The sequence below is a fragment of the Colwellia sp. TT2012 genome (assembly GCF_001440345.1).
Taxonomy (GTDB): Bacteria; Pseudomonadota; Gammaproteobacteria; order Enterobacterales; family Alteromonadaceae; genus Colwellia.
Genome location: NZ_LJYX01000021.1, coordinates 1 through 57671 on the forward strand (window position 1 = coordinate 1; position 57671 = coordinate 57671).

The following is a 57671-nucleotide window of genomic DNA, read 5'->3' on the forward strand; positions in this document are numbered from 1 at the left end:
ATTGGTTGGGCAATGTCCCAATCACCTGATACGGCATTAACAGCCAAAGCATTATCAATGGCATTTGAATCGCGTGGCAGACCTAAAGGCGTGATGTTTCACTCTGATCAAGGCTGTCACTATACCAATAAAAAGTACCGCCAATTATTATGGCGATACCAAATAAAGCAAAGCATGAGTCGTCGTGGTAATTATTGGAATAATGCGCCAATGGAACGATTTTTTAGAAGTTTTAAATCGGAATGGATGCCAACAGTAGGTTATAAATTTTTTAATGAAGCGAAATCTGCTGTGGTTAATTACATTACTGGATATTACAGCAAAGTCAGGCCTCACAGTTATAATGGTGAATTAACACCGAATGAGTCTGAGCGAAGATATTGGAAAACGTACAAACGCGTGGCCAATATTACTTGACCACTTCAGCCCAGGATATCCGTTGGCTTATGCAGTTATAGGGTGATTTATTTCCTAAAAATCCATTTATAATGACCTACAGGCTATCATTAGATATATAGCTAACCCTAGACGTAACGTACTGTATTGTTCGTGTGATTAAATTTTGTTGGTTAATAATAACAAAATTTAATTTTTGATATTATACATTAGGATTGCTGGATATTGTACTAGAGTGGATATCATGCTTAAACGAAATAAAAACATTTATTACTTTAGTAATAAAAAACTTTTCATTGACCTTATTGTATTAGTTCTCTTTATCCTATTCACCGCAACTGCCCTTATTTATTTGGATGCAGCAGAGAGAATTTATTCTTTTACACGACAACATGAGGAATTAGAACTAGATGAACTAATTCTTCTTCTCGCGATAAGTTCTATCTATATGTTTTTATTTATACTCAAAAGGTTTATGGACTTAAAAGAGTTAATTTTAAAAGCTTGCACCGATCCCTTACTTGGCTTAATTAATAGAGCAAGTGGATTAGAATATATAATAAACGAAATTAAAATATTAAAATCGTCTACCTCTAAGTCATCATTGATTATGTATGACATTGATCATTTTAAAAAGGTAAATGATACTTATGGCCATGATGTTGGCGATTATATTCTTAAAGCCGTCACTAATATCGTTATAAGAGAAAGTAGAAGCAGTGATATTTCTGTTCGATGGGGAGGAGAAGAGTTTATTGTCATTTGTCCCAATACTAATTTAAAAAATGCAGTGCTTTTAGCGGAAAGATTTAGAGCGAGTATTGAAAATTATGTCTTTGAAAATCATATCAAGGTAACGGCAAGCTTTGGTGTTATCGAATTAAATAAGCATGAACAAAGTCAAGAACAACTCATTAAAGTTGATGAATATGTATACCAAAGTAAAGCAAATGGCAGAAATCAAGTAACCCATTAAGCAGAACTACATTTTAGTTCTGATTCTGTTTACTAGTACCCGTTCCCCTATAAGCCCTTTAAACAATCACGTCCCCAACAGCTATGAAAAGCGGGCGAATGCTTTGACCGTGTCACGAGCCAGGTAAAGGTTGATCCGCTTAACTTCTGAGAAGTTTATTCAACAGTGTGCATTTTATCTTAGCAATAGCCAGCCCTTGTTTATATCTTTTAGGTCCTTACTATTAAAGCATTAAACATTTAAAGCACGATCATACTTTATTGACATAAATGTTTTCAATTTTGTTAAAGGCTCAGGTTTGTGTAAGCCATAACCTTGACCAAAATCGACCTTCATATCATATAATAAATGTGCTATTTCTGGCGTTTCAACATATTCAGCAATCGTTTGTAAATTGAGTGACGCAGCCATATTGACAATGGCTTGTACTAGCGCAGCATCTGAGGGATTACGCCCTAAAACCTTAATTAAGCTGCCGTCAATTTTCAAATAATCTACCTGAAGATCGCGTAAATAAGCAAACGATGAAAAACCGCTGCCAAAATCATCTAATGAAAATCTACAACCGATAGCTTTTAACGTACGGATATATTCTTGTGCCGTCTCTATGCTTGTCATGGCTGCAGATTCAGTAATTTCGAAAATGAGTTGATGCCCTTTACCTGATTCAGTAATCAACTTCACCAGTTTAGGTAGGTAAGCTTTATCAGCCAAGGTATGAGCAGACATATTGACAGAATAATGAACATTTTCATCTAGGTTGGTGGCAAGTAATGTTTCTATGACCCAGCGATCTATTTTTGGCATTAAACCAAATCGTTCTGCGGCAGGTAAAAATAAACCAGGGGGAATAATTTGTCCATTTTCGTCGATTCCACGGATTAATATCTCTATATGTCCAATGGCTTCTTTTGACTGCAACGGCACAATACTTTGGCCATATAAGCAAAATTTCTGATTTATAATCATCTGTGGGATTTTAGCGGCCCAACGCTCTTCTCGTCTTATTTCCATTAAGACAGGATCTGACTCTTCATACACTAACACTTTGGCATTGCCGGGTATTTTTGCTATTCGGCATGCAGCATCCGCTCGCGAAATTAATTCGGTAAAGAGAAAATTGAGCTTACCTACCGCTAGCCCCACCGATGCTCCCAAAGGCATTCTTTGCCCCATCCATTCAAAAGGATGGTACTCAACCAGTGCCACGAGTTGCTCAGAAATATTCTGAGCGTGTTCAACACTGCTATTGCTAAACCAAATAACAAATTCATCACCGCCAACGCGAGCTAATGTGCAATTACACTGGTAGCAAAGCAAAGCCATTTTCTTCGTTAAATCAATTAATAATTCATCACCGACTGTGTGCCCACACAAGTCATTGACCAATTTAAACCGGTCAAAATCGAGATAGGCCAATACCCCAGAAGCAACTTGCTCTGTCATAGCAACCGCAAGGCCACGACGATTCAATATGCCCGTTAACGTATCATGCAGTGCTTGATGCTCTAACGTGCGGCTAATATGCATATTTTTACGAATAATCCAGATACTCAAAACAATGCTCATAATGAGACTTGCAGTGCCAAAAATCCCTAAAGTCAAAAATAATGACCATTTCTTTAGTTCAAGTGATTCAATAGCATGAACTTCTTGCTCTTCTGCTGCCTCGACAATTACATCAATGCTAGCTTCCATAGTATAGATATGTTGCTTATATTCGGCCATAGCCTGAAGCGCTTGATACTGGGTCATGCCAGTATTGGTTGACATTGTTTTAACAACACGAGAAATACCGGCACTGTATTCATGAAAGGCGGTGGCAAGTGCCGCAATGGATTCACCTTCATGTACTTCGCTTTGTTGAAGTTCAAGTTCCATTATAATAAATTGCTGCTTGGTTTCCGACTGGGCTTTTTGCCAGCGACTCAGTACGCGTTTCTCCTCTTCTGGTGATTGGTTATAGAGAAGAATATCTTTTTCCAGTTTACGTAAATTAATCAACATACCCTTCAGGGTTAACGCTTCAACCTGAGTATCAGAAAAGACTACCAAAGACTTGCTTAAATCGTCGGTGAGTTGTTCCATTTTCCATGCACCAAAGAGTCCTTGTAGTAAAATGATAATGGCAATGCTTAATAAACCTGTAGCGGTACTTCGACCTAAACGTTTTGACTCAATATAGAGCATAAAAATGAACCCTTTTATTATAAATATGAAAAAACCAAGGGAAATAGCGAGATAAACAAATTAATTTATTTTTTTCTCAACTATAACAATCATATACAATATATTTACCGTGTAAAGAGAATAAAAATTCTTTGGGCTTATATCTAAACTAGCGTTACTTCATACGTCCCTCTGTTACATCGCAACGAAGGAGTGACAAACAGGTATTTGCCAGCCATTGCCTACTGTTTTTTATCTGTTAAACTGCAAATTTCAGGTTAAAATTCGTATGATAGTTTAATTCTCAAGGCCGAATCGAAAAAATCATCAGACAAGTATTGATGATAAGCAAACCCAAACTCAAGGTTTTCTTTTATCTCAGACACAAAACCAATACTCGCTTGATTAGCATATTCGACTAAATAGTGGTTTTCTGTAGCGACCTCTTCTTTATGACGCTCGAATTCGAATAATAGCGTAAAATCATCAGTCACTTGATAAGCATAGGCAGCATTAATAAAAGTAACATCTTCTTCATTGATATTTTCAAAGCCGAAGTTAAGGTGTAAAAAATGATATTCAACAAGCTCATAACTAGCTAACAATACCACTTCATATCCATATTCATCGTCTTCTGACACTAAAGAAGCACCGAAAGAAAAATGAGGAATAAAACCTTTTTGTTTAGTTAACGTGTATAAAAGTCCTAATTCATATTCTATTTCATACTCAATTTCAATTCCGCCTATCCTATTTTCATCTATTTCGGGTTGGCGGTTACCTGCGAACTCAATTTGTAAATATTCGGTGATGCCATACTCAATAGAGGCCGACTGGGATAATTTATTTGAACGATTTATTTCAAACTGTTCTGAGCTTAACATAGCAGTTACTTGCCACTCTCCCTCCTCTTGTAAATAAGCAGGTTCACTTATAAAGGTAAACTCCTGTTTTTCATTAGAAAAAACATGAGTAGAAAATAATAATGAACAGATTGATCCAAATAGTTTGTAGCGAAAAATACCTATGGGAACTTCCTATATAGTCAAATAAACATATTTATCATAATATATAGCTTAAGTGTCACGCTGACAACTTTAATTACCCTAAGAACCTGTATCACTCTCGTGATAGCCATAATTTTGAAAACGATAGTTCTCGGGGTCAGATCCAAATAAAATCAAGGGGTCAGAAAATCAAGGGGTCAGAACAGTTGATTACTTGCGAAAGGAATAAAACAGAATGCCTCAGCTAAAATATTGGGGCTTTTTATTACTTATAATTTAACAACTACCCACTGATTTAATCCTAATGAAGAGAATTTGTAGTTCGATTCCCATAGTCTGACAATCTATTACCTTTTCAGAAGAAGTGAAAGCTTAGCGATTTTTTTACCATTTACTTAGGCAGAATATGATCTCACACCTGCTAAAAATATTAATTGCATAACATAATACTTTTATTAAAAGAAAGTATAGAGCTCACATAACAAAAGTAGCACTCATCACTGGCCCGAGCTCAGGTATAAGTAAAGTACCCCTGCTGTTACTGACTCAAGGTGGCTATATTGTTTATGCAGGAACTCGGAATCCATAAAAATTCTAAATCAAGATCAATAACTTGCCAGTGGTAGCACTTAATATTCCCGATAACTGCATCGCGAGATTAATATAATGAAAACTCCCCCTATAAATAAGTCACTGGGTATTTCCCCCAAGTCATGGAGTGAAGAGCATGCAGGAAGAATTCCCGGTAACATTCCTATTTGGGTAGGCATACTGTCAGAGCTCACTGAATTTGGTATTTTTTTGCTGCCTACTTTGTCGCGAAATTTTATTATGCAGATATATTTTCCCAAGGTCGGTGTTTTTCAAGGTAGTTGTCGCCTAAATTGTTAAGCAGCTTCTTTGTATTGCTCTGGATTTAACTCCACAGCGCCTATTGGCTGCCAGTTTCTTTCACTTTTTGACCATCGTTCAGGATGCTCATTTGATATTATCACCGATAAGGCATCTTCTATAGAAAATAATGCGTAGTCCATTTTCCTCAATACTTATGATTTTATCTTCCTAAAAACAAGTGAACACACTTTAAAAAAGTCACATTTTGTACAAAAACATTGTTATTTAACTTGTCTAGCTACTTGAATAACCTATAAAAAAAGCGATAATACCCGCTATAAAAATTAATTCTTTGGCCTATTTTAGTGCGGAGACAAAATGCTACTAGCCAGACTATATAAAAAAATCAGCCCCTTTCAACGGGTTATCATTGCCTTAATACTCGGTATATCAACGGGTGTTTTTGTTGGAGAGCCCGCTGGACACTTGGAAGTCATCGGTGATGTTTATATTCGCTTATTGCAAATGACTGTTTTACCTTATGTACTGGTTTCGATCATTGGCGGTCTTGGTCGCTTAGACAGCACTATGGCTAGCCGAATTGGTTTACGCGCGGTGAAAGTAATAATCATCCTGTGGCTGTCTGTTATGGCTACCTTATTATTACTGCCCTTAGCTTATCCGAACTGGCAAACCGCAGGGTTTTTCAGTACCAGTATGATAGCTGAGCCCGAAGATTTTAATTTTGTTAAACTTTATATTCCTAGCAATATTTTCGCTTCGTTATCAGAAACTATTGTACCTGCCGTCGTATTATTTTCATTATTAATGGGCGTCGCACTTATTCAAGTTAAAAATAAGGAAACACTACTAACCTTAACCACCAATATTGGTGACAGCTTAATGAAAGTAGCTTCTTATATCGCTAAGTTAGCGCCCTTAGGAATTTTTGCTATTTCAGCCTCTGCCGCGGGTACGCTTGAGGTTGAAGAACTTGGCCGCTTGCAAGTGTTTTTATGGGTATATATTACCGCTGCGGCCTTACTGGCTTTCGTCTTGTTACCACTGATAATTCATTGGGCAACGCCATTTTCCTACCGTGAAATATTATCAACGGCAGGTGAAGCCGTGATAACAGCATTAGCGACCGGTACGGTATTAGTCGTCTTGCCTATGATAATTGAGCGCAGTAAAGAGCTGTTGGCTAAACATGGTATGGATTGCGAAGAAACATACTCAACTGTTGATGTACTAGTACCTACCGCCTACAGTTTCCCCAGTACCGGGACATTATTGGGCCTAGGTTTTATCTTATTTTCAGCTTGGTATGTCGGTTCACCCTTAGGTTTTGATGACTATATTTCTTTTGTTATTATGGGCGCCTTAACCGCTTTTGGTAGCATGGCGGTCGCTATTCCCTTTTTACTCGACTTTTTTGACTTACCCGCCGATCAATTCCAACTGTATTTATTAGGCAGTGTAGTGACTGCTCGTTTTGCTACAGGCCTAGCGGCACTGCATGGCTTTGTCGTTACCCTATTGGTCGCTTCCGCAGTATTGAAAAAACTTAAATGGCATAGAATGATGCAAGCCATAGGTGTGCATTTAGCGGTAACCTTAGGCGTGATGATTGCTGCTGGCTTTATTTTGAAATCATTGATCCCCTATCAATATGAAGGTATACAAACGTTTGAAGCAATGAAATCGATGAATAGCAGTGCTAAAATAGAACAATATAAAGAACTTACGCCTTTGGGATATTTTGAGCAACAGCAGCCGCGCCTTGAAATAATTATGGCTCGTAAAAGTATTCGTGTTGGTTATTACCATGCCAGCTTACCTTATGCTTTTAGAAATAAAGATAACCATATGGTCGGCTTTGATGTCGAACTACTCAATCAATTTGCTAAAGATCTTGAGGTCAATCTGGCCTTAATTCTTATTAAAGATAAAGCTGATGAAGCCAAGCTATTGGCCGATGGTAGTGTTGATATCACTATTGGTGGTCATGCAATAACACCAAAACGTGCCTTAACAGTGACCTTTACCGATTCTTATACTTTCCATACGGCTGGCTTATTAGTGAGTGACGCTAGGCGTGATGAGTTTGCCGATCTTTACAATATTCAAGCAATGAAGAATCTAAACCTAGGTGTCGGCAGCAGTAAGTATTACCAAGATATTGTCAAAGAATATATCCCCAACGCCCAGTTAACTGAGGTTAATAACGTTAGACAATTTCTAAAAGGCAGATATAAAGAGGTTGATGCCTTAATTTACTCGACCGAGGCAGGATCTGCTTGGGCAATGTTATACCCTAATTTTTCCGCCGTTATACCAAAAGGCTTACGCCTTAGAGCCCCGGTTGCCTTTGTACTGCCGAAAGGTCAGTTAGATTATTTACAGTATATGAATACCTGGCTGAAACTGAAAAAAGAAAATGGTTTTCAGCAGCAAGTTTATGATTATTGGATTTTAGGTAAAAATCCTAAAGCTAAAAAGCCGCGCTGGTCAGTGATGAAAGATGTATTGGGTTGGACTTGATAGGTTTTAGTTCGATATAGCACAAAACAAAAAAGCAGCTGAATCTCTTCAGCTGCTTTTTTAATTAAGGGCTCAAATACGACTTATACCCTTTTCATTAAGTTTGTGATCTTGTTGTGCTCAGGAAAAAAAATCAAAGCAAGGCGCTCGATTGACCAATAGCTTGCTATTGGGATTGAGAGCAACGCCGCATTGGAATGTTTTAACCAGCACAAGTGAGCAATAATTTAATGAAATTGGTATTAAACCAAACATTAGCTTTTATGATAGTTGTTGATATACCACTGAGTATGTTGAGCAACCGTATCATTATAAACACGCTGTAATGAAGGTAAAATCAGCTCATCCGCTTGGCCGGTTAATTCATCCATAAAAACTTTTTTCGCTTCAGTCGCCAGCACTAAGACATTATCATAGCGACTATGACAAAAGCCAGCCAAGTGCCCCTTACCATAAAAAATATCATTTTCAGCTGCTGTCACCTCAATACCGTCAACTTTCATACCTTGCAGAGCGCTAAGCCAACTATCAATAATGGGTCGCCATTGCTCGCCCTTAACCGAACTTGTGCCGACGTTGATTACCGGTAAGTCTTTTCGCTCATGGCGTTTATAGTTATAAGAGTGATTATCATAAACAACACATTGACCAAAATCTGCCACTAAGGCCTCTACTACTGCGGCAACAATACGGTAAAATTGGGCATGTTTAGCTTTGCTCTTAGCTATCATCTCTTCACTGAGTGGTTTGTTCCAAATTTCTTTGCCCCAAGCCGTTTCATAGACACATTCATCGGTAGTACGATTTAAGTCATATTCATAACGTGAATCGTGAGCGATTAAGGTGATAGCTTGCTTAGCAATAAAGCTCGCAGTATAGGGATCTTCTTCGTAATATCGTTCTGCTTTGTCCAACAAACAGTTATCTTCTAATTCTGCGCGTAAATTGCCACCATCATGAATAGCTGCAGACAAAACAGGTAGGTATTGCTCAATTTTCAGGGTAAATGCGCCGCCTGCAATCGTCGCTATAAAACATTGTCGTTGAGTGATTTTATTAATGATTTCTTGTTCGGTTAATTGTGCGGATAATTGCTCAGTCACAATCGAACTCCCTAAGCTAGGTGGAAAATACGGTTATAGCACAGGTGAACAGTACTTCAAAGACAGATAACAATAAGTAATTAATACTTATTATCAGCTAGTTAATTTTATTTCTTCATGCTTCTACTTTGCCAAAATCATCTGAAAAAATCGAGTAACGAATAATATCACCGTTCAATTAGTGAAAAACTAACGGCCAGCCGTCGCTCACCTCTTAGTTTAAAGTCGCGGCTAACCTTTTTAACGGTAAAGCACTTGAGTAAAATAATAAAGTGCCGCAGCCGCTTTCAGTAACATAGAGAAGCTTATATTCATCATATTTATTCATAGTAACTGTTAGAGTTATTATCATGAAAACCAATAACTAAGGTATAAAAGCAACACCACAAGAGCAAGTGTTTATTTTACCTAATAACTCCTAGTGGTAATGGCTAAAATTCCCTTGAGCTAAGCGTAACTTTTACTAATTTATCAGCAAGAACACTAGTCAAGCAGCCATTGAGGCTGATAGAATCTAACGCATTATATTTTTTGAACATAAAAGAAGACATTGAGATGGGCAGAGCTTACCAAAACCGTAAATTATCTATGGCCAAAACCGCTGGGGCCAAAACTAAAGTTTACTCTAAGTACGGTAAAGCAATTTACGTTTGTGCTAAAAATGGTGGTATTGATCCCGATGGTAACCTTGCTTTACGCGCCTTAATTGACCGCGCTAAGAAAGATCAAGTTCCAACTCATGTTATTGATAATGCCATTAAAAAGGCTTCTGGTGCTGGTGGTGAAGATTTCGTTGAAGCACGTTATGAAGGCTTTGGCCCAGGCAACTGCATGGTTATTATTGACTGCTTAACCGATAACGGTAACCGTACCATTAAAGATATTCGTCAATGTTTTAGTAAAAGCAATGCAAAAATTGGTTCCTCTGGTACTGTTTCTCATATGTTTGATCATCAAGCTGTGTTTGCCTTTAAAGGTGAAGATGATGAAATTGTCTTAGAAAACCTAATGATGGCCGATATTGATATTACTGATGTTGAATTAGACGATGGCATTATTACCGTTTACGCACCGCATACTGAATTTTTCAAAATCAAAACTGAATTTGCTAACTCTATGCCACAATTTGAGTTAGAAGTTGAAGAAATCACTTGGGTACCGCAAAACTATATTGATGTTGAAGGTGAAGAAGACCTAGCAAATTTTGAAAAATTCATGGCTCTGTTAGATGACTGTGATGATGTTCAGCATGTTTATCATAATGCTGAACTTAAAGATTAATATCTCAGCATAGCGCTTAGTTAACTAAGCGATAAAAATTTATAAAAAAGCCAGTAGCTTAAGTACTGGCTTTTTTATGACTAAAACTCAAGGATAGTCATTATTGATGGTATAGCGGTAATACTTTACCACTTAAACTACCGCGCCATTTCTTCTCATTTTCAATAAACAAAATTTCACCATAACTGCCACGTTTGATACTGGAATCTATGGCTATGACTCGACCTTGGTAACGAGTTTCTATTTGTTTTTGTGAAGTGTGACCAACAATTAAATGTTTAACCTCAAAGTGCTTTAACAACAACTCAATTTCAACACTAGTCGCACCCTTATCTCTTTTTTTAAAACCTTCTGGGGAATCATCCGCAAAGTAACCACGATACCAAACAATCCCATTAGTTTTATGCAAAAATTTAGCGAAACCCTCACGTGGTTGCTCTAATTCAGCTTCAACTAAACTGTCCTTAAAAGCGGTATTAATTTCAACCAAAGTGCGCTGCTCTGTGGCTAAACTGGGATGAAAACCACCATGGGCAAACAGCATATTATTCACTTTTACCAAGACAGGTTTACTGCGTAGCCAATTACCGATAATGCTATTGGGGCTAAATAACTGCTCAAAGGGTTTATTTAGCCTGTTCGCGGTTTCAATATACTTAGGGTGTAAATAACGTAAATCACCATTTAAGATCATCACTTCGTGGTTACCTAAGGTCAAATGAATATCACCACCGGCTTTTTTCGCCTGCTGCTCTAAATCGTAGAGAAACCATAAAATTTCAGTGACTTTATCGCCACGGTCAAAAATATCACCGGTGATGACAAAGTGTCCCTTGCCAAAAGCCCAGTTTTTGTTTTCATCAATGATGTTGTTATTGGTTAATAACTCAATCATCAAGTCATACTGACCGTGAAAATCACTTAAAGCGGCAACAGGATAATCGCCTGAGAATTCTAAGATTTCATTTTCATGACTAGTAAAGCCATGAACTGATGCTGGCATATTACAAGCTGAGATCGTGGTCGGAAAATCAATCACTTTAATGGTTTGTGTTAATACTTCGCCTTGGCAAAGCCAGTAAGACTCTAGCTGTTGTTGCTCATTAACAAAAATATAAGGGCCATCGTTTACTGGTGCTAATACCGGCACTAACTGTGGTAAAAATTCGTCAGCTTTTGCTTTTTCATCGGATACATTCGTTGAAAGAGACAAAGTAAAAGCTGAGGCACTGCTTGCTAGCAATATAATTGAGATCAGCGCGACTGACCGCACGATGATGAAAAAGTAAGAAAACATGGCAACTCCGGAAAAGTAAAAGTAACAATATAAAGAACAAAACGACTATAGGAAACTAGTTATTAAGAAAAAAACACATCCATGTGAGGATTTAAAAAGGGCGCTTAGCTAGGCTAACCGCCATAATAATTGCCTTACAAGTTAAGCTTAGAAACTAACTTGTGCACCTAGGTAAACAAAACGACCGGTACCGGCATCGTATTCACTACCAAAGTTACCGCGACCACCGTAGTAGAACTCACCTTTATTATCAAAGATATTGTTCACACCACCAAACACTCGTACTGAAGAATCATCACTAATTTCAATGTTATAAGACACTGATAAGTTATGTTTGAAGTAAGAACTAAGCTCTTGGAAAGCTAATGACTGTGGATTTTTAACACAGTCGACATCGCCGGCAACACAAAGCTCTGCATTGTTATCCATATCGGCTTGCCAACTTTCCTGTGTACTTAAACTACGAAGCGCTGAACTCTTATAAGTGGTGCTCCAGCGAACACGTAGATCATCTAAATACCAAGCAATAGAAGCGGCAGCTTTATCTTCAAATGTGCCATAACTTGCGTAACCGACGTAATCTTCTTTAATTACACCGTCATTACCCGTGACTGTTTTAGAGTGCTCTAACATATGAGTCCAATCCATTTTGAACTTCACACGACCAAAGCTGTTCATGTCATAAGCATAAGCAACGGCGATATCAACACCACGTGTACCTAATTCATCAATGTTATAACTGCGCTGTAAAACTTCTTCTAACTGGCCTTCTTCATCACGCTTAATAACATCACAAAATTCATTCTCATCACCCAATTTGATGCTTGAATCATAGCACTGAGATAGAATTTGCTCGTTACCAAACTCATCAATCGCATCAGTAATAGCAATATCATAGTAATCTACCGCAATACTAAAACCGTCAAAGAAAGTAGGCTCATACGTTACGCCTAAAGTCATTGTGGTACCCGTTTCTTCAAATAACTCAGGATTACCCGCATTTGGTGAATAACTACTGCCATCATCTTCAAATATACCTTCAGCAGCTATTGTCGCGGCAATACCGGGCTCTAAACGACAGTTAGCATGCCATGGATCTGTTGATGTTGCAGTAACATCGGCACAGATATCATTAAAGCTATCAAAATCGCCTGCTGCTGGTTCATATAACTCATTTACACTGGGTGCACGTTGTGAAATTGCGTAGTTAGCACGTAAATTAACACCTGCACCTACTGTCCATAAGAAACCTAACTTATAACTAGAGACTACACCAACATTTTGAATATCATAATCAGACAGTCGAATAGATGCTTCTACGGATAAGTATTCAGCACCCGGCATATCACGTAATAAAGGAATTGACGCTTCAGCAAATACTTCGGCAACGTTTATTTCGCCTTTAAACGCAGGGATTAGGTTCCAGGTAATACCACCGTAAGTTAGTGCATCATCAGTAACCGCTTCTTGAGTATCTTTACGGTATTCAAAACCAAATACTGTCGCTACTGGGCCGGCCGGCATTTCAAATAAATCCCCAGTGACATAGCCCATAATACTGGTGAGTTTGTTATAAACATTAAGTGTTGGGTTAACACGAATGTAATCTGCCATTTCTGGAGTAATAGAGCCTTCACCAAATAAATCTAAAGCAACACAACCGTCAGCACGGGCATCAGCATCATTACACTGAATAGTTTTGCCGTCAGCAGCATACCCCGCATCTAAAGCATTTTTTGCTTTAAAAACATCAATTTCATTATTACGATATTGACGTTGGTGGAATTTACCGTAACTGGCCGAGATATCCCAATCCCAAGCACCATCAAACATAGTGCCTTGCAAACCAGCCCAAGCACGCACAGTTTCACGTTCGTTATCAGTAGATACAGGACCTACTTCAGTAAAGCGACGATCCCAATAAATACGATCTTTATATTGGCCCGCTGTTTCACGAATATTATCAGGTACATAAGGATTATCAATTGGGATATAACCCAATTTAACTACCCCTGGCTCACCTGTTAACCTATCAGTATAAGTAGCTGATTCACCTTCATAAGAATCTTCAGGTGATTTATCATTTACCGTGTAGTTGCCACTCCACTGGACTTGTGAATAAAACATCACATCATCAGTAATATCAAAATCTACTTTTATTGCTGCTGAAACACGTTCACTCGGTACTTTAAGCTGCACAAATTCACGACTGTTAATGCCATCTCTTTCTTCATTCCAATCAGTATTCTGACCTTTTTCATTATACCAATAAGTGGTGTCGTATTTACTTGATTCTAAGAAAACACCACCTGGGGTACCATCACTGCGGTTACGCCAGTCACTCATCGGTGTTTCATAAAGTGATTGAAAGCCATTCTCAGTACGAATTTCATTGCGCATGGTGTCAGAATTATAACGAAATGATGCTTCTTGCGCAGCACGCTGACGATCGCCATATTTAAGTCCATAGTCTTTATCATAATTAGCACTAAAAAATACATAACCGCGATCATCGGCAAATGAATCACCGAAACTTGCATCAATGGTAAATTCTTTAGCGCCGCCATCGGTACTTTCACCGCCACGGACTTTAAAATCAAAACCTTCTTTATCGGTTTGGGTAATAATGTTTACCACACCGGATACCGCATCTGCACCATAAGTCGCACCGGCACCACCGGTAATAACCTCAACTCTTTTTACCATACCCGATGGGATAGTACTCATGCTGACATAATTACCACTTTTTGAGTTTGATACCACGCGTCGACCATCAATTAAGGTCAAAGTACGGTTAGCACCTAAGTTACGTAATTCAACGGTAGTAATACCCGTATTTGATACACTTGATTGGCTGGTGGCATTACTGGTGCCATAAGAAAGCGACGGCATATTTTCAACTAAAATTTGCGCCATTTCGCCAAGGCCAGTATCACCGATAGCTTCTCTACCCATGATGACTAGTGGCGTGGCAACGGTAAAGCTATCACGGCGAAGACGCGAGCCAGTAACGGTTATTTTTTCATCAGCTTTGATTTTTTCTACTTCTTCTGCTTGCGCAGTTTGGGCAACAGGTTTCGCTACTGCGCTTTCAGTGTCAGCAGCAAAGGTTGCTGGGGCAAAGGTTAATGCTGAACCGGCAATGGCTGTATATATAGCAGTTTGAATTGCGATGGTGATTGGACTCTTATTCATCATTCATCTCTCTTAGTGTTTTTGTTTAAGTTTTGTTATTTATATTTTTTATATATTATTATTATGTTTTTATTTATCTATAAGGGCAGCTAACTTGGCAGCACTTATAGCTAGTTGAGCTTCTTATAAACAAGTCATGACAGATCATAAGGAAAACTCTCAAAAGCAAATACTCTAGTTCCAAGTCACTTTGTGTTAATAAAACCTAGAGTAAATTAAGCTTTTCTCTGTTTTAAGAAAATTCGCTTACACATACAATCTATAGAAAATCATTTGTACATCGATTTAATGTCTATTATTAAAAAACAAAAGAATAGTCATATAAAAACATATAGTTACAAAAATAACATTTAGAAACACTTTCACCTTACCTTGAAGTAACTTAAGATAATAAAACTAAAATTCACACAAACTTTAGATAAAGAAGTTACTTAGTTTTAATAATTTTGTTAGCATTAAATTAACCTAAGAAGAGGTTACTAAGTTAATTACATGGACAGAGATCAGCGACTAACAAAGCCATAAACCCGACTATTACAAGCAATACACAATTCAAATGATGCACAATAAACCATTTAAAATTAATCACTATCAGATAATTCCAGCTGAATTTTCCATTCAGGAAAATGGTTTAGAAAAGCAGTCATTACAGCCTAAATTTATCGAAGTATTATTTTATTTGGCAGAAAACCATGGTCGGGTGGTACCAAGAGATGAACTGATTAATCACATCTGGGGTCAAGATAGTTATGTCGGTGAAAAAAGTTTAACCAATGCTATTTGGCATTTACGTAAAAAACTCACCAGCGCTGACGGCGAAGAAGAAATAATTAAGACCATTCGCAAAGCTGGTTATCAATTAATGCCAGAGCCGCAATGGCAAAACAGCCCATCAAATATAAGTAAAGTCTCGAACCCTAAGCAGCTAGAAAGTTCAATAAATTACACCGTTGATAGCGCTATTAAAAATTCAGCATATCAAGGGCAAGGTAAAGTAAATAATCAGCCAACAGCGAATACCACTGAACTTAGCGCTAACAAGAGTAAAGCGATAAATATTAACAGTACTCATGTACTGGTAACTTTAATCCTCAGCTTGTTAGTGCTGCTTTATATTCAGCAATTACCCAGTGACAACGATATTAAAATTACCGCTATCACTAAACACCCCGGTAGTGAGCTTTTTCCTTCGCCCTCTCCCGATGGTCGTTTTTTAGTCTATAGCCAAGTATCGGCTAATCAACCAACCAACTTGTTTATGAAAGACACTCATCAAGTTGAGTTACCACCAAAGCAATTAACCTTTGATAGTGCCATAGAAAGACATAGTGTTTGGAGTAACGACGGCCAATATTTGTATTTTTCTCGTAAAGATAAGGCCAACAACAGCTGCTATTACATCCAATTAAAAGTCGCTAGCCAACAAGAAACACAACTAGCCACTTGTCCAATGCAAGGGGTTTATTATTACCTTGATATATCCCCTGATGACCAAACTCTTGCTGTCTATAACAAGGGCGGCTTAGCGAAGAGAACAGGCATATACTTTATTGATTTGTCATCAAAAAACTTTGCCATGACGCGATTTTCTTGTGACAGAGATTGTACTTATAAAGATAGAGATATGTCTTTTTCTCCTGATGGAAAATACCTGGCGGTTGCTCGGCGAATCAACCGCTTAAGTGAAAATATATATCTTATTAATCTAGCAACGAAGAAGACGGAACAACTTACTTATGATGAAGAAGATATTGTCGGTATGTCTTGGTTTGGCGATAGTAAAAAATTAGTATTTGCTGCCCAGCGAGCTGATAATCGCTTCGGTTTTGTTATCAATATTGAGAGTCGAGTAACACAAGCATTAAACTTACCGGGCTTTAGCTACCCAAGTATTGCCAAACAATCACAACAGCTGTATTACCAAGAGCGAAAAGAAAACTCGTCCCTGGTAAGTTTACAACTTAATGATGCTATAGCGAGTAGCCCTTTCCCAGTATTAAAATCAAATTTCACCTATGAATCACCTGATTACAACCCCATAAATGATTTAATAGTATTCTCTTCCAATGAGTCTGGCTTTGATGAACTTTGGTCCGCCAAACCCGATGGCAGCGGCCGTAAACAGTTAACCAATTTAAAACAAACATTACGCTACCCTAAATGGTCCCATGATGGTCAAAATGTTGCCTTTTTAGCACCGTTATCTGAAGATATAGGTGATGGCATATATATCTATTCACTAAAAAATGAACGAGTTACATTACTAAAAAGTCCCTTTATCCAGCATAACCGTCCAAATTGGTCTATGGATGATAAGCAAATTATTTCGGCCATCTATGGTGATAAACATACCGATCTTTATAGCATTAATATCGCAGACTCCAGCACCAAGCGCCTCACTTTTGATGGTGCGCGCTACGGCGTAATGATAACAGCCGATACCTTGCTTTATACCAAACTTCAGCAAGGTTTATGGCAAAAAAATATCAATGAGCTTCAATCTGGCGACAGGGTTATTGAGGGGGATTTATTTAATACCTTATACACCTGGACTTATGAGCAAGGCCATGTCTACTATCAGAAAACCTTTGAGGATCACTATCAATTAATCTCCTACGATCTCAAAAATAAAGTTCAAACGCCGCTAGTTAGATTACCGCTTAACTCCATAACTAAAAATGATAGTCTGACCTATATTGCAACAGAAGATCGCTTGCTCTACACCAGCAGCAGTTTTCCTCAAGCCAATATCAACATGGTTGCCAGCAAGCAATTGTTTTAAAAAATAATCATATAAAAAGGCCAACAAACGTTAAACATTTGTTGGCCTTATTTTTCTTATAACCTCTGCACAAAGTTGTTAACTCAAAACAGCTTTATTCACTTATTGGTGGCGTTTCATCAACACTGTCGTCGCTGACATTATTTACCGCAGCAGATTCAATTTCTATTTGTGAAACACGTTGTAAACCACGAGGCAGTTTATTACCACGACGACCACGTTCTCCCATATAGTGTTCGATATCCGTAGCTTTTAAAGTCAGTTTACGCTTACCTGCATGTAAGGTAATTGCAGCCCCTTGTGGAATAATAGCAAGTATACTGACAAATTCTTCTCTCGTTTTTGCCCGGGCAGAAGGAATATTAATAATTTTATTGCCCTTACCTTTACTGAGTTCCGGCAAGTTTTTTACTGGAAAAACCAGCATACGCCCTTCACTAGTAATAGTTAGACAGTAGTCAGTGTCAAAATTGTTAATTAATTGCGGCGCCATCACCTTAGCCGCTTCCGGTAAACTGATTAACGCCTTACCATTTTTATTGCGACTGACCATATCAGCAAAGCTACTGACAAAACCATAACCCGCATCACTGGCTAATAGGTACTTAGCGTCGTCATCTGACATTAGGCTATGGACAAAGGTCCGCCCTGTGGTCAAATTAAAGCGGCCAGTAAGCGGTTCACCTTGCGAGCGAGCAGTGGGTAAGGTATGAGCGTCAGTCGTGAATGCCCTGCCATCGGAGCCGATAAAGACCACAGGGCGATTACTCCGCCCTTTTGAAGAGCATAAATAACCATCACCCGCCTTATAACTTAAGCTGGTTGGGTCTACATCATGACCTTTAGCACAACGTGCCCAACCTTTATCGGATAAGACAATAGTGACAGCTTCACTTGGTACTAAATCTTTTTCAGTGAGTGCTTTTGATTCAGTTCGTTCAACTATTCTAGAGCGGCGATCGTCACCATATTCTTTAGCAGCCGCAAGAATTTCTTTTTTCATTAGCGTACTCATACGCGATTTTGAACTCAGGATTTTCTCTAAGTATTCTTGATCAATATGTAACGCATCTTGCTCGGCGCGAATTTTGACTTCTTCAAGCTTAGCTAGTTGGCGTAGTTTAATTTCTAAAATAGAGTGCGCTTGTGTATCTGATATAGAGAAGCGTGACATTAATTCGGCTTTAGGATCATCATAACCACGAATGATCGCTATCACTTCATCAATGTTTAAGTAGGCAACCAGTAAACCATCAAGAATATGTAAACGTGCCAAGACCTTATCTAAACGATATTGCAAACGACGACGTACGGTTTCACGACGAAATTCAAGCCATTCAGATAAAATGACCAGTAAATTTTTAACTGCCGGACGGTTATCTAAACCTATCATGTTGATATTAACACGAAAGCTTTTTTCTAAATCGGTACTGGCAAATAAATGCTGCATTAACTGTTCAATATCGACACGATTTGAACGTGGAATTATCACGAGACGTACCGGATTTTCGTGATCAGACTCATCACGAAGATCGGCCACCATAGGCAGCTTTTTCGCCGTCATTTGGCCAGCAATTTGCTCTAATATTTTACCGCCCGAGGCTTGATGTGGCAGTGCTGTGACCACAATATCACCTTGTTCTACATCATAAACGGCACGCATTTTAATACTACCACGCCCGGTTTGGTAAATTTTTTCAATATCGGCTTTAGGGGTAATTATCTCAGCATCGGTAGGATAATCTGGCCCTTTAACAAACTCGAGCAAGTCACTTACTTCGGCTTTAGGGTTCTCAATTAAATGCACACAGGCAGCGGCCACTTCCCGGACATTGTGCGGCGGTATATCCGTTGCCATACCAACAGCAATACCGGTAATGCCGTTCAGAAGAATATGTGGTAAACGCGCAGGTAGGGTAATGGGCTCTTTCAGGGTACCATCAAAGTTTGGCTGCCAATCCACTGTCCCTAGCCCTAATTCAGCCAGTAATATTTCACTAAATTTTGATAAACGCGACTCGGTATAACGCATGGCAGCAAAAGATTTAGGGTCATCGGGTGCCCCCCAGTTACCTTGGCCATCCACTAAGGGATAGCGATATGAGAAAGGTTGTGCCATTAAAACCATGGCTTCATAACAGGCACTATCACCATGTGGGTGGAACTTACCGAGTACATCCCCCACGGTACGTGCTGATTTTTTATATTTAGCTGTCGAAGATAAACCAAGCTCTGACATTGCATAAATGATACGTCTTTGTACGGGCTTTAAGCCATCACCAATATGTGGCAAGGCCCTGTCCATAATAACGTACATGGAATAGTTTAAATAAGCTTCTTCAGTAAATCGTCTTAAGGGAACTTGTTCTATTCCATCAAGGCTATATTCGAGCGCATCTGACATGAAAGGATTTCCTGATCGTACAAATCTAGTTATTTTTATTTGTTAACGTTATAGCTTATCTGATTATGAGCTTATAAAAAATAGATAAAGTAACAAAAGCGTTAATTATACCAAGTCTATTAAGTAATTTCACACTCAGCGAGAATTAAAAGGCGTAGAGGCAAGGCATTGATTGAAGAGAATGGTTATTCCCTTATCAAAATCAATAACACAGTATATACCCGTTACCATTCAAAGTGCTCGATTTCAGTGGGAATTAAAATGACTTTAGGCAAGGGAAATAATGGAAGCATAGTCATTCTATGGTTTAATTAGTTAACGCGGTATAAAGTCATTTTAAACCCATCGAAGCAGCGTTTGAACAACATCACTTCGTCGTTGCTGTAACTCATAATGGAACAACCATTATTTCATCACAGCGCCTTGAATTGAAATTGCTCAAGCACTCTGAAACATGCATCTTGAATGGTCACGGGTATATCCGCCTTTTAAGCTCGCCCTTTGGGAACTCATTAGCAAACTGATAACATCACACAAGGAATGAAACATATAATAACTATCTTTAAATAATTTTGTTTGTTCTAAGCTCGCTAATGTAGTTCTGAGTTAGGTAATTATTTAACAGAATTGGTATTACCTCTTCTTTCTTGTGCTTGGGCAATATTCTGATAACAAACGACACTATTTCGACCGAGTTCTTTCGCTTGATACATGGCCAAATCGGCACAGTGTAATACTTGCTCAAAGGTCAATTTATTAGACGCCAGGGTTGCCACACCAATACTGACCGTAACCCTACTCTGGAGTATTAACGATGAGAAGTCATGCTGTGCTATTTTTTCATTAATACGCATAGCAATCACTTTCGCTTTATTGCTATCAGCAAAAGGTAATATCGCCACAAATTCTTCACCGCCTAGGCGATAAAATACATCCCTAGAACGCATGGTTTCATTTACCAGGTGTGCAATTACCCTAAGTATTTCATCGCCAACTTGCTCACCAAAGTCATCATTAATTCTTTTGAAATGATCTAAATCCAACAATAGTATCGATAACTCCTCTGGTTGCTCAATAAAGCTGGCCACCATATGTTCACCATGTTCAAACAAAGCACTGCGATTTGCTAAGCCAGTTAAGGCATCGGTTCTGGTTAATCGAATGAGTTTATTGCGTATTTTCAACTGTCTAAAAAAAAGTAGCAAAAAAACGATAGCGGTACTGATAATTAGCGTGAAATTATACTTGTGCGTGGCTTTTTGCTCTTGTACTTCAGCAACTCGGCGAACTTTTAATTCATTTTGACTTGCCAACAAGCTGTTGCTGGCCTTTTTATCATGCACTGCAAACGATTGCTCTAAAGACGCTATCATTGCTAGGCGCTTAGCTTTACGATAACTATAATATTTTTTTAAATACGATTTTTTCTCAAGATAGGCGAGATCAAATTGACCTTGTTGTGCGTAGTGAACGGCTAGAATTAAATGTAATTGCAAAAACTTGGACTGATGTAATTGCCGCGCTGAAATTTGTGCCGATAACTTAAGGGCTTGCTCTAAAAGTACAATAATTTCGCGGCTGTGTTTGTTATGGCTACTGTGTTCAATACGGTTAGCTATGGCATTTTCTTTAAATAATGCTTGCGTGACTAATAATAAGTACTGCTCTGCAGCATTAAGTGGCGTGGTAGCGAAGGTAAGCTGTTCTAGTGCTCTGGCAATTTTATGCTCATCAATACTTGCTTGCTTTAGTTGCGTAAGTAGGGCGATTAAATCTTCGTTTATAGACAACAGACTTACTGCCGGCAGAGGTAATAACACCTTTTTATTAGCTGGTTCCTCGGTTATGGCCGAGTCAATAATGGGCTCTTTTGCTAGACTAACCGATGCTAACATCAGCTGCATGAGCATAATAATTAACAGGATTTTACTGGTATTCATTAGCCACAAACCTTATTTCTTCCTGACGCTTTGGCTTGATAAAGTTGTTCATCCGCTCTTTTTATCAAGCTAATTAAATCTTTATCATCGGCTAAAGTAGCGACACCAATACTAACGCTGACTTTTTCCAACGTGTTAAAAGGCCAAGAATGTTGGCTGACAGCTAAGCGAATTCGCTCACTTATCTCTAATGCCGATTTCAACCTTGTCTTCGGTAAACAAACCATAAACACCTCACCACCAAAGCGACCATACAAATCACTTTTTCGCATCATATTCGTGCCAAGATAGGCTACTTTCGCCAAGACTTTATCGCCTGAGCTATGACCTAAGCAATCATTAATGTCTTTAAAATGATCGATGTCTATCAGTAAAATAGTTAAATTGTCCTGCTTTACTTGAGCAAACTTAAAGGCCTGTTGCGCTTGCTTCATTAAACTGCGTCTATTAGCGACTCCCGTAAGGGTGTCAATATTAGCAGCGACTTTAAGTTTATGCTGACTTTGCAGCAGTTTAACCAGTACCCAAGCAAAGGCTAAAGCAACTAGGGCACTGAGAATGAGATAAAATCGCTGTTCTTCATTGGCTAACGTAGCAGCCCGTAAATTATCTTCATAAAGGTCTTTTTTATGGTGTAATATTTTATTTTTTTTATCCGCCTGTTCCCCTTCAAGCTTTAAACGTACTTGGGCAATAGAACGATTATCTTCATTTTCATACAATTTATCGGTTAAAACGATCACTTGCGATAGGGTTTGAAAAGCTTGTTGAAATTGCGCTAACTTGTAATAAATACCGGCTTTCAACTCAATTAAGTAGACATAATTTTCTTTTTTAATCAAAGATAAACCCTGATTATTGGCTAATATTTTTTCTACTTGGCGAAGGCTAACAAGCGCGTCATCAAAACGGTCCAACTTGTATAACATGTAGGCTTGATCATAATAAAATTGTAATTGATAATCGAGCTTCTCCGTTGCTTGCAAATACTGCTTTGCCATCAGTAAATATCGATAAGCGGCCTCAGGGTTGCTGCCTACTTTCTGTTGATATGCCCAGGCCATGCCAGAATAAACGCTATACATGCTATCACTCGGACTGTCTTTATTTGACTCAGCAATGATGGTGTTAAAAACCGTGATTGCTTGTTGGTAGTCGTTATTCCGAAGATGATTAATAGCAATATTATACAAGCTAGTATGGGCGGATAATATCATACCGGCTTTTTTAAAATGTAAATACGACTGCTGATAATAAACCATTGACTGCTCATCTTGCAGTAAATGAGAATACACAATACCAAGTTCACTGTTTACCGCCCCTTTAAGCTCTTCATCATCGGTTTGTCCGGCGATATTATAGGCGTCATTAAGCAAGACTAAAGAGCGTTTAAAATCATCCGTGAGATAAGCAATCGCCCCTAAATTAATAAGACCTAAAGCAACTTGTACCTTGTTATGTAAAGACTCAGCAACTTCTAAACCTTTTTTATATTCTTTCGTCGCTTGAGTAATATAACCTAAACTCTCAAAAGCAAAGCCTTTTAAATACAAGAGTTCACTGATCAATATGCTAGGACTCGACAGCCTTTTCGCTATGGTTAGCCCCTGATTGGCCGTTATTTTGGCGCTACTATATTTGTTTTGTTCTATTTGTATCTCAGCAAGCAGTTTAAAATATAATAAATTTTGCTCTATGGTGAGTGCAGTCAGCACGTTTTCATAAACCGTTAGTTGTTTAAGGGAGCGCGCTAAATCGGTTTTTTTCAGCTCTTCAACTTGCTCGATGACTTGATTAAACTGCTTAATATTCACTTTTTCTTGGCCAGTGCTGGCCATAGGCAATAACAGGCAGGCAATACTGATAACAATGGCTATTGCCTGAGCAGATTTTTTAGCAAAACACAACAAACTGTAGTTCCTTAAGGCAGCAAAACGGTTAGAGCGGTTAAGGCAGTATAAAACGATTTAGCCCTAGAGTTAAACCGTAATTTTTAACTATTTATGCTACTTTTCGAACAAAACAACTGGCCAATAAAATAAATATAAAAGCAAAAAACATACAGGCTGACAGGCCAAATTGCTGATAAATAACACCAGAGAGAACTGTACCTAACAGTCTGCCCATGGCATTAGCCATATAATAGAAGCCAACATCAATGGAGACACCTTCATCCCTGGCAAGGGCGACAATAAGATAGCTATGCAGTGATGAGTTCATAGCAAAAACAGCAGAAAATATAAATAAACCTACGATTAACACGGCATTACTTTGCGGAAAAAGGTAAATAGCAAGAGATAAAAGCAAGGTAACCAGTGCCAGTAATACTGACCAAAATCCTGCTTGTTGACAGCGATTCTGTGCTCCCTTGGCGGTTAAAATATCGAGCAGCTTTGGCGCATTAGCTTGAATGATGCCATAAAAAACAATCCAGCAGGCAAGAAAAGTGCCTACGCTTTGGTGTTGCCATTGTAATTGACTGGCCAAATAAACAGGTAGGGCAATAACAAACCAGACATCACGGCCGGCAAACAGGCATAATCGTGCTGCAGATAAATAATTTAAGGGTGCATTTTTTGAAAATACCTGGCTAAATTTTGCTTTATAACGCGTTTTACCGATATTGCCACGCAGCATAGGATAAGTGCTTAAGGCAACAAAGGCTAAGGCACTAGCCATCAATAGCAAGGCGTTTTGAAAACCAAAAAGAGTAAGCAATAATCCGCCGAGAAAAAAACCGACACCTTTTAAGGTGTTTTTTGACCCCGTCAGTAAAGCCACCCATTGAAAGAGTTTACTTTGTCCTTGCGCACTATCCAAGTTGGCTACGAGTAATTTAATACTCGACTTAGCACTCATTTTGTTAAGATCTTTAGCAATGCCCGACAACGCTTGAGCAAACATGACATAGGTAATACTTAAATACTCACTTGGCACTGTTAACAGTGCTAAAGCGAGTATCTGTATCAGCAGACCAATGAACATGGTTTTATTTAACCCTATGCGTGCACCAAGCCAGCCACCAAGAAGGTTAGTGATAACACCAAAAACTTCATAAAGAATAAATACGCTAGCCAGAGCTAATGGGCTATAACCTAACTGATAGAAATACAACAACACCAACATGCGCAACGCGCCATCGGTTAAGGTGAAAGCCCAATAATTAGCCGTGATAACTAGGTATTGTTTTACTGGGTTAGACAAGGAGTTCAATGACTGCAAACTATGACTCGTTAATATCAGTTAAACTGAGGGCAATAATTTTCATTAGCTCGGCACTGCGATTAGCATAGCCCCATTCATTGTCATACCATAAATACATCTTCAGCTGAGTGCCATTAATCACCATGGTTGATAAAGCATCAACGACACAGGATCTAGTATCGGTTTTATAGTCCACCGACACTAATGGCCTTTCCTCATAACCTAAAATACCGTTAAGCTCTCCTGCAGCAGCATCCGCCATTAACTGATTTACTTCCTCAACAGTCACATCGCGCTGCATTTCAAAAACACAATCAGTTAACGAAGCATTCGCCAATGGCACTCGCACCGCATGACCATTAAACTTGCCTTTTAGCTCAGGAAAAATATCAGTGATGGCTTTTGCCGAGCCAGTTGTGGTGGGAATAAGCGACAGGCCACAGGCACGTGCACGGCGTAAATCTTTGTGCGGGGCATCTAAAATAGTTTGGGTATTGGTAATATCGTGAATGGTAGTCATACTGCCATGTTTAATTCCAATGTTATCTTGCAATACTTTAATTACTGGCGCTAAACAATTAGTGGTACATGAAGCTGCAGTGACAATACTATGTATTTTTTCTTGGTACAGGTGTTGATTAACCCCCATAACAATATTAACGATATCCTTATCTAAAATATTACCTGAGCCATCCGCCGCCAACTTCATTGGCGCAGTAACCAATACTTTTTTTACTCCTTGAGCAAAGTAGGCCTGTAACTTAGCTTTATCTCGCATCACACCTGAAGCTTCAATAACAATATCACACCCTGACCAGTCGGTTTCAGCGAGACCATCATTTTGGCTAACGTGCAGAGTTTTACCTTCAATATGCATTAGGCTATCGGTAGCTGTCGCTTCATATTGCCAACGGCCATGAATAGAGTCAAAATTAAGTAAATGAGCCAGTGTTGGTGCATCACCAGCGGGATCATTAATGCGGATAAATTCGACTTCTGGCCAATGCCATGCGGCGCGTAAAATTAATCTGCCCATACGACCAAAGCCGTTGATACCTATTTTTATTGTCATTTGTTTTCCTATTATTCACTAAACTAGCTGATTTAATTACAACACTGTTGCACACGGTCCGGTCGTTCGCCCATCACGGCTAAATTTTGCAGACATTCATCGATCACGGGTAAGTTTTCATCAAAACAATTTTGGACCACCGCTTGCTTCCATTGCGAAAGAGACTTGGCCAGAGAATAATAGACCCAACGACCTGACTTTCGTTCGCTGAGTAACTGCTGTTGCTTTAATAAGGCTATATGGCGAGATATTTTTGGCTGTGATAATTGCAATGCATGAGTTAGCTCACAAACACACAATTCGCTTTCATACCTCAACATTAATATGATCTTCAAGCGCGTATCATCAGCCATGGCTTTAAAAAACAATAAGCAGTCACTTTCTGTAACTCGTTTGGTGGTAGTGGTCATTATTTCTGTCTCGTTAACTCGAACTTGCTCTGGGCAGTTCATTGCCCTAGATAATACATATGTTTTTTCATATGTATAGGGGCTTAATTTAAATACTTAATTATGTGCGCTCATTTTAGCGTGCTTGCTCTATAACAATGTACTACTGAAGTCATAAAAAAGCCCTCATAAAAGAGGGCTTTCTATTGCGACATTGCTGCTAGAGACTCTGGGATGCCAACCTTATAAACCACTCAGGCTAAGGTAGGTTAACTGTTAACCGGAAAAGACTAGGCCCTTAACCGGCAGCAACAAGGCTTGTATTCGTAAGATCATGGCATGAACAATCCCGACCGCATCAACCATATGTAAATAGACTGACTCGATCGTGCTCAGTGTGCCACTGTTAATTAATTCATGATGATAGCTATAAACATTAGCAATACATTTTGTGCCCGGTATAACCCCATCGAGCCCACCTTCATATAAAGGCACAAGTTTTACCGTCAGTGTGCCAGGTCTGGCTCTTTCTTGTATATCCAATAAGGTCTCAACTGCTCTGATTTGCCCGGTAGCAATAACACTTTGCACGCTTGCTACCTTCATCGGGATAATGATGAAAGGCTTAGACAGGCAAGTGATTTCCGCAAAAGTACCCACCTTAATGACATTCGCCGATAATTGATTAAAGCCCGCTTGCACAGCTTCTTTTCCGGAAGCCTCACCAGAAGTTGGTACCAGGATCCCCGCAGCACGAATCATAGGATTAACAAAGTCGCCCGGTTGCAAAGCAAATTGTTGCAATTCGCCATCAATATGAGCATAAACTGTGCGTTTAGCCTTATCAACAATGAACGAATCTAACTCTTTCAGAGCACTGGCTCTTTTAGCCGGTAAGACGATATCAATGACCGCTTGTGCTGATGCTTGATTAGCTTTCGCAGCAGATAACCCCGCTTTATTGATGGCTACGGTATCAGCCATTTTCTGCACTTCACTGGCACTGATAATATTTAGACCTTTGAGCGATAACTTCTTCTTGCGGTCATATTCATTTTTTGCCCGCATATAAGAACTATTAGCTTGTTCAACATTACTCATAGCTATAACCACTTGAGCATTGGCGGTAGAAAACTCTGCTTCCACTTGTTTTACTTTTGCATCCGCTTTGTCAATAGCGGCTACTTGCGATTCATCATACATGCTAAACAGCGCAGTTCCCGCTTTCACTTTTTGATGATTCTCAACAAAAACATACTGCACTCGGCCACCTCTCTCTGGCATTATCGAGACGGTGCGAAACATGGGCGTGGCATTTGTGGTTGAGGGGTGGTAATAAAAGATTAACGTAACCAGTGAGATAGTTAAGATAGCACAGGCAGATATGCCCCAGCGCAGCTCATACCACATGGTAAAAAAGGTTATTTCTTTGCCCCAGCTCTTGCCTTGGCGATATTTTCTAAATAAATAATCCGGTAAAATAGTGATAAGTGAACATAAAAAAACTTCAAACATGTTAGTTATTCTCCTTATTAATCACTTGCTGTGCGGGTATTTTCTCTACTGAGTTTTTCTGCTCTGGTGCTTGTTGCTCAGGGGCTTGTTGCTCAGGGGCTTGTGGTACTGTGCCCTCTTTAGCTTTGGCAATTATCTCTAACGACTTGGCCATAGATTTCAGTGGCGCTAAAAAATCAGGTAGCTCCACCACGGCTAATACTAAGGCTGCCACCCAAAAGATATTGTTATGGGTGAATAAAGCTAAAATAGTTAATACAGTGATAAGCTGTATTTGACTATGATTTTTTCCGTGGGCAATATGTTCAGGCACGGCGTGTAACTTGAAATATAAAACACCCGCAAGCAAGACGCCTACCACGAGGATAATAGCCATGACGATCATTAAAGGATCACTATTGGCTCCCGCCAAATATCCTGGAATAGACTCAGTATTCATTTTGTTTTCCTCAGTGTTCTTTTGCTAAGTTTGTTAAGTAATCAAGCTAAGTTTTAAACAATGGCCATATCACCTTTACTTTGTAACCATGCTTTACGGTCACCGGCGCGCTTTTTCGATAACAACATGTCCATTAATTCCATGGTTTCACCGTAATCATCAACGGTGAGTTGCACTAAGCGACGAGTATTAGGATCCATGGTAGTTTCTCGTAATTGCAAGGGGTTCATTTCACCCAAGCCTTTAAAGCGTTGCACGTTAACTTTACCGCGTTTTTTCTCGGCTTCAAGTCTATCTAGAATGCCTTCTTTTTCCGCTTCATCTAAGGCGTAAAATACTTCTTTACCAATATCAATACGGTATAAAGGTGGCATGGCAACATAGATATGACCTTGTTGTACTAGTGGAAAAAAATGTTGAGTAAATAAGGCACACAATAAGGTGGCAATATGCAGTCCATCGGAATCGGCATCCGCTAGGATACAAATTTTACCATAACGTAGCTCTGATAAGTCATCACTGTCAGGATCAATCCCTAACGCTATTGAGATATTATGTACTTCTTCCGAGGCTAATATTTGCCCTGAGTCAACCTCCCAAGTGTTTAATATTTTACCGCGCAGTGGCATAATGGCTTGAAATTCACGATCGCGTGCTTGTTTAGCACTACCGCCAGCAGAGTCACCTTCCACTAAAAACAGCTCAGTTCTGGCTAGGTCTTGACTACTGCAATCGGTTAATTTACCGGGTAAAGCCGGACCCGAGGTGATTTTTTTTCTGACTACTTTTTTACTGGCGCGCATGCGTTTTTGCGCGTTATTGATACAAAACTCTGCCAGTGCTTCCGCTTTATCGGTGTGCTCATTGAGCCACAAACTAAAAGCATCTTTTACCACACCAGAAACAAAGGCGGCACATTTACGGGACGATAATCGTTCTTTAGTCTGCCCGGCAAATTGTGGATCTTGTATCTTAATAGATAAGATATAACTACATTTATCCCAAATATCATCTGGGGTTAATTTTACCCCACGCGGTAAAATATTACGAAATTCACAAAATTCGCGCATCGAGTCAAGCAGCCCTTGGCGTAGGCCATTAACATGAGTACCACCAACAATAGTTGGAATTAAGTTAACATAACTTTCCCCGACCCCTTCGCCACCTTCGGTTAACCAAGTAACCGCCCAATCGGCCGTTTCATGTTGAGAGGTAAAACTGCCAATAAAAGGCTGTTCCGGTAAGGATATATAGTCTTTTATTGAATCTTGTAAATAATCGGTCAGACCGTATTCATAACACCATAGATATTTTTTATCTTCAATTTGGTCATGAAATTTAATGGTTAAGCCAGGGCATAATACCGCTTTAGCTTTAAGTAAATGGGTGAGGTGACGAACCGAAAACTTAGCGGTATCAAAATAGCTAGCATCGGGCCAAAATTTAACACTGGTGCCGGTATTACGTTTTCCTACCGTGCCAGTTTCTCGCAGCTCTTCAACTTTTTCGCCCTTTTCAAAGGCCATTTCATAGACTTTACCGTCTCGTCTAATACTGACATCAACCCGAGTTGACAAGGCATTAACTACGGAAATACCTACTCCATGTAACCCCCCTGAAAACTGATAGCTTTTATTAGAAAATTTACCACCCGCGTGCAGTTTACAAAAGATAAGTTCAACCCCGGAGACACCTTCTTCCGGATGAATATCGATCGGCATACCGCGACCATCATCAATTATTTCAAGTGACTGATCCTGGTATAAAATAACACTAATATTTTTTGCATGCCCCGCAAGTGCTTCATCTACTGAGTTATCAATAACCTCTTGACCTAAATGATTGGGTCGTGTGGTATCGGTATACATGCCCGGGCGGCGGCGAACTGGTTCTAGGCCACTGAGTACTTCAATGGAATCGGAATTGTATTGGTCAGTCATGTGAAACTCAATTTAATCGCGGTTAAAAGGTCTGGTTTGCGAGTATTTGCCTTAGCGACGGCAGCTAGTGCAATGCTCATTTTATTAGTGGTTAATCAAGTTGAAAGAAGTCAGTTATGGTGGCTAAGCATTTATCAAAATTGATAAAACTATGATCACCCCCCCTTTGAACTATTAATCGACAATGTTGATATTTTTCCACAGCTTGTTGGTAATTTAACACTTCATCCCCCGTTTGTACCATAACTAGGTAATTATTTTTTTGCTGACCAGCAATTGTTGGCGCACTTTGCTTTAATGCTTTTAGTTGCAACATATGCTCTGCGGTCACCTGGTACACTTCTTGGGTGTAGGGGTTAACTTGTTCACCGATATAGTCATGCAGTAATTCATCGGGTGTTATCGCCGGATTCACTAACACTGCTAAATAATGATACTTTTCTGCCAGATAACTGGCAAAGTAGCCACCTAGCGAAGAGCCGATTAAATACCATTGGCTGTGATAATTGTGCTGTTCAATAAGTTGCTCTAATTGAGTAATAGCCTTAGCGGGTGTGGACGCTAATTGTGGACAGAAAAAACCGATCGCTGGATAGTTTTTGGCTAAGTAATGGCGGGTTTGTTCGGCTTTTAGCGACAAAGGCGAAGAATTAAAGCCATGAATATAGAGAATATTTTTTTGCATTATTACGTTTTTATGATTAAGAATTTTTAATTATTAAATAGCTGTCCTGCCTAGAAAAGTTACCATAACGCTGACATTTACTAAAGCCTACTTTATAAATCACTGTTTTATAAGTTAATAACATCACTATCAAGCTGGCCATTGGGGTATAAATAAAAAACCCGATAACCCGGGCCTTTAGCTAAAGCGGCAACACCATCGACGCTAGGATCAAATTGTATTGATGTTGCTGGGCAAGTATACAAGGTTACCGGCGCCTTAACCTGTGTCAACTGAGCGGTTGCAGTATCGGCAGTTTTAACTGCTTGTTTACTTTGCTTAGTGAGTTGCATAGCACTATGAACATGCCCACAGGCAATCGCTTTAATATTGTCAAAATTATCAATAGCTTGCCAAAAAATCGTTTTGTTTTTCAAACCATGTTTATCAATAAAATAACCCACGTCTATGGGATGATGATGCATCATAACGAGCTGATGTTTATCTGCTTTGATAGCCTTTTGTAATTTCACTAAAGCTTGCTCAGCGACATAACCTGCAGGTGTTGCACTTTTACTATCAAGAAGTTGCACTTGCCAATGCGGGTGTTCAATGGTGATGTCTGCTGAAAACGGCGCACTCGATAAATACTTAGCTAATAGCTCTGGCTCATCGTGATTACCCGCCAGATAATATATAGGTACAGCGATACCACACTCATGAACGAGATCAACAAAATTTTGGTAGGACTGTTCGCTGTGATCTTGCGTCAAATCACCGGTAAAAATGATATAGTCTATTTGTCGGTTATGACAGATACTCAATAATACTTTTCTTAGGTTGGCCAGAACATTATGGCCATGGTGCAGACCATTGACTGATGAAAACAAATGACTATCACTTATTTGCGCCAAAACGATGGGTTTATTTTCGGGTGAGTGAGCTTCAGTCAAGTTCATAAGTTAACAGACCCTAATTTAAGAATGCAACTCAACATTCACTTGTCCTAAACGCAAACATAAATGTAACCACTCATTTAAAAACTGATTAGTTTGCTGCTTTTCATCTTGCTGGTGCATTTGACTATTGGGGTAATCGTAACGCGGTTTTACTTGCCTAATATCTTGCGTGGCAAGTACTTCCGCCATGCGAGCATCATGGTACAAACGAATAGTCATACGAGGGTGCAGTGCACTGGCAACAACACTGGCAATATTTTTAAGCCTATGGTGTAAGCTTTCCTGCTCAAAGCAAATGACTGAGGTATAAGGAGTGACCTCTGTTATTGTTACCTTATAGGAGAGCAAGTCACTGATAAAAAAATGACGCACGTCACCAAGCGCTGTCTTATCCGCTAATACTTTTAGTAATAACATGTAATTGTTGGCGCATAAGCTCATCAAGCTAACTAAGTTAGGTTGGTAATTTTTTCTAATCCCGTTAACCAAGGCTCGGTTAGGAAAAAAACTCATAGCTGCCTCTTAGCTACTAGCCATTAAAAATCGCTACCTTTAGTAGCTATAGCTTTTGTAGCAGTATTTTTAACAGAGAGTGATTGATAGTTCATTGCTAGCCATTGTAACCCGATAATAGTAGCGGCGTTAGTGATTTTACCCCGTGCTAATAAGTCTAGCGCCTTAGTGCGACTGACAAGGTGTAACAAGATATCTTCATTTTCTGCGTCTAAGCCATAAACTTGGCCATCATCGACTTTATTACTGTCAAAATGTGCCAAATAGAGATGAATACGTTCACTCATACCGCCAGGGCTAGAAAGGTATTGCATGATCGGTTGTAAGTTATCGGCACTAAGGCTGATATTAGCTTCCTCTTTAGCTTCTCGTATGGCGACTTCGATTGGACTTTCGTTTTCATCAAACATACCAGCAATAAACTCTAATAACCAAGGGCTATCTTCTCCCCTGATGGCGCCAGCACGAAATTGCTCTATTAACAGCAGCTTATCTTGCTTGACATCATAAGGCATAACAACGACAGCATCACCACGCTCAAAAACTTCCCGGGTAAATTTCTGACTTTGCTGCCCTGAAAAAAGTTTATGCTGCAGGGTATATTCATTCATTTTAAAAAAGCCCTGATACTTGGTTTCAACAGAGTGCACCAACACCTGCTCATTATCGAATTGCAGCATAGCTAAGGGTTTATCTTTATTAATTGTCATCCAATATCTCGTTCAAAAATAATTTGTTACACTAGTAAACAGTTATTTTATTTGGTTAATTTAAAAATCCATGTAGGATACTCTACCAACGAATAACCATAAATGAATAATAAGAGTAATACACCCAAGGAATTCCTTACTCATGAAAAAAACACTAAGCACCCTAATTATTGCGATAACCGCTGCTTTTAGCAGTACACATGCCCAAGCTGATGATTTACTGAGCGTTTATCACCAAGCTTTATTAAACGATCCTGTGGTACTTAAAGCACAAGCGCAGTTTATGATAGTAAAAGAAGATATTGAGCAAGCCCGCTCAGTATTATTACCACAAATTAATGCCTCTGGTGGAATTTCCATTAGTGAACGTGAATCACAGCAGTCTCAACTAGTGGGCTCTGATGTGATTGTCTATGATACTACCTCCAATACTGATGCAACCAGTTTTGGAGCCAATTTAAACATGCAACTTTATCAACACGATAGCTGGTTGCGTTTAGGTAGCGCAAAAAAAGCAGCCCATCAAAGTGATTTAACTTACCAAGTTGCCAAACAAGATTTAATTACTCGTGTAGCTAAAGCTTACTTCGACTTGTTAAGCACTAAAGATGATTTAGTCTTTGCCCGGGCTGAAAAAGATGCCATTGCCCGCCAACTTGAGCAAACAAAACAACGTTTTTCAGTAGGCCTAACGGCAATAACTGATGTTTATGAAGCACAAGCGCAATTTGATAGTGCTATTACCGAAGAAATTCGCGCAGAAAATGCCATTTTCCAAGCAGAAGAAGAGTTACGGGTAATTACCAATACATACCCGAGAAATATTAGCGTATTAAACACTGAACGTTTTAGCACTAGCACACCTATACCGAATAGTGCCGATGAATGGCAAGTTACCGCTGAAGCAAAAAATCTTGACTTAATTGCCGCGAGAGTCGGTATTGATCTTGCTAGGGACAGTATTAATATTGCTCGTGCGGGTCATTATCCAACCTTAAGTCTAAACGGTAACTGGGGCAGCGGTAAAAGCAAAACCAGCGTTGAGGCGCTAGGTTTCAATCAAGACTTTGATGAAACGCCCTATTTCGATAACTACTCGGTGGGTATTACCTTAAACGTGCCTATTTACTCGGGTGGCGCCATACAAAGCTCAGTGCGCCAAGCACAAAGTCGCTTTGTTCTTGCTAGCCAAGATTTATCTTTAATCCACCGCGGCGTTGTTCGCACCACACGTAATGCCTACAATACCGTTATTGCCGCTATTTCTGCGATAAAAGCCTTTGAACAATCGGTATTAAGTGCCCAAAAAGCACTGGAAGCGACTGAAGCAGGCTTTGAGGTTGGTACTCGTACCATAGTTGATGTCTTAGACAGTACCCGTAATTTATATAACGCTAAACGTAACTTATCGTCGACACGTTATGCCTATATTCAAAACGTTTTATTATTGAAACGGGCGGCTGGTACTATTACCGATGAAGATTTAACGGCTATTAACTCGGGTTTAATGCAAGTTAATTAGTCTCATGGTGCTTTAGTTTATGCAGCCATTAAAAAAGCCCTAAGCAATACCTTTGCTTAGGGCTTTTTTGTCTTTATTACTTTGCTAATGCCGAGTTGAGGTTACATCAGTGCTTTTAGGAATCTAGTCAGCTCTTTCGCTTCTCGTTCAACAGAATAATGTTCTTCAACACGTTGACGACCAGAAAGGCCCATTTTCGCCAGCTTAGTTTCATCACCCAGAAGCAAGGCCATTTTATCGGTCACTGCCGCCAAATCATTTACCGGTACCACATAACCATCAATTCCTTGACGAATAACTTCTGGCCATGCTCCTGCTTCACTGGCAAGTACAGCTGCGCTACTACTCATGGCTTCAAGAATAGTTAAACCAAAACCTTCACTTTCGCTCAGGGCAACCACAAGTGATAAGCTGCTAAATATTTTAGGGATATCAGTAAAGTCCTGCTCACCAACAAAAACTATCCGTTCAGACAAGCCAGCTTTAGCAATGCTATCACGTAGCTCTTGGGCATATTTTTCATGCTTGGCGGCAATACCACCAACAATAACCGCAGTGTAATCAGGATGGTCTTTTAATATTGCAATGCAGCTTTGCACAAAGAGGTGGACACCTTTTTGTTTTCTCACGCGTCCAAGAATCGCAATACCACGCTTACCTTTTCTTTGGTTGGGCGCTAATAAGTTAAGTGTTTGCCAAGCTTGTTGTTTATCTTTGCTCGCCACATAAGCATTAGTATTTACGCCATGATAAATGACGGCACTGGGCGGTTTTTCTAAATAGCTGGCTGAGGCTTTACACATGGCGATTACAGCATCCATACGTCTTGTTAACCAACAGGTAAAGCTAGCACGTTTTCGCTGAGCGGCAGAGCTGAAAACCAACTTTATTTTGGCTCTAAAAAGGTATTTCAACACGAGGCCTTGAATCATCTCATCAACCCGTCGGGCATGAAAAACACGAAACTTACCATTGGCTAAAGGACGTTGACACATTTTTACTACTTGCCAAAAACTAATGGCTAAACTGGCATCAGTTAAGTTGTTTCTTCCCATGACGCGTAATGGCATCATATCCTTTTGGTAGGCGACCACTTGCAACATAGTTGAAGTAATGCCGGAAAAATTCCGTTTTGAATTGCCAATAATAAGCTCAATTTCGCTATTGCTTACCTCTTGGTTAACCACTGTTGTCATCAAAAATCTCTAAATACCCATTATTAGTTTAATGGCGCCATTCTACGGTAAAACCCCACTTAAGTACCACTTAAGTACCGCTTAAGTACTAAATAACTTCATTGCCCTAGACAAACTAACTTGCGTATAATCAAACATAGTTAAAATAAAGATCAAAAGAGAAATACATTGAGCAAAAATAACGTGTTACAACCTAATTTTAAGTTATCTTTTTTATTACCAAAATACTGGTTAACTTGGCTAGCTGTTTTTATCCTTTACAGCATTTCTTGGCTACCGTTCAAATTACAACTAGCCATGGGGCGGGTTTTAGGTCGATTACTATTTAACATTGCCTCAAAAAGAAAACATGTTGCCCTGACTAATTTACGACTGTGTTTTCCTGAGAAAGACGAACAAGAACTACAGCGTATTTTAAAAAAGAACTTTGAAAATACTGGTATCGCCTTATTTGAAACGGGTATGGGCTGGTGGTGGCCAAATTGGCGCATAGCAAGAAAAGTAAAAGTCATTGGTGCCCACCATATAACCTCGGCACAAGCACAAGGTAATGGTGTACTTGTCTTAGGCATGCATAACTTAAGCTTAGAAATGTGTGCTCGAGGTGCAGGAATAGACAATCCTTTAGTGGTGTTTTATCGCCCCCATAACAACCCGTTAATGGAATTTTTTCAGCACAGAGGTAGAGCAAGATCCAATAAATACATGTTAGGCAAGCGCGATGTTAAAGGCTTACTACGCGCACTGAATAATAAAGAGGCTTGTGCCTACCTACCCGATCAAGACTACGGCCGTAATAAAAGCCTCTTTGTGCCATTTTTTGCGGTAAAAGAAACGGCAACCACAACCGGTACCCTTATTTTTGCCCGTAAAAGAAACACTAAAACCATGATGATGATTCCGCGAAGAAATGCCGATGATAGTGGCTACACCGTTGAGGTTTCACCGCTAGAAAACTTTCCAACAAAAAATGACCAACAAGACTTAATCACCATAAACCAAGCGCTAGAAAAAGCGATTATGGTTCAGCCCGAACAGTATCTATGGCTACATAGACGATTTAAGACCAGACCTAACCCAGAAGACGCCTCATTATATAACTAACTGTTTATTAACATTATTAATAAAATAACGCCCCTTCTTCAATGAATGCCTTAAGGGGAAATAGAGAGGACAGTTGTATAAACATTAAACTTTGCGTAAAGTAAGCTAACTTCACTATAATTAAAGTAATGAATACAAAGGTGTTGATTAACCGATGAACTTTTGGCTGCGAAACATTATCTTAGGACTTTTCCTGACCGTACTGGCTTGGGGCTTTTTTGCCAACCAAGACTTTTTGCTGTCCCTTGATGCCTCCTTAGGCAAGGGTGATGAAAGCACAATAACTGCCAGCGAATCGACTGTCGCCTCTGTGTCCCAAGAGCCCAAAAGTAGCTCGAAAAATTACCAGCAAGGCCGGACATCAACCAATGCTGCAGCGCTTGGATTATCTAAGTTTTATGCCAATTTATACGGCGATATGGATGGCAAAGGCCCTAAAATCCGCAATAATATTGTTTACCTACCCGAGCCAAAAGGTGACTTAACTAAATTATTGCAAGCGAGAGAAATGGTGGTACTGCCTTATAAAAAAAATTGGCAGGGTAGTATTGAATCTCGTCCCTTTAGACGCGGTGAAACCTTAAATCGAAAACTTGCCGAATATTCTGACAAAGATGGTATCGATTTAATTTGGTGGTTAAACCGAGATTATGTGGTAAAAGACCCCTTTAGAATTGAAAAGAACATCTTAACAACTACCTTTCAGATAGCTAAAGCCATTGAGGGCCACTTTGAATCAGGCCTTTCTATTTTCTTTTGTTATCGCCAACGCGCTATTGTCGTTATTGAAAGTGCGCCCCAGCCGTTTTTGGATGAGGAGTGTATTTTACTTGCCAGTGAAAATCCTTATTAATCCTTGTTATTCATTAATCAATTAAGCGTTTTTGCCAAATATCTACAATATCACCTTGCCCCACTAGGCTTTCCCGAGGAACTAATGGCTCGGCATTTTGCATCATCGCTTGATGCCCCAACGCTCTTAATTTTTGATACATATTACTCAGTTGCTGTTGTTCGGTTTTTGCCAACAAGCCTAATGTTAATAATATTTTAAATATGCCTAAATTATCACTAACAAGCATCAATTCACGATATTGCTTAGCGTAAGCAAGCACCAAAAACTGAGCAATAAACTCAATATCAACTAGGCCGCCCCTACCTTGCTTAATATCAAACTGCACTTCGGTCGATTTATCCAAATGGCTGCGCATTTTTTCTCGCATGGTAGTAATCTCGTTTTTGAGATCAGTAAATGCTCTTGGTTTTGATAAAACATCTTGTCGAATAGCGGTAAATTGTTGCTGAAGTGCATCATTACCAAAAATCATTCGCGCTCGTACTAGGGCTTGATGTTCCCAAGTCCAAGCATCTTCATCTTGATATTGGGCAAAGGTAGTTAGATGTACCACCAGCACTCCTGAATTACCCGACGGCCTTAAACGCATATCCAATTCATATAATATGCCGCTATTCATACGGGTATTAAATAGATGCATAATACGTTGTGCTAACTTCATATAAAACTGGCTTGCTGGCACAGATTTACTACCGTCTGCCCTGCCACTGGTGACTTCATCGGGGCTACTATGATGAACAAAAACTAAATCTAGGTCTGAACTATAACCGAGCTCTACCCCACCGGTTTTGCCATAAGCAATGACGCCAAAGCCTTTGCCCTTAGCACCATCTAAGCAGGTGGTCGGTACACCAAAGCGTTCACTGATCTGTTGCCAAGCAAGGTTTATCACCTCGGCTATAATGGCTTCGGCTAAAGCAGTTAAATGTTCACTAATTTGAGCCACAGGTAATACATCCGCAATTTCAGCCGCAGCAATACGTAATTGTTGTGATTGCTTAAATTGACGTAAAGATTCCATTTGCGCTTCAAGGTCTTCCTCTGGGATGCGTAGCATGCGTTCGCGCAACTCTACCGCATAAGCACCAAGTTGTGGCGGATTATGCAGTAACTCGGGATCAATAAGCTCATCAAGTAATATCGGGTATTTGGCAATATAATCAGTTACCCAACTACTTGCTTGGCATAAGTGCATCAGTTGTTTGAGAGCACCATCATTTTCAAAAAGTAATTCCAAATAAGCAGTACGTGTCACTATTTTACTAAAGACTTGCAATACTCGCGCTAATACCTGCTCTGCCTCGTTTTTCTTTTGCAGTCGACATAAAAGTAATGGGATTAACTTATCTAAAACCTGTCGGCCACGATTACCTAAACTGCGCTTACCGATATCCTCGCGAAAATGGTGTAATACTTGCCAAATTTTATCACTTTGCCACTCAAGACCTTCTTGATCCAACCAAGCAATAGACTCTTCATCACTCCAGCGGCTATGCCAAAGCGTCACCCAATGCTCATCGGGCGCTTGATGGTTAGGACTGTCAAAGCCAATAAGTTGCTCAAATTCTTGATGAACTCCCTCCATATGCTTAGCTAAGATGATTAAAAAATCAGGCCAATTATCAAGGCGAAGTACCGCTAATAACCGCTGTTGATCTAGTTCATTATCAGGTAAAGTTTGTGTTTGTTTATCGGCTATGGCTTGAATAATATTTTCTACTCGCCGTAAAAAACGATAAGCCTGTTCGAGTACTTGTTTACTGCTAGCATTTATTTCCCCTGACTGCACCAGTTTCGGTAGCACAATAAGCAAACTGCGTTGCTGTAATTCCTTTACTCTTCCGCCACGAATTAGTTGAAAAACTTGCACGATAAATTCAATTTCGCGAATGCCGCCCGCCCCTAATTTAATATTATTGATTAGCTGCTTGCGGCGAACTTCTTGGGCAATCATCATTTTCATCCGGCGCAAACTGTCTATAACACTAAAATCAATATAGCGACGATAAACAAAGGGCCTGAGCATGCTTGATAATTGTTGATGATATTTAGACTGACCAATAAGTCGGGCCTTTAACATGGCGTAACGCTCCCAATCACGCCCTTGCTCTTGGTAGTAATCTTCCATAGCGTTAAACGTCAATACCAGCGGGCCACTATCACCAAAAGGGCGTAAGCGCATGTCCACGCGGTAGACAAAACCATCACAAGTGATCTGATGTAATGAAGCAATGAGCTTTTGCGCTAAGCGAGTGAAAAATTGCTGGTTATCGATACTGCGACGACAACCTTGAGTGACACCACATTCAGGATAAGTAAAAATAAGGTCGATATCAGAGGAGAAATTTAGCTCTTTGCCGCCAAGTTTACCCATACCATAAACCAGTAAAATCTGCTGTTCGCCCTGCTCATTAGTAGGCTTGCCCCACTTTTGCTGACAAAAATTACTAAGCCAAGCTAAGCTCGCTAAGATAAGTTCGTCGGCTAGCGATGACAGTCTCGCTAACGAGGTATCTAAACTAATATTAAAAACCAAATCATCGAGGGCTATCTTGACCATTTGCTGTAAACGAAAGCGTCTCAGTATTCGGTGTAATTGAGCCTCATCAATACAATCGGCTAATTGTTCAAGCAAAAGGTTTTTATAGTCAGGTAGTCTTTCTTTACTGGCTGATTTAAACAACTCAATAACAAGCTCAGGGGCTTGTAAAGCACTGGTAAAAATATAGTCACTTAAGGTTATCGCTTGTTTAAAAGCACTAAGTTGCTCTGTGCTTAACTCGTCACATACTTTACTGTGTTGTTCAATAAAATTTTGCCAACTTGTTGTTTGTTGTTGCATTAACAGAGCAGAAAAGGATAAGATCACAAGAATTCCTATATATTAAGCAGCGTTGCCTATAGACATAATATGTCGTTAATGGTATTAATTGACACTTGCCTATGATTTGTCGCTAATATTAATTAACTATTTCGATAACATAGCATTTTTGAGGAGATGATGGCAGAAATGCACTTACTAAAAACACCTTTTTTATTGCTCTTGATCATAATTACCAGCCTTAGCCTTTTGGGTTGTGGCGATCCTGTGAAAGCGCAAATTGAACAACAACTACCTATCACCGAACAAAGAGTATCTCAATTAGGTGATGCCTTAAGTAATGGTCATATTCGCAATGCCAACTTAATTAATCAATATGCTGATAAAGTCATGGTTAATAAAGCCAGTTTAGCGCCCTTGATTAACGAGTTTCGTAAAGATGCTTCAATCGACGGCCCTATGTATAAGGCGCTTTTAGATAGAGTGAATACAGCTAAGACGCAACCACAAATGTTTGACTCTTCTCAAGCGCTTTATAATGAATTGCTTAATATTTACCAAGCAGCAGATCCTGTGCTCTACTCTGACGCCCTCAGTGATCCGCTCAATGTTTTAGCCGATATGTCAGATGGCCAATTACCCCGCATTAATTCGCTATCAAAAGCACAAAGCCAACGCGCCAATAATGCCCAAGATTTTGGCACTGGCGAGCAATTAATTGGTAACCCTAGTTACGGCAATTGGCAAACCGGCAGTAATGGTATGTCCTTTTGGGCTTGGTATGGCATGTATTCAATGGTCGGCAATTTATTTGGCGGCCGCACTTATTATAACGATTGGGGTAGAAATCGTAATTATAGTTATTACAATGACTATGGTAGAACACGCTACAGCTCACCTGGGCAATTAAAAAAACAAACGGCACTCGATACTCGCACGAAGAAATCTTTTAGTCGTCGCGGACAAAAATTCACCAGCCCTTACAGTAAGAACCGTGTTGGCTCTTCTAGTTTATCAAGCCAGAGTAAAACCGCCCAAAACAGTGCCAACCGCTTTCGTACTAATGCGGTTAAGAAAAGTAGTTATGCCAGTAAGTCGAGCAGGAAAAACTCAAGTTTTAGAAATTCAAGCACCAACACCTCACGCGGCTTTAGACGCGGGAAATAGTGAATAAGTCATGAATCAAAAAAGAATAGGAACAGCAAAATTATGAACACATTCATCGATCTCGTTGGTGTTAGCTTAAATAATATCAGCCCAGACTTACTTATTTATTTAGCCATCGACGTTTCCATTGCCATCTTGTTATTAGGCGCTATGCGCTTCCTTTTAGGCATTAGCGCGAAAGTAAATAGCACCAAAGAATTAGCCAAAGAAGACAATTTCGCCTTTGGTGTCAGTGTTGCGGGTAGTGTATTAGCGCTTGGTATTGTCCTTACTGGAGCTATTACCGGCGAAGCGGCAAGTAGCTATGCTATGGAAGCCATCGGCATGTTGGCATACGGCGGCTATGGCTTAATACTGATAAAAGTGGGCCGTATTATCCATGATAAAGTGGCGTTACAACATATAGATAAAAATGCCTTAATTCTTGAAAAGAACCTCAGCATTGGCATTATTGACGCCGCTGGCGCCATCGCTACCGCCATCATTATTCGCGCGGTCTTACTCTGGGTTGATGGCTTAGACCTAAGCACTTTTATTGCCATTACCAGCGGTTTTATTGTTGCTCAAACCATGTTAGTTATGGTCACCCGACTTAGGGAGAAGCAATACGCGAAAAACAACCAAGAAGATTGTTTACAAGAAGCCTTAAGTAATGGTCAGGTTGCCCTAGCAATTCGTTATAGTGGCCAAGTGATCAGCACAGCATTGGCGGTAACCGCGGCCAGTCATTTCCTTATCTATAGCCCAGAGACCTTAGTGGTTAATTTACTTGGTTGGTTAGTATTTGGCGTAGTAATGACCCTGCTGGTGGCACTACTTACCGCTATAGCTAAACGTATTGTCCTTTGGGGTATTGATTTAGTTGAAGAAGTTGATCAACAACATAATATCGGTGTTGCCAGCATTGAGATGGCAACCAGTATTTCTATTGCCTTAATATTGACAGCATTAATGGCATAACGAACCAAAAAATACCGCCAGCTTTACTACGCAGAGTTGGCGGTAACAATTAACACTACGCACATCACACCTTAATTAATTCCTTCCTTAAGAATAACTAATACTAACCACTATGTCACAAAGCTCTTTACCTCAAAACTCTTTACCTCAAGGAAAGTCCCACCTGCTCGATGATATTTTATTAATATTAACCATGGCGGTGTTAGCGGGTTGTGGCCTTATTTATGAGTATTTACTTTCTCATTACGCTGGTCGAGTGCTAGGCGTTATGGAAAGCACTATCTATACCATGATCGGCTTAATGATCGTTTCTATGGGGCTTGGTGCCTTTGCGGCACGTAAAGTCCGCTGTGCTTTTAATGGCTTTGTCTGGCTTGAACTCATTATTGCCTTACTAGGCAGTTGCGCTATTTTAGTCATTGGCGGCTTAATTGCTATTACGCAAATATTTCCAGAGCTTATTGCCGACATGTTATCCCTGCCACCCGATATGAAACCCCAAGGTGGCATTTTTAAACAATTGAGTTGGCTTGCCTTTAATAGTCCTTATTTCTTCGGCATGCTACTGGGCTTTTTTATTGGTATGGAGATCCCCCTGATTGCTCGTATTCGTGAGCAGATTCATCAGCAACATCTGGCCAATAACCTAGGCACAATTTATGGCGCAGATTACATCGGCGCCGGTATTGGCGCCGCTATCTGGGTGATATTTTTACTGAGTATTGATATCAGTAAGGCCGCAGCAATAACCGCTAGCTTAAACCTTATTGCCGGTGGTTTTTTTATTCTGCGCTATTGGCGGCGATTGCATTGGCGTAAAACCTTTGTGGCTTTACATTGCCTATTGGCTTTGGTGATTATTTTAATGTTTAACTATGGTAATCAATGGCTCAACCAAATGAATAGTTTGCTCTACCTGGATAAGGTAGTGCATACCGATAAAACTCGCTTCCAACAGTTAACCTTTACTGAGCGCCATATGGGGCTTGAGCAAGATAATATTATCAATTTTTACCTAAATGGCCGCTTACAGTTTTCTTCAATTGATGAACATATCTATCATGATTATCTTGTTGCGCCAGTGATGGCGGCGTCAGCACGACAAGAAAATATTCTTATCATAGGTGGCGGTGACGGTTTAGCCTTAAGAGATGTGTTAAAATACCAACCAAAATCAGTGACCTTAATCGATTTAGACAGTGAGCTAATTGATATTTTCCAACAGCCAGAGCAGCATGTAAATCCACGTTTAGCTCGGCAAATATTGCAGTTAAACCAAAAAAGTTTACAAGATAAACGTGTCACTATTTATCGCGCTGATGCTTTTATTGCTATCAATAAATTAATAAAAGACCGGCAGGTCTTTGATGCCATCATTGTTGATTTACCCGACCCAAGCCACCCAGATCTAAATAAACTCTATTCGGTTAATTTCTACGCTCGGCTTAATTTATTGCTGGCTGGCGATGGTTTAATCGCTATCCAATCAACCAGCCCCTATCATGCTAAAGACTCTTTCATTGCTATTGGTAAGACAGTGGCAGCAGCTAAGTTTGCCCATGTTGAGCAATATCATGACAATGTGCCCAGCTTTGGTGAATGGGGGTGGACCATAGCCGCAAAAAATGGTGCTAGCCCATTAACCAGATTAAACAAACTAAACCAGCTACCCATTAGCCATCAATGGTTAAATTTAGCTATATTAAAAGCGGCTTTTATTTTCCCTAATAATTTCTACCAAAACAAAGCAGATATTGGTATTAATATATTGGGTAGCCATACCATTTATCAGTTACATCAAAAGGCTTGGCAAGATCAACAAGGCTTAAATTAACCTTTAAAGCCAGATAATGACTAACGAATAATACCAAACAGTAACAATTACTTTATAAAACACCTTGACATAATATGTCAAGGTGTTAAATTTAACTCAGACGACATAATATGTCATCTGGCTTTTTCACTAAAGAAGGAAGGATAGGAAATACATGAATATTCATACTATAGCCGATCACTTAAACAGCTTGGCAGATAATTCAGATACCGGCATGAGCTTTGATTGCCAACCCATATCTGGCGAAGTAGATGTTCTGCAAATTAGTATCTTAGGCCGAGAGGAATTACCCATTTTTGTTTCGGTAACCGAAGATCAAATTATTTGCATTAGTTACTTATGGGGCCTTGATGAAGTTAAACCTGAATGTGTTAATGCTATGCATGAGAGCATGTTAGAAATGAATATCCCTATGCCCTTGTCATCATTTTCAAAAATTGGTGATAAATATGTAGTTTTTGGTGCTTTATCTATCAAGTCAAATTTTATTGATGTTGAACATGAGTTAGCGGTATTAAGCAATAATGCCGTAGAAGTTATTGATGATATGAGTGAATACTTGCTTTAGTTAAAAGCAAAACAAATCACCTTTAATCATTCCCCCCTAGTTAGGAGTTAATAATGAGTATATTTAAAAAAATTATGACCGCAATTCGCGGCGGTGCATCAGAAGCCGGTGAAGCAATTATCGATGCCAATGCAACCCGTATATTTGAACAAGAAATACGTGATGCCGAAAATCACCTTACCAAAGCAAAACGTGACCTAACCGGTGTTATGGCTGAACAAATGTCCGCAAAACGTGAAGTAGACCGCTTAAGCCGTGAAGTGACTGAACATGAAGGTTATGTAGCACAAGCTCTTGACAAAGGTGATGAGACTTTAGCCCTAGCGGTGGCAGAAAAAATCGCTAACTTAGAAACTACTTTAGCTGATCAACAACAAGCCCACGATAGCTTTAGTGGTAGTGCTGATCGCTTGAAAGACTTAGTTAAGAAAAGTGAACGCCAAGTTGCTGAACATAAACGCCAACTTTCTATGGTAAAAACCACGGAAAGTGTACAAAAAGCGACCGCAGCCATTACCGATAACTTTTCATCAAGCAATTCCAAGTTATTAAGTGCTAAAGATTCTCTAGAGCGCATTAAAGCGAAGCAACAAAAATTCGATGATAGAATGAAGGCTGCTGAACTACTAGAATCTGAAGACTCGGATAGTTCGTTACAAGCACAATTAAAAGCTGCTGGCATTGGTGCACAAGATAAAAGTGCTAATTCTGTCTTAGAACGTTTGAAAGCTAAGCAAAAATAATGTTAGCGTTAGTCCGCTAATAAGTATTAACGGACTAACGCTTTGACATAATAAACAATACTCCAATGGGCATTATTATTTATCGCTACTTAATCCAGCTATAGATGAGTGCCCATTCTACGTTAGGTCATCAAATGAATTTTTTAAAAAAAATATTTAATAAATCAAACAATGAACCGAGAAAGCTAACACAAGTTAATCAGTTACTTGTTGGTGATATTATTGCTTTAACGGACAGCTTTGCTTTACCCGAATCATTACGTGGGCAAGAGTTGCAAGTAAAAGCCGTTAATAGCTATGAGTTTGAAGACAAGGTACAAACTGAATGGGCTTTGATTGGTACTAATGATCTAGAGATATTTTTATCGCTAGAGCTTGATGATATTACCACGCTTAAATTATCACTAAAGATTCATCATGATGATATCGAAACTCTCTTTGATTTAGAGCATTTTGCGCAAATTTTTGATGAACCTGGGCAAGCTATTTTAGATAAAAAAGCCGATAACGAACTCACCGCAATGTGGAGTAGTGAACAATATCAACAAAGTGTTTTTGCCAAAGTTGGTTATTTTCATCGCAAAGATCATCGCAGTGAAGACTTGTCAGCCTATGAAGGCAAAGACAGCGGTGAGCAATTCGAGTTGTATAGCCTCTATAATGAAGATCAAAGCAAAGGTGTTGATGTTGAAGTCTGGCAAGATGGTGATACCGAAGTGTGCTTAACTTTATTTAGACCGCTCAGTGATATAGTGGATATGTACCCGGCAAGTTAAGCGGAAAGTTAATATAAAGATTAAGCGGAAAATACTATGGCGAGAAAAATACCCGATAAATGGCAATCCTCAGTTAAAGCGATAAAAGCGGTGCAAGTCGCTTTTGATATGGATGAAAAAATCCAACTATCTATCCGTAAGGAAGCCCTTGATGCAGGTTTAAGCCCGTCAGAACAAATTCGTGATATATTGGGTTTACCGATAAATAAAAGACCTAAGCGCCCACGTCTGACGGTAAGTCTATCCCCAAGTGACTATCAAATTCTCGCCGAAAAATATCAACTCCCCGCTGAAGACCAGCTGGCTATTAAGAAGAAACTGATGGATGATTTAGTCAGTCATATTAATTCCAACTATTCAGGCGAATAATAAATAGTAACCTAAACATATAAATCAACGGCTCTGTTGGAGAACACTGTTGTCTATAATGTAACACACTGATTTAAAGGAAGGTGTTGCTGATGTGATAAGATCGAGCTTCACAAGCATGGAGGGGATTATGTTCAGGACGAACGGTATATCGCGGTGACAGGATGTCAATGAGCGTGTATGCGTCTCGCTCGTTTACTCAACAACACCAAACTACAACAGAGCCAAATCAACATATTACCTTGGAATTGATATTTTAGTTTTTTCGGTTATTTAGCTAGTTCAACCACTAAACCATGGGGGGTTTCGATGATGGGCAGTAATTGCTGCCAGTACTCACGTGTACTACCAACAAATCGATGCATTGCCTTAGTTAAAATGGCATTATTTTTTGTTACTTCGAGGTCGGTTAACGGTTGATGTATTTCTATTAATTGCTTTTCACCATTTTCATAAGACATTTTTACTGGTTGGTTAATCACTCTCACTTTAGTATTCAATGGCACGTTATCAAAAAGCCATTTAATATCATTATCATACATTCTAATACAGCCTGAACTTGCCCGCATGCCTATGCCAAAGCGCTTGTTGGAACCATGAATTAGGTATTCACTGGTACCTAAGCGTAAGGCATATTTACCAAAAGGGTTATTAGGCCCGGCGGGAACTTCTTTAGCTAAATATTTACCATGCTCGGCAAAGTGACGTTCCTGCATTGCTTGCGTAGGTCGCCAGATAGGATCTTTTCTCTTTTCGCCAATAACAGTACTCGTTAATGGTGTTGATAAGCCATCTCTACCTATCCCCACTGGAAAGACATGTACTTTATTTTCTTGCGGTGAAAAGTAATATAAACGTAATTCCGGTAAATTGATCACTATGCCTTGACGAGTAATAAAGGGTAATAACATTTCACTAGGAATCACGAGCTGTGCACCAATTTTAAGAATAAAGGGGTCGTGCTGTGGATTAGCCGCCAGTAAGGCTAAAAAGGCGACATTATATTGCTCGGCCAGTTGCTGGAAATAATCACCTTTAACCACAGTGTGCATGGTAGTTTTACCAATAAGGCGCTTGTTGACACTGCCCAAATCATAAACGGTTGCCATTAACGGCTGGGTAAATAGCAGTAAAATAGTGAAAATTAAAGAAATATAAGGGGATTTTTTATTTTTTACCATCATGTCTATGGCCAATATGGTTGCATGGTTAAGGCTTTAGCGCGAGATTGATCGAGTGCAGTAATTAAATTTTCACTCTTATTTGTTAACCAAGCCAGTAATTTTATCTCTGGGTTAGGCAGCTGTACTAATTGTTGCTGTAATAACTGCAAAGATTGTAATTCGCTAATACCCTGCTTAATATCAAGCCAAGGCGTACTGAACCTTTTAACCCTGTTGCTCTGTGGCTCAGCAAATAAGCAACTAAACCAACTTGTGGTTAATAGTGAACGAATCAATAAGCTATGCGCGGTTAAATATAACTCGGTAGATGACAGGTTTTGTGGTTTTTGCAATTTAGCTAGCTGATCAGTTAACAACTGAGTGCTATTACTTAAGTGTTTAGCGGCAAACTCAAATAAAGGTAGTGACTGTTGAGTTTTAACCATCCTGGCTGTCTTACTTTTAAGTAATAAAGACAATAAGTCTAATTGCAAATTATTAAAGCGTTCGCTATGTAAGAGCGCCAATACTTGCGCCTCATCGGGGTAACGCTGTTGAGCCAATTGTAATTTAGTTATCAATTCTTGGTTTACCGACGCGGCCTTTTGAGATGAACTTTGCTTGTTAGTTAAGGCTTGAATATAACGGGCATTATCGACCCAGTGAATAGTGCGAATAAAATAACTCAGTTCACTGCGTAGTGCTTGCGGAGCAAGCGATAAATGCTCACTCGGCAATTGTTCATCTGCTGATTTCTGCTCGGTAAAGAGTTCATTAAAAAGCCAAAACCCTTGTCTAAGTAGAGCCAGTAATTCACTTATTTTACCCAATTTAGTCAGTGATGGCGCCTCAACATAGCTATCCACACCGAGTTGCAGCTGAGTGAGAGAAAACTCTATACCTTGATTAAAGGCACTATCTAGGCTGCTATCTTGTGGAAAATCGATCATCGTCAGTGCTATCGGCTCAACAATAGTGTCATTCATAACAGCGTTATTTTCAAGATTAGGGCCAGCGGCAAGACTCTCATGATATAAGGCATAACCACGAGCTGCTTTGGTTAACTGCCCGGGTCGTAGCGCTAATTGACTGAATAACAGCTTAGTTAAGACAAATAGTGCCTGAGTATCGCCACTCACCAACTCTAACTCGATTTCATAAATACGTGGTTTATTAGCATGATCCTGACAAGCAATCTCACCACAATCAAGGGCAATTTCCACTAGGGCATGGTCTAAAGTAACCAACCAAGTATAACGGCTGAAGTGAGTAGAAAAAATCTCTATAACCTCTTGCTGTAATTGCTCAATATCTGAGTCTGTCGACCAAAGTGTAGTGGAAAATAAGGCAAGAATAGGTTTGGCATCCTCAATATCGACATTGTATTCAGGTCTTTGATGTAAACCGGCAATGACAGAGCCTGATGTTTTGATGGTTTGTTCAAAATGTTCTTCTTCACCCTGACATTTAGTGCCTCGGGTGCGTAAGGCTATTTTTTGTTGGCGTAGTGTCAAACTCGGGGTGTCGAAATAGTGATTGCTCAGCTGCATATCTTGCTGGACAAAGGATAGGTTATGCTCAGCGAGTAATTGGCATATAGTGGCTTTTATCTGCTTTACGGGTGCCAGGTCGTTATTTTCAAGCAAGGAGTATTTTAATTCTATTTCGGTAACCATTATCATCCAATTAAATATTTAGCTAGAACTTAACCAGCATACCGTTAGTGCATCAATATGCCAATAGCGAGTTTCCCTTAATGATTAGAAACTCATAGCAGACAGCAACTATCCTACGAAGGAGTACATCGTTATTTTCTCGGCTGGCGATTAAACTACTTATTAACTTGCCAATAAAAAATCAAAGCTGCTTAAGGTTTGAGCTTATATTTGCACATAATGAAATCATTCTTAGCTTGCCATCAAAGCGGCAAACACATAATATCTTGTCTTACTTGATTTAATTACTACATTGGTTTCTCTATGAATAACGTTATTAACGTCATAGCAGTTATTGCTATCACTTTATCTAGCTTGCTTTTTTCATCTGCTCAGGCGGCAGAAAACAATTACAAGCTGGGCTATATCTCTGATGAATTATTCATATATATGCATGCAGGCCCAGGCACCAATTATAGAATTTTAGGCACTATTATCGCCGGTGCCAAAATCGAAATTACCGGCGCTGAAGATAATGGTTATAGTGAAATTATAGATAATAAGAATCGCGCTACCTGGGTGGAAAGTAAATATATAACCACACAAGCAGGACTTCGCTTTGTGGTCACTGAGCTCAAGGAAAAAATTGCTACTAGCAGTAACGTCACCAGCCAACTTGATAGTGCAGTAAATGAACTAAAAAACAAAGTAAACCTATTAACTAATGATAAGAAAAAACTTTCCGCTGAGCTTAAGCAGTTAACGCAGACATTGACAAAAACACGCACAAAGATTAAAGATCAAGATACTAATATTAAAAAGCAATGGTTCTTCAACGGCGCATTGGTCTTAGGCATAGGTTTGATTTTAGGTTTAATTTTACCAAAATTATTCACTCGCCGTAGTGGCTCGATGCAAAGCTGGTCATAACAGCTTTTCATTAATACTTAGAGAGGAATACCTCAGTAATTAATTCGCTAAGGTATTCGCTTTTAACCCAGCAATGCTATTTACTTTGCTAGGCTTAAATATTGTCGAGCAATTTTACTTGCGCTAACCTTAGTCAAAATGTCAGCCGCGCTTAAATCCAGCTCACTATTTAATACCTTGTTAATTGCTACGGCTAGTGCTTTAGGATCTCGCCTAGGCACTAAAAAATCACTTAACGGTCCCGTTAATATTTCATCCGGTCCGTGTGAGCAGGCTGTACTTACCACTTTGGTCTCTACGGCAAGTGCTTCTAACAGCACCGTTGGCAACCCCTCATAATCCGAGCTAAGCACCAAGGCTTGTGCATGTTTTATCCAGTTGTAAGCATTCGCTTGAAAACCAGGTAAAATAAGACGTTCAGCAACACCATACTTTTCCGCAAGCTTCCGTGCCTTTTCTGGCTTATTGCACAATAACACTAGCTTGACTTCTTTACTAACTTTAGCAAAGGCGGAAAATAGAATGTCATGACGCTTTTGTTTAGCTAACCGGCCAACATGAATAATGTAGGGATCCTTGGGTATAGCGCTATCGGCGATTAATGATTTTTGCTGAATATCTTTAATATCAAACGGATTATAAATAGTCGTTATAGTTTTAGGCGAGATGACTCTCCCTTGAGATATTTCCTGCTCTATGCCCTTGGACACCGTAATTAAATGCTGGCCAGAAAGATTTTTTTTCGATTTAAGTAAGTACCAATAAGCGAAAGGACCTAATTTTTTTTGTCGCTGCAGTTCTTCTTCAACACTATTATGAACAATATAATAGACCGAGCAAATACGGCTGTTGACGAGTAAGTTATTACTACGTTCTAAATTAGATAACACTAGATCAAAAGGCTTACCTTGTTGCTGTTCCAGGCTACTAAACCAGGCTTCGAGTTTGACTACACTGGCTTTTATCTGCCAAAACCTATCTACTTTTGAGGCTTTATGGTCAAATAAATAACAAACATTAATGCCATTAGGGATGGTATAATCGCAGCGATTGCTTAATGATAAGATAGTAACGCTATGCCCTTGAGCAACTATTTCCGTGGCTAAACTAATCATCACCCGTTCTGCGCCACCGCCCGTTAGTCCATCTATTACTATGGCAATATTTTTCATTTAATTATCATCCTGAACCTTGTTTTTTTAACTATTTTTTTACTGAGTCTTTTACTAATTACTGCTTTGCTGAGCATCACTTACATTATCAAACGTAAATAACGCCGCGATATCATCGACAATTAGCTCTAACGCTTTTACTGGCGCAAGTTGTGCCATATTACCGATAAGAGTTTGACGCTGTTTGTTTTCAATGAGTCGCTGTGCTTGTTGCACTAAGCTAGCTGGGGTTGCTTCAGCCACAAGTACTAATTTTTTATGCTGACATAACTTTAACCGCGCTGGCTGGTCCGGTGATATCGGTGCCGCAACACAGGCTTTATGCAAGGCAATACACTGTAATAAGGTATCGCCGGCACTGATAACACAAGCTTGCGCGTTTACTATCAAGGAGATAAAGTCCTTATTATTAATACTTTTCAGACAAATGATATTGTCATCTTCTGGTAGCTCTTTAGGATAGTTATCACCAAAAACAACCAGGCATTTCATTTTACTTTGCCGAGAAAAGGCCAGCGCTGCTTGATAATAAATATCTGCGGCAAGCTCCCCTGCCACTAAGTGTCCGCCTGAGCCAGCATTAAAAACAAAATATTGATCTTTAGCTAAATTGTACCGTTCTCGTAGCTGGACTTGATATGCTTTGCTACTTAATTCAAAGACTGGCCCGATATTTTGGGGTGCTTTTTTCTGGAAAAAGGCCAACTTAGCGCGTTGCCAATAACTTATCGATTTTATACAAAAGTCAGGCTGCGCTACCCAATGAATATCGGTATTTAGTAAGCGATTTAATTTCAAACCTCGACTGCGCTTTTTATGATGCTGGGAAATAAAGGCGACTTTTGCGCCAACCGCTTGTGCTTGCTTAAACTGCTTAGCACGTCCCGAAGCATCAAATAGCACTAAATCTGGCTTAAGCTGAGCAATAATAGCGTTAACTTTTGTTACATCTTTGGTTGGAGAGCCCTGGCAGGCGTGAACGACATAAGGACAGTCGTTAAAATAAGCAACTTGCTCATTTAATATAAAATGGATATTAATATTAGGCCAGCGCAGCTGCAGTGCCTTAGCAATAATCATTGAGCGCATGTATTCACCAATGCCAGAAGGTGAAGATACCGGAATAAATAATACGCGGTTAGGTTTCATTAAAGCATCAGACCTAGAGTGAAGAGGGGGAATAAAAACAAGCATAATACCTGAAAAGTGTGCCCTACTCTAATAGCTATTGCGACTTTTTTGTTATTTTCTTTAAAGAGTAGATGAGTTAACTGGTCAACACTGCTACAATCGGAAAATTTTTTTGCTCTCGCTGTCTTTTGATATTTTGGCGGTAGTTTTATATTTTTTATTATTGATTTATTATTAGTGTACTGCACTCTTTAGGACGTTTTCATGTTGTTAAAGCCTAGCTTGGCCTTTATTTCCTTATTTTTTTTAAATACTAGCTTTGCTGCACCTTGGGTAGAGCCAGATGATCTGGCTTTAAGAAATGATATCCAACTACTTGCTGATATCGGCTTAATTACCGCACCGGTTACAACCTACCCACTGATGTGGAATGCCATTAAAGATGATATTTTATCGGCTAACACTTATTTACTTAGTGATGAAGAAATTCAAGCCCTGGCACATGTCAGGTATAACTATAACTATGCTTCAGGCAAACAAAATATCACCAAGAAAACTATTTACTTAGCCAGCAGTCAAAATCGTTTTACCAGTTATGGTAACGATCATTTTGACCAAGGTAATATTGAGCTTTCCGATGAATTTTTTATTGGCAACCTAGCGGGTAAATTACAAGTTAATTATCGCCTTGGTTTAGATGATACTCCTGATTTAAATCAGGGTAGTGATTTAAATCTCGACGGTAGTTACCTTGCCTATAAGTTAGGTAACTGGGTATTAAGCGCAGGTGCCATTGAGCGCTGGTGGGGCCCAGGTATTGATACCAACTTAATAATGACCACCAACTCAAGACCATTACCGGCGATCAGTATTACTCGTGATAACTCAAAGGCCTTTGAAACCCCTTGGTTAAGCTGGATTGGCCCATGGACATTAACCACACAAATGGCGCAATTAGAAGCAAGCCGTGAAGTACCCGATACCATGATGTGGAGTACTCGTGCCACAATTCGTCCACTGCGCGGTTTAGAAATTGGTGGTTCATGGTCACTTCAATGGGCTGGTGAGGGTCAACCTAGCTCATTCAGCGATTTTTTTAAAGCCATCACGGGTGGTCAAGAATGTGCTAACGGCAAGCCGATTTGTGATCCAAGCATGCTTACACAATTAGGTAATCATCTAGCTGGCTATGATGCTCGCTGGTCTGATACATTATTAGGTTTACCTTATGCTCTCTATTTTCAAACCATAGGTGAAGATTCACCTGAAGGTGGCTTAATCACCGATAAAGCAGATATGTATGGCATTGAAACCCGTTTCACCCTCTTTAATCAGCGCATAATGACCAACTTAGAGTTCACCGATACCCAGGTAGCATGTAACCGTTCAGGTCCAAGCCCTGAGCTTAATTGCTTTTACGAACATATTACTTATAAATCAGGCTATCGATATTATCGTCGCACTATTGGCTCAACTTATGATAATGATGCAAAAACTCTTGTTGCGACTTTTCTAATCCAAACGAAAGCAGGTAATAGCTGGCAATTAAAGTTTAGAAAAGCGCAACTAAATACTGACAATAGTGACTGGTATCCTGATGATATACATATGGGTAACACCGTATCTCAAGTTGCTGAAGATGTTTTACAGTTTGATGGTCAATATAAGTTTATCGCTTTCGATTCTCGCTTTACCTTGGGAGTAATAGTAACAAACTCTAAATTTGCTAATAATGAAGGCAGTATTAGCAGTGAAAGTAATGATGAAGACGGCACCGAATTTGATGCCTATGTCAAATGGGAATATCGTTTTTAATATTTAATTAACTATTTATTATTACCTAATTTTTATTAACTTACTCATGACCTGAGTGGGTAAGTTAATAATAGTTAACAGCTAATTTAAAAAATCAACTTATGATATACTGCTAATCACAAAAAAAATGATCAAACAAGATGCGAAATAGCCAATGATAACAACAACTACTTATGCACCTCGCTGGTATAACACTTATGCCATTCACTTCTTTCGTTTAGTTATTACTAGAATTTTACCTGTTTCTTGGTTTAGAACGGCACTTCCTGCTCCCAAAGGTCGTAAAGCTGTCGATGGTTTTTTCAAGTTAGAGATTGTTAGTCATTGCTGGGGCTATTCAAATATGCTCACTTACCAGCTCAGCTCTTTTGTTAATTACCCACCAACTAAGTGCGCTTTAACGGTTACCGTATTTTACGCCGTCGAGGATACTAAAAGCCAAGCAGTCTTAGATTTTTTCAATAAGCAAACGGTTGAAAATGTCACTTGGAATTTCCAAGTGCTATCAAAAGGGAAATTGTTTCGACGCGGCATTGGCCGAAATATGGCAGCTCGAACCACTAATGCCGACTGGCTATGGTTTACCGACTGCGACATTATTTTTCATAAAAACTGTTTAGATTCATTAGCTGAGCAACTACAAGGTAAACAAGAAAGCTTGTACTACCCTCAGCAAGAACGAACCACAGAAATGTTGGCGCAAGACGATCCTATGTTGCGCCAAGATAGCGAGCCGCAACTAGTTGATATCGATGCTGATGGCTTTAGTTTACATTCTCGCGATAAAGCTAAAGGCGCTTTTCAAATTGTCCATGGTGATGTTGCTCGCGCTATTGGTTATTGTGAAAAGTTAAAAATTTTTCAAACAGAAGATGACCGTTGGCGTAAAACCTATGAAGATACCGCTTTTAAGTGGTTAATTTCCAGTGAAGGCATCCCACTAGATATCGATGGTGTATTTCAAATCCGTCACGTGCAAAAAGGTCGTTATGCTAAAGACTCTAATATTTCGAGAGTTCGCAGTAAGATTAGACGTTTGCAAGAGTAGGGGGTTGACTCTGATGAAAGTATTAACTGTATTTGGAACTCGCCCTGAAGCAATTAAAATGGCACCCCTTGTTCATGCACTTGCTGATGACCCACGCTTTGAGTCTAAAGTTTGTGTTACTGCTCAGCACAGAGAGATGTTAGATCAAGTGCTCGAACTATTCAAAATAACGCCAGATTTTGACTTAGACCTAATGAAGGCAGGACAAACCTTAAATGAGGTTACTGCGGGTATTTTATTAAAGTTAAAACCAGTTTTAACGGAATTTAAACCGGATATTGTGTTAGTACATGGTGATACCGCAACTACCTTTGCTGCCACTTTAGCCGCTTACTATGAGCAAGTAGCTGTAGGTCATGTTGAAGCGGGTTTACGTACGCAAAATATCTATTCACCCTGGCCCGAAGAGGGAAACCGCAAGTTAACAGGTGCATTAACCAAATTTCACTTTGCCCCGACACAAACATCTAAAGAAAACCTATTACTAGAAAATTATGCTGAAGAAGATATCATTGTTACCGGCAATACGGTTATTGATGCGCTATTAATGGTGAAAGCTAAAATCAGCCAAGATAGTGAATTAAGAGCAAGCTTAGCGGCTAAATTCACCATGCTTGATAAATCTAAAAAGCTTATTTTAGTAACAGGACATCGACGTGAAAGTTTTGGTACTGGTTTTGAAAATATTTGCCAAGCATTAGCCTTAACTGCAAAGCAATACCCTGAAGTACAAATACTTTATCCTATGCATTTAAATCCAAATGTTAGGGAGCCAGTAAAGCGCTTATTACGAGGTATCGATAATATATTCTTAATTGAACCACAAGAATATTTACCTTTCATTTACTTAATGACCCAAGCTTATTTTATCTTAACTGACTCTGGTGGTATTCAAGAAGAAGCGCCTTCATTAGGCAAACCAGTGCTGGTTATGAGAAATACCACTGAGCGTCCTGAGGCTGTAGCAGCAGGCACTGTCAAATTAGTCGGCACTAATGTTAAGACAATTACTGACAACATAGCTGAGTTAATGGATAACGAAAAAACATACCAAAGTATGAGCATTGCCCATAACCCCTATGGGGATGGTAAAGCTTGTCAGAAAATTTTAGATGCCTTATACAAATAATAAAGGTATAAATCATAAACAAATAAAGGCCTAGTTAAGCAGCTAAGCCAAGACTTTTATTGGGTACACTCTATGTCTTTTAAACAAAAAAAAACCTTAACGCAAAAAATAAAGTGGTGGGTTAATACACGTATTGTCGGTTTTTGGCGAGTAAAAGTTTCCGGTTATGTAAAACAAAAAATGGCGCCAGCTCCTGATACAGTTAAATTTAACCGCGATGCTAGCCCTATGCCTGCTCCAAGCAATGACGGCATTACGGTAATACTTACCGCCTACAAACGTTCGGAATATCTCGAACAGCAAATTGAGGCACTAAGAGCCCAAACCGTCCCTCCTACAGAGATTTGGGTATGGTCTAATCGCAGTGATGATGAGTTAC

46 protein-coding genes (1 of these 46 running past the window's edge) are annotated in these 57671 nt (G+C 39.4%); 21 read left to right on the forward strand and 25 right to left on the reverse strand.

All coding sequences use genetic code 11. The features are described 5' to 3' along the window. On the forward strand, positions 1–417 hold a 417-nt coding region (locus ASU03_RS14105; RefSeq protein WP_157465917.1), incomplete at its 5' end, for a DDE-type integrase/transposase/recombinase. Between the two features lie 223 nt (positions 418–640). Next, positions 641–1372 carry a GGDEF domain-containing protein gene (locus ASU03_RS14110; protein ID WP_057832441.1) on the forward strand — a complete coding sequence of 244 codons (732 nt, stop codon included), beginning with the start codon at positions 641–643 and terminating at the stop codon, positions 1370–1372. Positions 1373–1603: 231 nt separating this feature from the next. On the opposite strand, the gene ASU03_RS14115 is transcribed toward ASU03_RS14110, so the two are convergent. Further along, positions 1604–3562, reverse strand: a complete 1959-nt coding sequence (locus ASU03_RS14115) for a putative bifunctional diguanylate cyclase/phosphodiesterase (RefSeq protein WP_057832442.1) — start codon at positions 3560–3562, stop codon at positions 1604–1606. A 257-nt stretch (positions 3563–3819) separates the two neighbouring features. Beyond that, positions 3820–4425, reverse strand: coding sequence for a hypothetical protein (locus ASU03_RS14120; RefSeq protein ID WP_057832443.1), 606 nt, complete (start codon positions 4423–4425; stop codon positions 3820–3822). Positions 4426–5214: 789 nt separating this feature from the next. On the opposite strand from ASU03_RS14120, the gene ASU03_RS14125 reads away from it, so the two are divergent. Continuing rightward, a complete protein-coding gene (locus ASU03_RS14125; RefSeq protein WP_057832444.1) occupies positions 5215–5439 on the forward strand; it encodes a hypothetical protein in 225 nt (74 codons plus the stop codon). Here ASU03_RS14125 and ASU03_RS20810 read toward each other — a convergent pair. Further along, the gene (locus ASU03_RS20810; RefSeq protein WP_157465918.1) at positions 5436–5582 is read right to left on the reverse strand and encodes a hypothetical protein; all 147 of its coding nucleotides are present in this window, start codon (positions 5580–5582) and stop codon (positions 5436–5438) included. The genes ASU03_RS14125 and ASU03_RS20810 overlap by 4 nt on opposite strands. A gap of 178 nt (positions 5583–5760) precedes the next feature. Here ASU03_RS20810 and ASU03_RS14130 point away from each other — a divergent pair, with 178 nt between their 5' ends. Continuing rightward, on the forward strand, positions 5761–7926 hold the full coding sequence (locus ASU03_RS14130) for a cation:dicarboxylate symporter family transporter (protein ID WP_057832445.1): 2166 nt from the start codon (positions 5761–5763) through the stop codon (positions 7924–7926). A gap of 254 nt (positions 7927–8180) precedes the next feature. On the opposite strand, the gene ASU03_RS14135 is transcribed toward ASU03_RS14130, so the two are convergent. Next, the gene (locus ASU03_RS14135; RefSeq protein WP_057832446.1) at positions 8181–9029 is read right to left on the reverse strand and encodes an N-formylglutamate amidohydrolase; all 849 of its coding nucleotides are present in this window, start codon (positions 9027–9029) and stop codon (positions 8181–8183) included. Between the two features lie 555 nt (positions 9030–9584). Between ASU03_RS14135 and ASU03_RS14140 the strand changes: the two genes are divergently transcribed. Further along, complete coding sequence (locus ASU03_RS14140; protein ID WP_057832447.1) at positions 9585–10310, forward strand: YebC/PmpR family DNA-binding transcriptional regulator; 726 nt, start codon at positions 9585–9587, stop codon at positions 10308–10310. Positions 10311–10410: 100 nt separating this feature from the next. Here the strand turns inward: ASU03_RS14140 and ASU03_RS14145 are convergent, their stop codons facing one another. Both ASU03_RS14145 and ASU03_RS14150 read right to left on the reverse strand, forming a co-directional pair. Further along, on the reverse strand, positions 10411–11607 hold the full coding sequence (locus ASU03_RS14145; protein WP_057832448.1) for a metallophosphoesterase: 1197 nt from the start codon (positions 11605–11607) through the stop codon (positions 10411–10413). Positions 11608–11754: 147 nt separating this feature from the next. Continuing rightward, entirely contained in the window at positions 11755–14805 is a 3051-nt protein-coding gene (locus ASU03_RS14150) for a TonB-dependent receptor domain-containing protein (protein ID WP_331456672.1), read from the reverse strand. A gap of 553 nt (positions 14806–15358) precedes the next feature. Here ASU03_RS14150 and ASU03_RS14155 point away from each other — a divergent pair. Beyond that, on the forward strand, positions 15359–17584 hold the full coding sequence (locus ASU03_RS14155) for a winged helix-turn-helix domain-containing protein (RefSeq protein WP_057832449.1): 2226 nt from the start codon (positions 15359–15361) through the stop codon (positions 17582–17584). Between the two features lie 94 nt (positions 17585–17678). Here ASU03_RS14155 and parC read toward each other — a convergent pair whose 3' ends face one another. The 13 genes from parC to ASU03_RS14220 all read right to left on the reverse strand — a co-directional run bounded on the left by parC (position 17679) and on the right by ASU03_RS14220 (position 33333). After that, the gene (gene parC / locus ASU03_RS14160; protein ID WP_057832450.1) at positions 17679–19988 is read right to left on the reverse strand and encodes a DNA topoisomerase IV subunit A; all 2310 of its coding nucleotides are present in this window, start codon (positions 19986–19988) and stop codon (positions 17679–17681) included. A gap of 614 nt (positions 19989–20602) precedes the next feature. Next, the gene (locus ASU03_RS14165; RefSeq protein WP_057832451.1) at positions 20603–21928 is read right to left on the reverse strand and encodes a sensor domain-containing diguanylate cyclase; all 1326 of its coding nucleotides are present in this window, start codon (positions 21926–21928) and stop codon (positions 20603–20605) included. Further along, positions 21928–23838, reverse strand: coding sequence for a tetratricopeptide repeat-containing diguanylate cyclase (locus ASU03_RS14170; protein ID WP_057832452.1), 1911 nt, complete (start codon positions 23836–23838; stop codon positions 21928–21930). Before ASU03_RS14170 ends, ASU03_RS14165 begins: the two co-directional genes overlap by 1 nt. A 91-nt stretch (positions 23839–23929) precedes the next feature. Further along, complete coding sequence (gene arsJ, locus ASU03_RS14175; RefSeq protein WP_057832453.1) at positions 23930–25150, reverse strand: organoarsenical effux MFS transporter ArsJ; 1221 nt, start codon at positions 25148–25150, stop codon at positions 23930–23932. A gap of 1 nt (position 25151) precedes the next feature. Further along, positions 25152–26204 carry an ArsJ-associated glyceraldehyde-3-phosphate dehydrogenase gene (locus ASU03_RS14180; protein ID WP_057832454.1) on the reverse strand — a complete coding sequence of 351 codons (1053 nt, stop codon included), beginning with the start codon at positions 26202–26204 and terminating at the stop codon, positions 25152–25154. Positions 26205–26236: 32 nt separating this feature from the next. After that, positions 26237–26614: an ArsR/SmtB family transcription factor gene (locus ASU03_RS14185; RefSeq protein ID WP_057832947.1), complete on the reverse strand. Its 378-nt coding sequence runs from the start codon at positions 26612–26614 to the stop codon at positions 26237–26239. Between the two features lie 255 nt (positions 26615–26869). Further along, entirely contained in the window at positions 26870–28108 is a 1239-nt protein-coding gene (locus ASU03_RS14190; RefSeq protein ID WP_057832455.1) for an HlyD family secretion protein, read from the reverse strand. A 1-nt stretch (position 28109) separates the two neighbouring features. Further along, complete coding sequence (locus ASU03_RS14195) at positions 28110–28547, reverse strand: hypothetical protein (protein WP_057832456.1); 438 nt, start codon at positions 28545–28547, stop codon at positions 28110–28112. Between the two features lie 53 nt (positions 28548–28600). Further along, entirely contained in the window at positions 28601–30487 is a 1887-nt protein-coding gene (gene parE / locus ASU03_RS14200; RefSeq protein ID WP_057832457.1) for a DNA topoisomerase IV subunit B, read from the reverse strand. 91 nt (positions 30488–30578) lie between these two features. After that, a complete protein-coding gene (locus tag ASU03_RS14205; RefSeq protein ID WP_057832458.1) occupies positions 30579–31172 on the reverse strand; it encodes a YqiA/YcfP family alpha/beta fold hydrolase in 594 nt (197 codons plus the stop codon). A gap of 107 nt (positions 31173–31279) precedes the next feature. Beyond that, complete coding sequence (locus ASU03_RS14210) at positions 31280–32110, reverse strand: metallophosphoesterase (RefSeq protein ID WP_057832459.1); 831 nt, start codon at positions 32108–32110, stop codon at positions 31280–31282. Positions 32111–32128: 18 nt separating this feature from the next. Beyond that, on the reverse strand, positions 32129–32623 hold the full coding sequence (locus ASU03_RS14215) for a DUF1249 domain-containing protein (RefSeq protein WP_057832460.1): 495 nt from the start codon (positions 32621–32623) through the stop codon (positions 32129–32131). A gap of 23 nt (positions 32624–32646) precedes the next feature. Next, complete coding sequence (locus ASU03_RS14220) at positions 32647–33333, reverse strand: NUDIX domain-containing protein (protein ID WP_082627290.1); 687 nt, start codon at positions 33331–33333, stop codon at positions 32647–32649. A 142-nt stretch (positions 33334–33475) separates the two neighbouring features. Here ASU03_RS14220 and tolC point away from each other — a divergent pair, with 142 nt between their 5' ends. Beyond that, positions 33476–34855 carry an outer membrane channel protein TolC gene (tolC, locus tag ASU03_RS14225; RefSeq protein WP_057832461.1) on the forward strand — a complete coding sequence of 460 codons (1380 nt, stop codon included), beginning with the start codon at positions 33476–33478 and terminating at the stop codon, positions 34853–34855. 101 nt (positions 34856–34956) lie between these two features. Here the strand turns inward: tolC and ASU03_RS14230 are convergent, their stop codons facing one another. Beyond that, a complete protein-coding gene (locus ASU03_RS14230) occupies positions 34957–36051 on the reverse strand; it encodes a glycosyltransferase family 4 protein (RefSeq protein WP_057832462.1) in 1095 nt (364 codons plus the stop codon). Between the two features lie 168 nt (positions 36052–36219). Here ASU03_RS14230 and lpxL point away from each other — a divergent pair, with 168 nt between their 5' ends. Together lpxL and ASU03_RS14240 are read left to right on the forward strand one after the other, a co-directional pair. Then, complete coding sequence (gene lpxL / locus ASU03_RS14235; protein WP_057832463.1) at positions 36220–37155, forward strand: LpxL/LpxP family Kdo(2)-lipid IV(A) lauroyl/palmitoleoyl acyltransferase; 936 nt, start codon at positions 36220–36222, stop codon at positions 37153–37155. 154 nt (positions 37156–37309) lie between these two features. Next, the gene (locus ASU03_RS14240; RefSeq protein ID WP_057832464.1) at positions 37310–38008 is read left to right on the forward strand and encodes a TcpQ domain-containing protein; all 699 of its coding nucleotides are present in this window, start codon (positions 37310–37312) and stop codon (positions 38006–38008) included. A gap of 13 nt (positions 38009–38021) precedes the next feature. Here ASU03_RS14240 and glnE read toward each other — a convergent pair whose 3' ends face one another. Further along, positions 38022–40880, reverse strand: coding sequence for a bifunctional [glutamate--ammonia ligase]-adenylyl-L-tyrosine phosphorylase/[glutamate--ammonia-ligase] adenylyltransferase (glnE, locus tag ASU03_RS14245; RefSeq protein WP_057832465.1), 2859 nt, complete (start codon positions 40878–40880; stop codon positions 38022–38024). Positions 40881–41021: 141 nt separating this feature from the next. On the opposite strand from glnE, the gene ASU03_RS14250 reads away from it, so the two are divergent. From ASU03_RS14250 to ASU03_RS14280, 7 genes are all read left to right on the forward strand, one after another. Then, the gene (locus tag ASU03_RS14250; RefSeq protein WP_057832949.1) at positions 41022–41999 is read left to right on the forward strand and encodes a hypothetical protein; all 978 of its coding nucleotides are present in this window, start codon (positions 41022–41024) and stop codon (positions 41997–41999) included. Positions 42000–42041: 42 nt separating this feature from the next. Further along, positions 42042–42959 carry a DUF350 domain-containing protein gene (locus ASU03_RS14255; RefSeq protein ID WP_057832466.1) on the forward strand — a complete coding sequence of 306 codons (918 nt, stop codon included), beginning with the start codon at positions 42042–42044 and terminating at the stop codon, positions 42957–42959. A gap of 112 nt (positions 42960–43071) precedes the next feature. Next, complete coding sequence (locus ASU03_RS14260; RefSeq protein ID WP_057832467.1) at positions 43072–44793, forward strand: polyamine aminopropyltransferase; 1722 nt, start codon at positions 43072–43074, stop codon at positions 44791–44793. A gap of 154 nt (positions 44794–44947) precedes the next feature. Further along, the gene (locus ASU03_RS14265) at positions 44948–45361 is read left to right on the forward strand and encodes a YjfI family protein (RefSeq protein WP_057832468.1); all 414 of its coding nucleotides are present in this window, start codon (positions 44948–44950) and stop codon (positions 45359–45361) included. A gap of 53 nt (positions 45362–45414) precedes the next feature. Then, positions 45415–46104 (forward strand): PspA/IM30 family protein, encoded by a 690-nt coding sequence (locus tag ASU03_RS14270; RefSeq protein WP_057832469.1) that lies wholly within the window; start codon positions 45415–45417, stop codon positions 46102–46104. Positions 46105–46238: 134 nt separating this feature from the next. After that, on the forward strand, positions 46239–46880 hold the full coding sequence (locus tag ASU03_RS14275) for a hypothetical protein (protein ID WP_057832950.1): 642 nt from the start codon (positions 46239–46241) through the stop codon (positions 46878–46880). 36 nt (positions 46881–46916) lie between these two features. Further along, positions 46917–47249, forward strand: a complete 333-nt coding sequence (locus ASU03_RS14280; RefSeq protein WP_057832470.1) for a hypothetical protein — start codon at positions 46917–46919, stop codon at positions 47247–47249. A 269-nt stretch (positions 47250–47518) separates the two neighbouring features. Here the strand turns inward: ASU03_RS14280 and ASU03_RS14285 are convergent, their stop codons facing one another. Then, entirely contained in the window at positions 47519–48433 is a 915-nt protein-coding gene (locus tag ASU03_RS14285; RefSeq protein ID WP_231731593.1) for a L,D-transpeptidase family protein, read from the reverse strand. A 2-nt stretch (positions 48434–48435) separates the two neighbouring features. Continuing rightward, positions 48436–50088, reverse strand: coding sequence for a CYTH domain-containing protein (locus ASU03_RS14290; protein WP_057832471.1), 1653 nt, complete (start codon positions 50086–50088; stop codon positions 48436–48438). Between the two features lie 303 nt (positions 50089–50391). On the opposite strand from ASU03_RS14290, the gene ASU03_RS14295 reads away from it, so the two are divergent. Beyond that, positions 50392–50997, forward strand: a complete 606-nt coding sequence (locus tag ASU03_RS14295) for a TIGR04211 family SH3 domain-containing protein (RefSeq protein ID WP_057832472.1) — start codon at positions 50392–50394, stop codon at positions 50995–50997. An 80-nt stretch (positions 50998–51077) separates the two neighbouring features. On the opposite strand, the gene ASU03_RS14300 is transcribed toward ASU03_RS14295, so the two are convergent. Together ASU03_RS14300 and ASU03_RS14305 are read right to left on the reverse strand one after the other, a co-directional pair. Further along, positions 51078–52169: a glycosyltransferase gene (locus ASU03_RS14300; protein WP_057832473.1), complete on the reverse strand. Its 1092-nt coding sequence runs from the start codon at positions 52167–52169 to the stop codon at positions 51078–51080. Positions 52170–52223: 54 nt separating this feature from the next. Then, positions 52224–53318: a glycosyltransferase family 9 protein gene (locus ASU03_RS14305; protein WP_057832474.1), complete on the reverse strand. Its 1095-nt coding sequence runs from the start codon at positions 53316–53318 to the stop codon at positions 52224–52226. Positions 53319–53564: 246 nt separating this feature from the next. Here ASU03_RS14305 and ASU03_RS14315 point away from each other — a divergent pair, with 246 nt between their 5' ends. The 4 genes from ASU03_RS14315 to ASU03_RS14330 form a co-directional block, all read left to right on the forward strand. Beyond that, a complete protein-coding gene (locus ASU03_RS14315; protein WP_057832476.1) occupies positions 53565–55115 on the forward strand; it encodes a capsule assembly Wzi family protein in 1551 nt (516 codons plus the stop codon). 154 nt (positions 55116–55269) lie between these two features. Continuing rightward, positions 55270–56163: a glycosyltransferase family 2 protein gene (locus ASU03_RS14320; RefSeq protein ID WP_057832477.1), complete on the forward strand. Its 894-nt coding sequence runs from the start codon at positions 55270–55272 to the stop codon at positions 56161–56163. A 13-nt stretch (positions 56164–56176) separates the two neighbouring features. Next, positions 56177–57292, forward strand: coding sequence for a non-hydrolyzing UDP-N-acetylglucosamine 2-epimerase (gene wecB, locus ASU03_RS14325; RefSeq protein ID WP_057832478.1), 1116 nt, complete (start codon positions 56177–56179; stop codon positions 57290–57292). 72 nt (positions 57293–57364) lie between these two features. Continuing rightward, a protein-coding gene (locus ASU03_RS14330) for a glycosyltransferase family A protein (RefSeq protein WP_057832479.1) crosses the window boundary here: on the forward strand, positions 57365–57671 show its 5' end (the start). It continues 635 nt past the right edge of the window; the window shows 307 of its 942 coding nt (coding positions 1–307); it begins with the start codon at positions 57365–57367; its stop codon lies off the right edge, out of view.

What these genes read in the sequence shown, in the direction of transcription:
- ASU03_RS14110 (WP_057832441.1), top strand. Translation starts at nt 641, where the DNA reads ATGCTTAAACGAAATAAAAACATTTATTACTTTAGTAATAAAAAACTT.
- ASU03_RS14115 (WP_057832442.1), bottom strand. Translation starts at nt 3,562, where the DNA reads ATGCTCTATATTGAGTCAAAACGTTTAGGTCGAAGTACCGCTACAGGT.
- ASU03_RS14120 (WP_057832443.1), bottom strand. Translation starts at nt 4,425, where the DNA reads ATGTTAAGCTCAGAACAGTTTGAAATAAATCGTTCAAATAAATTATCC.
- ASU03_RS14125 (WP_057832444.1), top strand. Translation starts at nt 5,215, where the DNA reads ATGAAAACTCCCCCTATAAATAAGTCACTGGGTATTTCCCCCAAGTCA.
- ASU03_RS20810 (WP_157465918.1), bottom strand. Translation starts at nt 5,582, where the DNA reads ATGGACTACGCATTATTTTCTATAGAAGATGCCTTATCGGTGATAATA.
- ASU03_RS14130 (WP_057832445.1), top strand. Translation starts at nt 5,761, where the DNA reads ATGCTACTAGCCAGACTATATAAAAAAATCAGCCCCTTTCAACGGGTT.
- ASU03_RS14140 (WP_057832447.1), top strand. Translation starts at nt 9,585, where the DNA reads ATGGGCAGAGCTTACCAAAACCGTAAATTATCTATGGCCAAAACCGCT.
- ASU03_RS14145 (WP_057832448.1), bottom strand. Translation starts at nt 11,607, where the DNA reads ATGTTTTCTTACTTTTTCATCATCGTGCGGTCAGTCGCGCTGATCTCA.
- ASU03_RS14150 (WP_331456672.1), bottom strand. Translation starts at nt 14,805, where the DNA reads ATGATGAATAAGAGTCCAATCACCATCGCAATTCAAACTGCTATATAT.
- ASU03_RS14155 (WP_057832449.1), top strand. Translation starts at nt 15,359, where the DNA reads ATGATGCACAATAAACCATTTAAAATTAATCACTATCAGATAATTCCA.
- parC (WP_057832450.1), bottom strand. Translation starts at nt 19,988, where the DNA reads ATGTCAGATGCGCTCGAATATAGCCTTGATGGAATAGAACAAGTTCCC.
- ASU03_RS14165 (WP_057832451.1), bottom strand. Translation starts at nt 21,928, where the DNA reads ATGAATACCAGTAAAATCCTGTTAATTATTATGCTCATGCAGCTGATG.
- ASU03_RS14180 (WP_057832454.1), bottom strand. Translation starts at nt 26,204, where the DNA reads ATGACAATAAAAATAGGTATCAACGGCTTTGGTCGTATGGGCAGATTA.
- ASU03_RS14185 (WP_057832947.1), bottom strand. Translation starts at nt 26,614, where the DNA reads ATGACCACTACCACCAAACGAGTTACAGAAAGTGACTGCTTATTGTTT.
- ASU03_RS14190 (WP_057832455.1), bottom strand. Translation starts at nt 28,108, where the DNA reads ATGTTTGAAGTTTTTTTATGTTCACTTATCACTATTTTACCGGATTAT.
- ASU03_RS14195 (WP_057832456.1), bottom strand. Translation starts at nt 28,547, where the DNA reads ATGAATACTGAGTCTATTCCAGGATATTTGGCGGGAGCCAATAGTGAT.
- parE (WP_057832457.1), bottom strand. Translation starts at nt 30,487, where the DNA reads ATGACTGACCAATACAATTCCGATTCCATTGAAGTACTCAGTGGCCTA.
- ASU03_RS14205 (WP_057832458.1), bottom strand. Translation starts at nt 31,172, where the DNA reads ATGCAAAAAAATATTCTCTATATTCATGGCTTTAATTCTTCGCCTTTG.
- ASU03_RS14210 (WP_057832459.1), bottom strand. Translation starts at nt 32,110, where the DNA reads ATGAACTTGACTGAAGCTCACTCACCCGAAAATAAACCCATCGTTTTG.
- ASU03_RS14215 (WP_057832460.1), bottom strand. Translation starts at nt 32,623, where the DNA reads ATGAGTTTTTTTCCTAACCGAGCCTTGGTTAACGGGATTAGAAAAAAT.
- ASU03_RS14220 (WP_082627290.1), bottom strand. Translation starts at nt 33,333, where the DNA reads ATGACAATTAATAAAGATAAACCCTTAGCTATGCTGCAATTCGATAAT.
- tolC (WP_057832461.1), top strand. Translation starts at nt 33,476, where the DNA reads ATGAAAAAAACACTAAGCACCCTAATTATTGCGATAACCGCTGCTTTT.
- ASU03_RS14230 (WP_057832462.1), bottom strand. Translation starts at nt 36,051, where the DNA reads ATGACAACAGTGGTTAACCAAGAGGTAAGCAATAGCGAAATTGAGCTT.
- ASU03_RS14240 (WP_057832464.1), top strand. Translation starts at nt 37,310, where the DNA reads ATGAACTTTTGGCTGCGAAACATTATCTTAGGACTTTTCCTGACCGTA.
- ASU03_RS14250 (WP_057832949.1), top strand. Translation starts at nt 41,022, where the DNA reads ATGCACTTACTAAAAACACCTTTTTTATTGCTCTTGATCATAATTACC.
- ASU03_RS14255 (WP_057832466.1), top strand. Translation starts at nt 42,042, where the DNA reads ATGAACACATTCATCGATCTCGTTGGTGTTAGCTTAAATAATATCAGC.
- ASU03_RS14260 (WP_057832467.1), top strand. Translation starts at nt 43,072, where the DNA reads ATGTCACAAAGCTCTTTACCTCAAAACTCTTTACCTCAAGGAAAGTCC.
- ASU03_RS14265 (WP_057832468.1), top strand. Translation starts at nt 44,948, where the DNA reads ATGAATATTCATACTATAGCCGATCACTTAAACAGCTTGGCAGATAAT.
- ASU03_RS14270 (WP_057832469.1), top strand. Translation starts at nt 45,415, where the DNA reads ATGAGTATATTTAAAAAAATTATGACCGCAATTCGCGGCGGTGCATCA.
- ASU03_RS14275 (WP_057832950.1), top strand. Translation starts at nt 46,239, where the DNA reads ATGAATTTTTTAAAAAAAATATTTAATAAATCAAACAATGAACCGAGA.
- ASU03_RS14280 (WP_057832470.1), top strand. Translation starts at nt 46,917, where the DNA reads ATGGCGAGAAAAATACCCGATAAATGGCAATCCTCAGTTAAAGCGATA.
- ASU03_RS14285 (WP_231731593.1), bottom strand. Translation starts at nt 48,433, where the DNA reads ATGATGGTAAAAAATAAAAAATCCCCTTATATTTCTTTAATTTTCACT.
- ASU03_RS14290 (WP_057832471.1), bottom strand. Translation starts at nt 50,088, where the DNA reads ATGGTTACCGAAATAGAATTAAAATACTCCTTGCTTGAAAATAACGAC.
- ASU03_RS14295 (WP_057832472.1), top strand. Translation starts at nt 50,392, where the DNA reads ATGAATAACGTTATTAACGTCATAGCAGTTATTGCTATCACTTTATCT.
- ASU03_RS14300 (WP_057832473.1), bottom strand. Translation starts at nt 52,169, where the DNA reads ATGAAAAATATTGCCATAGTAATAGATGGACTAACGGGCGGTGGCGCA.
- ASU03_RS14305 (WP_057832474.1), bottom strand. Translation starts at nt 53,318, where the DNA reads ATGAAACCTAACCGCGTATTATTTATTCCGGTATCTTCACCTTCTGGC.
- ASU03_RS14315 (WP_057832476.1), top strand. Translation starts at nt 53,565, where the DNA reads ATGTTGTTAAAGCCTAGCTTGGCCTTTATTTCCTTATTTTTTTTAAAT.
- ASU03_RS14320 (WP_057832477.1), top strand. Translation starts at nt 55,270, where the DNA reads ATGATAACAACAACTACTTATGCACCTCGCTGGTATAACACTTATGCC.
- wecB (WP_057832478.1), top strand. Translation starts at nt 56,177, where the DNA reads ATGAAAGTATTAACTGTATTTGGAACTCGCCCTGAAGCAATTAAAATG.